This is a genomic window from Chlorogloeopsis sp. ULAP01 (genome assembly GCF_030381805.1).
Classification (GTDB): domain Bacteria; phylum Cyanobacteriota; class Cyanobacteriia; order Cyanobacteriales; family Nostocaceae; genus Chlorogloeopsis.
The window spans coordinates 1-57671 of record NZ_JAUDRH010000017.1 but is presented as its reverse complement, the minus strand read 5'-3'; the positions used below and the strand labels follow the sequence as shown (position 1 = coordinate 57671).

52 protein-coding genes and 1 pseudogene are annotated in these 57671 nt (G+C 42.0%); 18 read left to right on the top strand and 35 right to left on the bottom strand.

Translation table 11 applies throughout. The features are described 5' to 3' along the window. Positions 1-254: 254 nt before the first annotated feature. The 13 genes and pseudogenes from QUB80_RS28465 to QUB80_RS28405 form a co-directional block, all read right to left on the bottom strand. Positions 255-1040: pseudogene (locus tag QUB80_RS28465) on the bottom strand (SDR family oxidoreductase). Positions 1041-1105: 65 nt separating this feature from the next. After that, complete coding sequence (locus QUB80_RS28460; RefSeq protein WP_289792830.1) at positions 1106-1834, bottom strand: alpha/beta fold hydrolase; 729 nt, start codon at positions 1832-1834, stop codon at positions 1106-1108. A gap of 415 nt (positions 1835-2249) precedes the next feature. Next, positions 2250-3215: an MBL fold metallo-hydrolase gene (locus tag QUB80_RS28455; protein WP_289792829.1), complete on the bottom strand. Its 966-nt coding sequence runs from the start codon at positions 3213-3215 to the stop codon at positions 2250-2252. 38 nt (positions 3216-3253) lie between these two features. Further along, positions 3254-4087 (bottom strand): alpha/beta fold hydrolase, encoded by an 834-nt coding sequence (locus QUB80_RS28450; RefSeq protein ID WP_289792828.1) that lies wholly within the window; start codon positions 4085-4087, stop codon positions 3254-3256. Between the two features lie 62 nt (positions 4088-4149). Continuing rightward, positions 4150-4326, bottom strand: a complete 177-nt coding sequence (locus tag QUB80_RS28445) for an SDR family oxidoreductase (protein WP_289792827.1) — start codon at positions 4324-4326, stop codon at positions 4150-4152. 36 nt (positions 4327-4362) lie between these two features. Then, positions 4363-4746 (bottom strand): SDR family NAD(P)-dependent oxidoreductase, encoded by a 384-nt coding sequence (locus QUB80_RS28440; RefSeq protein WP_289792826.1) that lies wholly within the window; start codon positions 4744-4746, stop codon positions 4363-4365. A gap of 130 nt (positions 4747-4876) precedes the next feature. After that, the gene (locus QUB80_RS28435) at positions 4877-5335 is read right to left on the bottom strand and encodes a VOC family protein (protein ID WP_289792825.1); all 459 of its coding nucleotides are present in this window, start codon (positions 5333-5335) and stop codon (positions 4877-4879) included. Positions 5336-5378: 43 nt separating this feature from the next. Next, positions 5379-6752 carry an FAD-binding oxidoreductase gene (locus tag QUB80_RS28430; protein WP_289792824.1) on the bottom strand — a complete coding sequence of 458 codons (1374 nt, stop codon included), beginning with the start codon at positions 6750-6752 and terminating at the stop codon, positions 5379-5381. A gap of 73 nt (positions 6753-6825) precedes the next feature. After that, entirely contained in the window at positions 6826-7266 is a 441-nt protein-coding gene (locus tag QUB80_RS28425; RefSeq protein ID WP_289792823.1) for a salicylate esterase, read from the bottom strand. Then, positions 7244-8782, bottom strand: a complete 1539-nt coding sequence (locus QUB80_RS28420; protein ID WP_289792977.1) for a GMC family oxidoreductase — start codon at positions 8780-8782, stop codon at positions 7244-7246. Before QUB80_RS28420 ends, QUB80_RS28425 begins: the two co-directional genes overlap by 23 nt. A gap of 100 nt (positions 8783-8882) precedes the next feature. Next, a complete protein-coding gene (locus tag QUB80_RS28415; RefSeq protein ID WP_289792976.1) occupies positions 8883-9017 on the bottom strand; it encodes an AraC family transcriptional regulator in 135 nt (44 codons plus the stop codon). Positions 9018-9174: 157 nt separating this feature from the next. Further along, on the bottom strand, positions 9175-10317 hold the full coding sequence (locus tag QUB80_RS28410) for an FAD-dependent oxidoreductase (RefSeq protein ID WP_289792822.1): 1143 nt from the start codon (positions 10315-10317) through the stop codon (positions 9175-9177). Between the two features lie 283 nt (positions 10318-10600). Further along, complete coding sequence (locus QUB80_RS28405) at positions 10601-11626, bottom strand: zinc-dependent alcohol dehydrogenase family protein (protein ID WP_289792821.1); 1026 nt, start codon at positions 11624-11626, stop codon at positions 10601-10603. Between the two features lie 16 nt (positions 11627-11642). Here QUB80_RS28405 and QUB80_RS28400 point away from each other — a divergent pair, with 16 nt between their 5' ends. Beyond that, positions 11643-12044: a winged helix-turn-helix transcriptional regulator gene (locus tag QUB80_RS28400; RefSeq protein ID WP_289792820.1), complete on the top strand. Its 402-nt coding sequence runs from the start codon at positions 11643-11645 to the stop codon at positions 12042-12044. A gap of 159 nt (positions 12045-12203) precedes the next feature. On the opposite strand, the gene QUB80_RS28395 is transcribed toward QUB80_RS28400, so the two are convergent. From QUB80_RS28395 to QUB80_RS28370, 6 genes are all read right to left on the bottom strand, one after another. Further along, positions 12204-12326, bottom strand: a complete 123-nt coding sequence (locus QUB80_RS28395; RefSeq protein WP_289792819.1) for a hypothetical protein — start codon at positions 12324-12326, stop codon at positions 12204-12206. Positions 12327-12396: 70 nt separating this feature from the next. Then, entirely contained in the window at positions 12397-12954 is a 558-nt protein-coding gene (locus QUB80_RS28390; RefSeq protein WP_289792818.1) for a DsbA family protein, read from the bottom strand. A gap of 151 nt (positions 12955-13105) precedes the next feature. Then, entirely contained in the window at positions 13106-13630 is a 525-nt protein-coding gene (locus QUB80_RS28385; RefSeq protein ID WP_106170232.1) for a 2,4'-dihydroxyacetophenone dioxygenase family protein, read from the bottom strand. 283 nt (positions 13631-13913) lie between these two features. Continuing rightward, positions 13914-14543, bottom strand: coding sequence for a response regulator (locus QUB80_RS28380; protein ID WP_289792817.1), 630 nt, complete (start codon positions 14541-14543; stop codon positions 13914-13916). A gap of 11 nt (positions 14544-14554) precedes the next feature. Beyond that, entirely contained in the window at positions 14555-22108 is a 7554-nt protein-coding gene (locus QUB80_RS28375) for a PAS domain S-box protein (RefSeq protein WP_289792816.1), read from the bottom strand. Between the two features lie 483 nt (positions 22109-22591). Beyond that, positions 22592-23227 carry a glycosyltransferase gene (locus QUB80_RS28370; RefSeq protein WP_276747500.1) on the bottom strand — a complete coding sequence of 212 codons (636 nt, stop codon included), beginning with the start codon at positions 23225-23227 and terminating at the stop codon, positions 22592-22594. 21 nt (positions 23228-23248) lie between these two features. On the opposite strand from QUB80_RS28370, the gene QUB80_RS28365 reads away from it, so the two are divergent. The 3 genes from QUB80_RS28365 (at position 23249) to QUB80_RS28355 (ending at position 25569) form a co-directional block, all read left to right on the top strand. Further along, entirely contained in the window at positions 23249-23731 is a 483-nt protein-coding gene (locus QUB80_RS28365; RefSeq protein ID WP_276747501.1) for a hypothetical protein, read from the top strand. A gap of 453 nt (positions 23732-24184) precedes the next feature. After that, complete coding sequence (locus tag QUB80_RS28360) at positions 24185-24850, top strand: class I SAM-dependent methyltransferase (RefSeq protein ID WP_289792815.1); 666 nt, start codon at positions 24185-24187, stop codon at positions 24848-24850. 92 nt (positions 24851-24942) lie between these two features. Next, on the top strand, positions 24943-25569 hold the full coding sequence (locus QUB80_RS28355; protein WP_289792814.1) for a hypothetical protein: 627 nt from the start codon (positions 24943-24945) through the stop codon (positions 25567-25569). A 33-nt stretch (positions 25570-25602) separates the two neighbouring features. Here QUB80_RS28355 and QUB80_RS28350 read toward each other — a convergent pair whose 3' ends face one another. The 13 genes from QUB80_RS28350 to QUB80_RS28290 all read right to left on the bottom strand — a co-directional run bounded on the left by QUB80_RS28350 (position 25603) and on the right by QUB80_RS28290 (position 40133). Beyond that, complete coding sequence (locus QUB80_RS28350) at positions 25603-26289, bottom strand: DevA family ABC transporter ATP-binding protein (RefSeq protein WP_289792813.1); 687 nt, start codon at positions 26287-26289, stop codon at positions 25603-25605. A 33-nt stretch (positions 26290-26322) separates the two neighbouring features. Next, positions 26323-27474 (bottom strand): ABC transporter permease DevC, encoded by a 1152-nt coding sequence (devC, locus tag QUB80_RS28345; RefSeq protein ID WP_276747509.1) that lies wholly within the window; start codon positions 27472-27474, stop codon positions 26323-26325. Positions 27475-27629: 155 nt separating this feature from the next. Continuing rightward, the gene (locus tag QUB80_RS28340) at positions 27630-28928 is read right to left on the bottom strand and encodes an ABC exporter membrane fusion protein (RefSeq protein ID WP_502875336.1); all 1299 of its coding nucleotides are present in this window, start codon (positions 28926-28928) and stop codon (positions 27630-27632) included. A gap of 44 nt (positions 28929-28972) precedes the next feature. Continuing rightward, complete coding sequence (locus tag QUB80_RS28335) at positions 28973-29809, bottom strand: formyltransferase family protein (RefSeq protein ID WP_289792811.1); 837 nt, start codon at positions 29807-29809, stop codon at positions 28973-28975. 102 nt (positions 29810-29911) lie between these two features. Then, positions 29912-31186 carry a glycosyltransferase gene (locus tag QUB80_RS28330; RefSeq protein ID WP_289792810.1) on the bottom strand — a complete coding sequence of 425 codons (1275 nt, stop codon included), beginning with the start codon at positions 31184-31186 and terminating at the stop codon, positions 29912-29914. A gap of 275 nt (positions 31187-31461) precedes the next feature. Beyond that, positions 31462-32604, bottom strand: coding sequence for an acyl-CoA dehydrogenase family protein (locus QUB80_RS28325; protein ID WP_289792809.1), 1143 nt, complete (start codon positions 32602-32604; stop codon positions 31462-31464). Between the two features lie 54 nt (positions 32605-32658). Continuing rightward, positions 32659-33849 carry a GNAT family N-acetyltransferase gene (locus QUB80_RS28320; RefSeq protein ID WP_289792808.1) on the bottom strand — a complete coding sequence of 397 codons (1191 nt, stop codon included), beginning with the start codon at positions 33847-33849 and terminating at the stop codon, positions 32659-32661. Positions 33850-33972: 123 nt separating this feature from the next. Next, entirely contained in the window at positions 33973-34470 is a 498-nt protein-coding gene (locus tag QUB80_RS28315) for an aromatase/cyclase (RefSeq protein WP_289792807.1), read from the bottom strand. Positions 34471-34484: 14 nt separating this feature from the next. Beyond that, complete coding sequence (locus QUB80_RS28310; RefSeq protein ID WP_289792806.1) at positions 34485-35804, bottom strand: aspartate aminotransferase family protein; 1320 nt, start codon at positions 35802-35804, stop codon at positions 34485-34487. A gap of 27 nt (positions 35805-35831) precedes the next feature. Continuing rightward, positions 35832-36644, bottom strand: coding sequence for a fatty acid desaturase (locus QUB80_RS28305; protein ID WP_289792805.1), 813 nt, complete (start codon positions 36642-36644; stop codon positions 35832-35834). A 125-nt stretch (positions 36645-36769) separates the two neighbouring features. Continuing rightward, complete coding sequence (locus QUB80_RS28300) at positions 36770-37837, bottom strand: SDR family oxidoreductase (RefSeq protein WP_289792804.1); 1068 nt, start codon at positions 37835-37837, stop codon at positions 36770-36772. A gap of 49 nt (positions 37838-37886) precedes the next feature. Continuing rightward, the gene (locus QUB80_RS28295) at positions 37887-39056 is read right to left on the bottom strand and encodes a nitric oxide synthase oxygenase (RefSeq protein WP_289792803.1); all 1170 of its coding nucleotides are present in this window, start codon (positions 39054-39056) and stop codon (positions 37887-37889) included. A 6-nt stretch (positions 39057-39062) separates the two neighbouring features. Continuing rightward, on the bottom strand, positions 39063-40133 hold the full coding sequence (locus QUB80_RS28290) for an SDR family oxidoreductase (RefSeq protein ID WP_289792802.1): 1071 nt from the start codon (positions 40131-40133) through the stop codon (positions 39063-39065). A gap of 1236 nt (positions 40134-41369) precedes the next feature. On the opposite strand from QUB80_RS28290, the gene ftsH reads away from it, so the two are divergent. From ftsH to rppB, 9 genes are all read left to right on the top strand, one after another. After that, complete coding sequence (gene ftsH, locus QUB80_RS28285) at positions 41370-43295, top strand: ATP-dependent zinc metalloprotease FtsH (RefSeq protein WP_289792801.1); 1926 nt, start codon at positions 41370-41372, stop codon at positions 43293-43295. A 98-nt stretch (positions 43296-43393) separates the two neighbouring features. Beyond that, a complete protein-coding gene (locus QUB80_RS28280) occupies positions 43394-44332 on the top strand; it encodes a DUF8832 domain-containing protein (RefSeq protein WP_289792800.1) in 939 nt (312 codons plus the stop codon). Positions 44333-44849: 517 nt separating this feature from the next. After that, on the top strand, positions 44850-45098 hold the full coding sequence (locus tag QUB80_RS28275; protein ID WP_289792799.1) for a hypothetical protein: 249 nt from the start codon (positions 44850-44852) through the stop codon (positions 45096-45098). Between the two features lie 467 nt (positions 45099-45565). Then, positions 45566-46054, top strand: a complete 489-nt coding sequence (locus QUB80_RS28270; RefSeq protein WP_289792798.1) for a DUF2808 domain-containing protein — start codon at positions 45566-45568, stop codon at positions 46052-46054. Between the two features lie 321 nt (positions 46055-46375). Further along, positions 46376-46864: a DUF2808 domain-containing protein gene (locus tag QUB80_RS28265; protein WP_289792797.1), complete on the top strand. Its 489-nt coding sequence runs from the start codon at positions 46376-46378 to the stop codon at positions 46862-46864. Between the two features lie 110 nt (positions 46865-46974). Further along, positions 46975-47451: a DUF2808 domain-containing protein gene (locus QUB80_RS28260; RefSeq protein ID WP_289792796.1), complete on the top strand. Its 477-nt coding sequence runs from the start codon at positions 46975-46977 to the stop codon at positions 47449-47451. A gap of 75 nt (positions 47452-47526) precedes the next feature. Continuing rightward, entirely contained in the window at positions 47527-47880 is a 354-nt protein-coding gene (locus QUB80_RS28255) for a hypothetical protein (RefSeq protein WP_289792795.1), read from the top strand. A gap of 916 nt (positions 47881-48796) precedes the next feature. After that, a complete protein-coding gene (rppA, locus tag QUB80_RS28250) occupies positions 48797-49501 on the top strand; it encodes a two-component system response regulator RppA (RefSeq protein WP_289792975.1) in 705 nt (234 codons plus the stop codon). After that, positions 49488-50897, top strand: a complete 1410-nt coding sequence (rppB, locus tag QUB80_RS28245) for a two-component system sensor histidine kinase RppB (RefSeq protein WP_289792794.1) — start codon at positions 49488-49490, stop codon at positions 50895-50897. The genes rppA and rppB overlap by 14 nt, the downstream gene beginning before the upstream one ends. Positions 50898-51111: 214 nt before the next feature. Here the strand turns inward: rppB and QUB80_RS28240 are convergent, their stop codons facing one another. Next, the gene (locus tag QUB80_RS28240) at positions 51112-51354 is read right to left on the bottom strand and encodes a hypothetical protein (RefSeq protein WP_016877473.1); all 243 of its coding nucleotides are present in this window, start codon (positions 51352-51354) and stop codon (positions 51112-51114) included. A 449-nt stretch (positions 51355-51803) separates the two neighbouring features. Here QUB80_RS28240 and QUB80_RS28235 point away from each other — a divergent pair, with 449 nt between their 5' ends. Next, on the top strand, positions 51804-52127 hold the full coding sequence (locus QUB80_RS28235; RefSeq protein ID WP_289792793.1) for a hypothetical protein: 324 nt from the start codon (positions 51804-51806) through the stop codon (positions 52125-52127). A 196-nt stretch (positions 52128-52323) separates the two neighbouring features. On the opposite strand, the gene QUB80_RS28230 is transcribed toward QUB80_RS28235, so the two are convergent. Next, positions 52324-52458: a hypothetical protein gene (locus QUB80_RS28230; protein ID WP_289792792.1), complete on the bottom strand. Its 135-nt coding sequence runs from the start codon at positions 52456-52458 to the stop codon at positions 52324-52326. A 385-nt stretch (positions 52459-52843) separates the two neighbouring features. Here QUB80_RS28230 and QUB80_RS28225 point away from each other — a divergent pair, with 385 nt between their 5' ends. Genes QUB80_RS28225 through QUB80_RS28215 form a run of 3 tightly spaced genes read left to right on the top strand, consistent with a single transcriptional unit; the run spans position 52844 to position 55211 of the window. Next, positions 52844-53752 carry a P-loop NTPase family protein gene (locus QUB80_RS28225; protein WP_289792791.1) on the top strand — a complete coding sequence of 303 codons (909 nt, stop codon included), beginning with the start codon at positions 52844-52846 and terminating at the stop codon, positions 53750-53752. Positions 53753-53771: 19 nt separating this feature from the next. Beyond that, complete coding sequence (locus tag QUB80_RS28220) at positions 53772-54521, top strand: hypothetical protein (protein WP_289792790.1); 750 nt, start codon at positions 53772-53774, stop codon at positions 54519-54521. 51 nt (positions 54522-54572) lie between these two features. Continuing rightward, complete coding sequence (locus QUB80_RS28215) at positions 54573-55211, top strand: DUF6753 family protein (RefSeq protein WP_289792789.1); 639 nt, start codon at positions 54573-54575, stop codon at positions 55209-55211. On the opposite strand, the gene QUB80_RS28210 is transcribed toward QUB80_RS28215, so the two are convergent. Beyond that, positions 55212-55967, bottom strand: coding sequence for a response regulator transcription factor (locus tag QUB80_RS28210; RefSeq protein WP_289792788.1), 756 nt, complete (start codon positions 55965-55967; stop codon positions 55212-55214). A 255-nt stretch (positions 55968-56222) separates the two neighbouring features. On the opposite strand from QUB80_RS28210, the gene QUB80_RS28205 reads away from it, so the two are divergent. Next, entirely contained in the window at positions 56223-57449 is a 1227-nt protein-coding gene (locus QUB80_RS28205; protein WP_289792787.1) for a sensor histidine kinase, read from the top strand. Positions 57450-57671 lie beyond the last annotated feature (222 nt).

Here is a 57671-nt window from a genome sequence, read left to right as displayed (position 1 = left end):
TTGACTATCCTCCGGCAAAAAGTACCTGTCCTAAAGCCACCTTATTTTCAAGTATCATGATTTTTACCTCTTGTTATGAAACCAGTTGCATTTACTTGAGTGTGATGACTTACAACACTCAGTTTCTTTCAGATTCTGATGGTGCTTCTTTCAGCGATAGTGAACCTGTTTCGAGGTCATTCCAGCAAATTGCTTAGAAACCACCTGTTCGGAACTGCGATTACAAAAAGATATCTGCCAAGGCAGATCGCGATTTAGCCTGCTGTATATCCACCATCAATCGCAAACGGTTGCCCAGTGATATAGCTAGCAGCATCAGAGCAGAGAAACACAACCGCTTGAGCAATTTCCGTAGCCTGACCGATACGACCCATTGGAACCATAGACCCGAGTTCATCGAACGTTATGCACATCTGGTCAGCGCTACGAGCCATTAGGTCAGTCGCAATGGGGCCAGGATTGACGGCATTGATCCAAATGCCCTGTTTGGCATAATCGAGGGCAGCCGATCTGCGCTTCGCAGCAGCGCTTCGCTATCGTGTCAGCCCCATCACCGCGTGTTTGCTAGCAACGTAGGGAGATATCCCCGGAAGCGCAACCAGACCATTGGTTGACGAATTGTTCATGATCGCGCCTGAGCCTTGAGTTAGCATCTGTTGAATTTCATATTTCATACAGAGAAATAGCCCTCGCGCATTGACCGACACGATCTTGTCAAAATCCTCTACCGCTTGTTCGTGCAGTGGTTTAACAGCAAGATCGATTCCAGCATTGTTAAAGGCACAATCGAGTTTGCCGTAGGTAGCGATCGCTTTCTGCACTAATTCCTGAACATCTGCTTCACTCGATACATCTGATTTCACGAACAAGCATTCTGCTCCAGTCTCGCGAATCAAATCAGCAGTTTCTTCACCTTCGGTGCTGCGTATGTCCGAGAAGACAACTTTTGCACCCGCAGCACCGAATGCGATAACTTCGTTAAGCTTCGCTAACGCAGTTGCTCGACCAATTCCCGATGCACCTCCAGTAACTAACGCCACTTTATCTTGCAGTATCATCCTGTTTCTCCTGTTTCAATCAATAAACACAATTGCAAATTCTGCTGCTAGTCGCGCCCTGCCACAATAATCTTTTCTGCTAAACCAACCGGGTTAGAAAACATGACCTCGTGACTACCGGGCATTTGTACAAGCCGAAATAGCCCCAAGCGGTTAGACATTCTCGGATGCCAACCCCACTGTTCGCCTTGAGGGAGGACATTATCTTCTGTACAGTAGAGGTAACTTTTAGGAATGGGCAGCGAGTAAAACTGCTTCAAGTCCAACTTGTCAATCCACGGTTGATACGGCTCAGGGGATAGTTGTGCATAACTTGATCGAGCCAAATCGAGGTCAGCATCGTTGAGACACGCTTCTCGCCACATCTCAAAAGGTATAACCATCATCCGATCGTTTGATTCTCTAACTAGCTCGTCGAGTAATGTTTGAAGGTGCGGTGGAACGTTATCTCTAAGGCTCTCTTCATCGTTGAGAACAAAGGCATTGAAGAAGATGAGCCGTCGAATGCGATCGGGAATCGCTTCAGCAACTTTCGCAATGATTGTTCCGGCAAAACTATGACCTAAGAGAACAATATCGGTTAAGTCTTTGCTCACAATGTAATCAACGATCGATTGCGTACATTGAGCATGGTTAACGTTTTTATCTACGCCTTTCCCATGACCTGCGATCGTCGGAGCAAAAGCGTGATGTCCTTTTGCTTCTAGCTGGTCAACGACTGCTTTCCAAGCAGAACCATCATGCCACGAGCCATGAACTAAGACAAAAGTTGACATAGAATTCCTTTAGATGTGATCTGAAAATGGAGCAAATTGGCTGTAGAATCTGCTTTTGCAGGCAGGGCAAAATTAGCTGTCGTGCTGATTGCCAAAGCCAGAAGAATTATGGAACGAGTTAGGAATGCTTTCATGATGTTCTCTCTAAATATCTGATATTCGGGAAGTTGAACGGAGTCCTTGAAAGCATTTAGTCGTAGGCTGTGCTGCGATAAATTCAGTTGCATAGATGTTTCTCTGGTCTCGTACTTTTTCAAGGCTGCTAGAGATTTGTGTTCTCATCGTATTCAACTGTGTTTCTAGAGTAGTAGAGTAGTCATTCATGAGGTTTTGCTCAATAGCTTGAAGTTTGCTCGAATAGTTGTGGTGCGATCGCAACTATCATCAAGTTGCTAAAATGATTGCTATGAATCCTTTAGGGTTCACGCCAGCGGTAATCCACTGGCACCCAGGCATAACCTTGATCTGCTGCCCGAAGGTGTCCAACGCCGGGAAAGGGCAAATGTGCGCCTGCTATCAAAATTCGGGATGCTTCCGCTCTCGCAAACTGTTTTTTGCGTTGTGCCGCAGCAGCATTGGCATCGACATCATAAGCAACTGTAATTTCTGGCTTGGGAAATTGCACCGAAGCAAAGTGAACAATATCGCCCCAAAACTCGATGCTCTCGCCCTTGCTTGCCGCCACATAGCAGCTATGACCAGGAGTGTGTCCGGGTGTGGGATGCGCGGTGATTCCCGGTAGAAGGGCTGTCTTGCCAGAAAACGATTTCACCTTGCCTGCATCTAAATAAGGTTTGACAGTTTTCGCAGCTTCGTCAAAGTACTTTTCAGCAACGTTGAATCGCTTGGCATTCGCTCGATCGAGCCAGAAATCGACATCTGGCTTGCCGACATAGAGCGTGGCGGCAGGAAACACCCGTTGACCAGCTTCGACCAGCCCCCCACTATGATCGGTATGAATATGAGTCAGGAGGATTGCATCAATCTCGTTAGGCGTGTAGCCTGCTGCCTTTAACGATGTTTGAAGCTTGCCGCCCAGTTTTGGACCAAAAAAGGTTCCGGCTCCCGTGTCCACGAGTACTTGTCGATCTCCAGTGTCGATCAAGAAAGCATTAATTGATGCCTCGACAGGATTAGTCAGAAAGTTTTTCTGAAGCAGGCGATCGGTTTCTGTTGGGTTCGTATTCGACAGCAGCGTATGTAGATCCTGGGGGAGTGTGCCGTCGCTCAGGACTGTAATTGTGAAATCACCTAACTTGAATGGATAGACACCTGGCACTTGAGCGATCGCACTTTTGCTCAGTGATACCGCTGGAAAAAGACAAGAGGTCACAATCGTTAGCACTGTGGTTGCAACCGCTATCATCAGTCTAGAAAACATATTAGAACCCTTTTAGCGATAAAGGACTCGATAGATAATCACCCCTGAAGAAAGTCCAATAACAAGGGATTAACCTGATCGGCGTGAGTCCAGTTGATGGCGTGCGGTCCGCCAGGAATGACAACCAGTTGACTGTTTTCAATCAGCTTCGGGAGTCTTGCTGCGGTGGACTCAAGCGGCAAAATGCGATCGGCATCTCCATGAATGATCAGGGTTGGCACGTCAATGCGGGGCAAATCATCACGAAAATCAGTCAGCCAGGAAGGTACACAATCCAACGTTCCCTTGGCAGACGCACCTACGGCAACATTCCAACTTGCCTGAATTGCTTCAGTGCTGATGCGATCGCCAAGCAACACATCCACATTGAAGAACGCTTTGAAAAATGCAGAAAAGTAAGCTGGACGATCTTCAACAATCGCTTTCATTATGCCATCGAAGACACTTTGGTCAACGCCCTCTGGATTGTCGTTCGTCTTTAACAAAAATGGTGGGACAGGAGCCATTAGCACCGCTTTTTGCACCCGTTGTGAGCCATACTTGCCAAGATAGCGCGTAACTTCACCTGTCCCCATTGAGAAGCCAACCAACACGGTATTTTGCAAGTCAAGCTTGGTCATCAGTGTATTCAAATCGGCGGCGAAGGTATCGTAGTCATAGCCAAACGAGGGTTGACTGGAGTTGCCAAAGCCTCGGCGATCGTAAGTGATCACGCGATATCCTGCGTTCAGCAGCACTAAGACCTGCTTTTCCCAGGAATGACCGTTGAGGGGAAATCCATGAATGAGAACAATTGGTTGACCTGTCCCAAGATCTTCGTAGTAGAGATCAATGGTTGCAGAATTTTCTTGACCAACAGTAACGTAAGGCATTGCAATCTCCTATGAATGTTGAATTTGAATGGTTAGCTGACCGCTCTTGACACAGCACCCATTTAGATTTGTGCCATGCCACCATCGACGAATAGCTCAATGCCGTTTACAAAGCTGCTGTCATCGGAAGCCAGAAAGACAACAGCTTTGGCGATCTCATCAGGCGTGCCGACTCGTCCCAATGAAATATTTTTAGCTTGGCTCTCCACAAATTCTTTCGCCTGCTCTTCACTTTTCAAAGAAACCTAGTGTGTTCCTGTCGGCACCTTCGACGCTCAGAGTTGGAATCCGCCGGACACATCCACTACGCCGCTGATGTAGCCAGCGTCTGAACCTGCGAGGAAGCAAACGGTTGCCGCCGTCTCCTCCACGGTTGCGATCCGGCGGATGGCATGAAGATCCATGATCGCTTCCGGTAGTTTGTCGGCTGTAGCCGCGTAGCCGTCCGTCGGCATGAGGCCTGCCTGCACGACGTTTACGGTGATGTTGCGCGGACCAAGATCCCGCTGGACACCTTTCGCATACCCTACGATTGCCGCCTTTGTGCCCGCGTAGTCCGCCACGCCTGGAAACGCGACGCGGCTGCCAAGACCAGAACTGATGAAAATGATCCGCCCACCGTCTGAGAGTTTCTGTGCTGCGGCTCGCGTTGTTGCCACAACACCGAGCACATTGATGTACCACTGGCGGCACCAGTGGCAAGACCGATGCCGCTGGTGCCGCCAGTGACAAGCGCAACTTTTCCTGAGAGTTTGTGTGACATCGTGTTCTCCTGGTTGAGTAATGAATTCATAATGGGGTGACAAACTCGATCAGATTGCCGTTATTGTCTTGAATCATACAGAGCCGAATACCCGCATCAGGATAGCTTCCCAGTTCGAGAAATGTTTTCACACCCCGTCGATTTAATTCAGCAAGAACTGCATCGACATCTCGAACTCGAAAACAAAAATGTCCGATGCCTGTTGTCCTTAATCCCTCACCAAGATTAGTCGCGATCGGCATTCCTGATTGTGACTGAGTAGAGCCAATAATTTCGATGTGAAAGCCATATACACTGAGATAAGCCAATTTCAGATCTGGGAAAACGTCTACTGTCCATTCACGTTCGATCGTCGCATCTAGCTTTTCTTGATACCACTGAAGCGTTTCCTCATAGTTCGGTACATTCAAGCAAACATGATCGATTTGCATCGAACTCAGAGGATTTGAGCCTAGAGTTGAAGATGTTTGAGTTAAAATTGTCATTTGAATCTCCTGTAATTGTGAATGTTCTAGATACCTCAGAGTCTTACCGTGTGAGCGAATGGGGTGCGAGATGTCCGATCGTCGATCGAAACACATCATCTGGATCGTATTTCTGCTTAAGATCGAGCAATCGCTCATAGTTCGACCCGAAGGCAAGCCGAACGCGCTCCTGTTCTTGCTCATCTAGGATATTGATGTATCCCCCTTTAAAAGCATAGGGTGCAAGGGAGCGTGAGAGGTTCTGTGCCCATTGGATATGCTGTTGCTCGTCGTCCTGTGGCTCCCAAGCTGCAATTAGCTCAACCATCAGATGATCCTGACGCAATGCAAAAGCAGTCTCAGACACACCTACCCGACTCGCGGCTCCATGAAAGTTATGGAGATTAATCGCTGAAAACGGAGAAGGCAATGGCAGTCCCTGTTCGATCAGTGCCTCGATTGTCTCGGTCTGCAAGCCATCAAGCGACTGAGTTTGAATGTAGTAGTGACGACCCTTTGGAGTGAACGCATCGCTACTATGAATTAATTCGTGATAAGAAACAGATTGCATCTGATCGACCAGCACTGTACCAAAAGTCCGCAGAGGTGCGATCGCCTGCTCACCCATTTCGAGCGAGCCACAATAAGTTGGTGAGAGAAACAGCACCGTCTGACCATCGGGGATCTGAAGGAATCCAAACCGAATCGTCAATTCATCAGGAGCCGTGGCGATGAACTCGTTAAGACGGTGCAACACAGTTCTAGCTTGATCCAAAGGATAGAGCAGTAAACCCGATAACACGGTTGTGAGCGGATGCAGGCGAAACTCTAGGGAAACAACGACACCAAAATTGCCACCACCGCCGCGCAGTCCCCAGAGTAGGTCGGCGTTTTCCTCGGCGTTTGCGGTGATAAGCTGCCCATCAGCAGTGACCAGTTGTGCCGACAGCAAATTATCAGCAGCCAGTCCATAGGCACCGTTTAGAGGACCATAGCCGCCCCCCAGAGTTAGTCCGGTCATCCCAACGCTAGAGATTGTTCCTGTGGCGGTTGCTAACCCGTATTGCTGTGCTGCCTCAATCAGGTCGCCAGCCGTTGCTCCAGCTTGAATCTGAGCTGTGCGCTTCTCCGGATCAACGGTAACAGCTTTCATCTGAGAAAGATCGATCACCACGCCCTCAGACAGCGATCGTCCGAAAATCTCATGTCCAGCACCTCGAACCGAGAGGGGTAGATTATGCGATCGTGTCCAGCGAACCGTATGAATGACATCTTGTACAGTGAGACAACGAGCGATCGCAGCGGGTTGTGTCTTCACCTTGCCATTCCAGAGTTGACGCACCTGTTCATAATCAGCAGCTTGAGGCAGAAAAAGCTGTCCTGTGAGCAGTGCTGCGAGATCGTTGAAAGCAGCACTGTGATGGTATGTAGTTGTCATGATTTCTCCTTTTCAGGTCATTGTTTGTTGAATGACGGCGACATTAGTGGGTTGGCGATTGCAAATTCTGCTGCTAGTCGCGCCCTGCCACAATAATCTTTTCTGCTAAACCAACCGGGTTAGAAAACATGACCTCGTGACTACCGGGCATTTGTACAAGCCGAAATAGCCCCAAGCGGTTAGACATTCTCGGATGCCAACCCCACTGTTCGCCTTGAGGGAGAACATTATCTTCTGTACAGTAGAGGTAACTTTTAGGAATGGGCAGCGAGTAAAACTGCTTCAGATCCAACTTGTCAATCCACGGTTGATACGCTTGGGGTGATAATCGTGCGTAACTGGATCGAGCTAGTTCGAGGTCAGCATCATTGAGAAGCACTTCTCGCCAAAGCTCAAACGGCATCACCATCGTATGATCGTCCGATTCTCTAGCTAGAGAGTCAAATAACGCTTGATAGTGCGGCGGAAGGCTATCTCTGAGGCTTTCACCATCATTGAGGCAATTTTGTTCCAACTTTTATCAAATCGGCAGCCTTTTCTCCAATCATAATTGCCGATGCATTTGTGTTTCCTGTGATCATAGTTGGCATAATCGATGCATCAACAACTCGTAACCCTTCAATCCCCCGTACCTTGAGTTGAGGATCGACAACCGCCATTTGATCAATACCCATTTTGCACGTCCCAACAGGATGCCATCCCGTACCGCACGTTTGCCGAATATAATCTTCGATTGCTTTGTCGCTATGCACGGAACTCCCTGGAGCAATTTCCTCGCCCCGAAACTCGTTAAACGCATCGGAGTACACAATTTGACGCAAAATTTTAAGTCCTTCAACCATCAGTTGCATGTCAGATTCCTTCTGAAGATAGTTGACCCGAATCAACGGTGGGTCGAAGGGGGAGGAGGAACGTAGTCTTACACTACCACGACTTTCGGGACGGGTGATGTAAAAGGGAAGGGTGAATGCCGGACCTTCACGTGCATAGGCAGGATCGACAAATAAGAGCGGAACAATTGTAAGTTGCAAATTAGGCGCCGCATCTAAATCATTGTTGGTATGCAGAAATAACCCAGCCTCTCCCCCATTACTACTTGGCGCAAGGGGCACGTCCTGAGTAGACTGGTAGGCAATAACAGCAAGTGGGTGATCTTGAAGATTCTGGCCTACACCCGGCAAATCAACAACCACAGGAATGCCGGAAGCCCGCAGATGTTCAGCAGGTCCAATTCCAGAAAGCATTAGCAGTTTAGGAGAATCGAAGGCGCCAGCACTCAAAATCACTTCGGAGTTGACCCTAACTTGATACTCCGTTCCGTTTTGAACATACACTACCCCTACCGCGCGCTTTTCCTCAAAGAGTAAACGAGTCACCAATGCTCCTGTTTGAATAGTCAAGTTGGGGCGATCTTTAATCGGATGCAGAAATGCCACTGCTGTACTTTGGCGCTTGCCATCTTTCACGGTCACTTGGTAAAGTCCTGCACCTTCCTGCTGTACGCCATTAAAGTCGGGATTTTGCTCATAGCCCTGTGCGACCGCGGCTTCCACAAAGCGTTGCGACACTTTTGCAGGAGAGAGTGGATCTGTGATGCTAAGTGGTCCATCAACCCCGTGAAATAACGATGCTCCTCGCTGCTGGTTTTCCGATTTCTTGAAGTAAGGCAAGACATCCTGATAACTCCAACCAATATTACCTAATGCTTGCCAGCTATTGTAGTCACGTTCATTGCCTCGTATATAAATCATGCCATTAATCGAACTGCTGCCGCCCAAGACTTTACCGCGTGAAGATAAAATTTTGCGGTTATTTAAGTAAGGTTCCCCTTCAGTTAAGTATGCCCAGTCCACTTCCGAGCCTAAGAGTGTAGTAGGCCACACTGAGGGAACTTGAAGTTCTGGCTTGGTATCAGGACCACCCGCTTCGAGCAGCAATACTTTAGTATTAGGGTCTTCTGTAAGACGGTTGGCAACAACGCAGCCTGCTGAACCGGCGCCAATCACAATATAATCAAAAATTGTTTGCATTGGTGTATTAAGACTTGATACTTCAACTGGTAGCTGATTCGTTATATTACTCATACTTACTCCAGAGCCTTTAAACTGACATTTCAAAGTGTACTGAGTTTTAATGCTCAACTGCTTTCAAATTCTTATGGTATTTTGTTGATAAAGAGCGAACCTGCCTTGGTGTCATTCCTGTAAATCGTTTTAACTGTTGTGTTAAATGACTTTGGCTAGAAAAACCTACTTGTAGTGCAATGTCTGCGATCGCAATGTAGATCTACTGACCACAATAGTTTTGCTAAGTTGTCGTATCAGTAGGCAAAATTCCAGGTGGCCCCCGAAATCTCGTCGCCGATCTCGGCAGAAATGCGATCGATCATTGTTAGTTCTCCTTAATCTAATATTAAAGACGCTTAATAAACTTTTCGCTTTTGAGCGATTGGATTATAGCGATAAAGCCATGCTTCAAAGTCATCCTGATCAGTGAATGTGTTTTCACTATCGGGTTGATAAGCTTTATAACCCTGAGTAGCACTGCGATCGTAAATAATTGCTGTACGAGGAATGCGACTGTTTTCATAAGCATTAAGTGCCGCCTCTATATTCGGAGCGACGGCAAGACACTCCGCTAGTTCGTAAGCGTCCTCAAACGCCGTATTTGCACCTTGTCCTAGAGAGGGGACGACAGGATGAGCCGCATCTCCCAAGAGCGTCACTCTACCCTTACTCCAACGATCTAAGGGCGGGCGATCGCAAATAGGGCGCTCTACAATATCTGCTGCGGGTGTGGCTGCGATTATCGCCCCTACAGGCTCTGCCCACCCTGCAAATATCTTCAAAACGTGAGTCTTAGCATCGGTTGCCCGTCGATTGACATAATCGTCTGCCGATAATGCACTTGTACCCCAAAAGGTATAACCATCCCCCACATCCATCAGCATGGAATTTTGACCATTGGATGACGTTATTACAGTTGTTGCGTTGGGAGACAATTGCTCGTGAGAATATCGAACGAGCGCCCGCCAAGACATTCGCCCTGCATAGTTAGGAAACCCATCTCCTATTATTCCCTGCCTGACAACAGAATTAATGCCATCTGCGCCAATCAGCAAGTCTGCTTGGACTGTTTTTCCATCTGGAAAATAGACCTTAACACTGTCGTCTTGCTCCTCAAAGCCTACACAGCGATGCTGAAGATGAATGATTTCGGGCGGTAGTACCGATGCCAGAATGGCTTGCAGTTTTGACCACTGAATCATTAACATGGGCTGTCCATATCTCTGCATTGTTTCCATTGACTTTGACGCGATCGTCTCTCCAGTGCTGCGTTTCAAGATTAGAGTATGGATTGGACTGCCTGCTTTTATTAATGTCTGGACTATCCCTGGTTGAACCGCATTGAGGCTATTCAAACCGTTTGGGGTTAAGCTTAGACCCGCACCAATCGGTCGCAAAACTTTGGCTCGCTCGTAGACTTGTACTTTAAATCCCTTCGTGAGTAGTGCATTCGCGGTTGCCAAACCGCCAATTCCACCTCCAATAATTGCAATGTTCATAAAGCTATTTCTCTCAGTATTTATTGTTGAAATTTGCTTTCAATTAATCTTCCAAAACTCACTGGTATTGAGCCAGGATAAACGCAAAAATATGCAAGATGGTTTCAAAATGCTTGATGTTTCATTGTAAAAATGTTTTTTTGACTTATCATGTAACAAATTCTCAAAACTAGACAGGACAAGGATTTCCAGATCATCTTGCTGAAAATTACACGGATCTCGGCTCAATACCTACTTGGGGCTATTTTTCAGGTGACGATTTAAAGTGATCGGTGAGGACAGTCTAACTTTTGGTAAATTCCAGCACAATTTTCCCTTGCGTCCCCCCCCGCTCTAGACGCTGATGTGCTTGAATTATCTGATCCCAAGACAGCGTTGAATCAATGACGGGGCGAAGCTGAGTGCGCTCGATTAGTTTTGTCAAAGCATCTAATTTTGCTCGGTACTGTGGCGTGAGAACAAAATGGATAGTCAGATTCTTGCCCCATGCTTCGATGAGTGATTGCGGCGTTTCAGTGTCTACAATACTCACAAGCCTGCCAAATGGGCGAATAATTTCTGGGCTACGCTGGATTGTTTGCCCACCGATCGTATCCAAAACTAAATCAACACCTAGCTCATCTGTTTCCTGATAAATAACTTCCGCGTAATCTTCGTTCTTGTAATCAATGGCTCGATCTGCACCAAGTTTTTTGACAAAATCGAGATTTTTAGAACTGCATGTTGTAAAAACATAGGCTCCCATCGCTTTTGCAAGTTGAATCGCAATTGAACCAACGCCACCAGCACCCGCATGAATTAGAACTGATTCCCCAACTTGAAGATTGCCCCTCGTCACTAGACAATCCCAAGCCGTTCCTCCTGCGAGAGGAAAACACGCTGCTTCAATGTGCGACAAGTTAGAAGGCTTAAGCGCAACAATCCCTGCATCAGCAACATGATATTGAGCATAGCTGCCAGATTCTCCAAAAATCTGCGGCGAGTAATAAACTTCGTTTCCTACCTCAAAGTCTGTCACTGACTCTCCAACTGTCTCAATAACCCCTGAAATGTCAACTCCGATAATTGCTGGTAATCGAACCAAGTCTTTGTAATCACCACGGCGAGTCTGATAATCAACTGGATTGATCGATGTCGCACACACCCTTACTAGAACCTGATTAGGTTTTGGTATTGGCTTGGGCACAGTTTGAATCTCAAAACTCTCAGCACCACCAAATGTTGTCAGTACGGCTGCTTTCATACATTCCATCTCTGCTAACCATCCTTGCTTTATAATCAACGGTAAAGGTATTTCGATACCACTCAACGTAAATGGTTCTCTCTTGTCCCGCAAGTCAGCACCATCTAGTAAGGTAGTTACTGTTCAGTCGCAAATGCAGTCATCACAATCCCGTAACTTGCCAAAAAAAATCCCTGCTTCTCAACCAACTGTGGCTCATATCGTAGAGCATACTCTTGGTTGTAAATGGATGCTGGAGGTTTTACGCTTAATTCGTCAAGGTATCAACCGCCCAGGAGCAATGACTCGTGCAACTGAGGGATTGACCACTAAGGTTTTGAATGAGCGATTAGTAGATCTCGTAAACTTTGGTATTGTTGAGAAAGTTGCTTATCCAGAAATTCCGCCCCGCGTGGAGTATAAGTTGACTGCCTTTGGCTCTCGGTTCATTGAAATTCTGGATATTATTGATGATCTAGAAGAATATTGCCAAAGTCGCCTCTAGAGCAGGGATAGATAGTAGTTTATGTGCAAGTTAAAGCGCAGCCCAACAACCGCGCTGCACCGGAAGCTTCAATATGGTCGGTTGAGTTGCAAAGGTTGTCTGCGAAGGCGTGAGCGCGAACGTTATCAGCTTGTACTGAATAAGCAAGTTTTCAGCAACTCAGCAACTTCTTGCGCGATCGCGTGGCAGGGTATGATTCACCGAGGAGTCGCGAAGAGAATCAGTCTGAGGTGTACCTTCATGCTCAGAATCATTTCTGCTTTGTACTAGTAAATGCGTCATAGAACTACCCTCAATCAAATAACAAAACTGCTTTCGTCTATTCCTAACGTTGATGAGTTATGAAAAGAGCTTAGTGACTTGTAGCAACAATGGCTGCCATCAACTCTGTTATTCTCCAGCGTCCGGTATATCGAATGTTATTGATAAATAGGACTGGAGCAGCCGTTATTCCACTCTTGCATCCACTTTCGATATCTTCATTGATGCGATCGACATGCACTTGTTTGTGCAGGTCTTTGAGAAACTGAGGAATATCAAGCCCTAAATCATTAGCGTACTCGACAAGATAACCATTCTCCAACTTTTGTTGATGGGCAAATAAAGTATCATTCATCAACCAAAACTGTCCTTGAACAGCGGCGGCTTCGGCGGCTTGGGCTGCCCGTTGAGCATGGGGATGAATCTGTGCTTGCGGAAAATGACGGAGGATAAAGCATAAATAATCCTCTCCAAAACAAGCACTAAGCTCTCGTCCAATCGCTTTAATCATCTTGTAAACCTCCGCACTTCTAGAGCATTGATAGTCTCCATACATCACCAGCACTACCTTGGCACTCAGCACACCTTGCATCCAATCTTGGGTTGAAGGTGGTACAAGTAAGGAACTGTGGCTACGATCATCGTTCATTTTTTTACATCTGCATCAAACATGGAACGCCCGGCATCACCCGCCGCGCACACAACTAAACAAGCATCCAATCTTGCGGATGAAAGCCGCGCTATTCGCGGTCGGGTGCATGCCGTTGTTAGACCGCGTGCCACAAGGACAGAGTCGTCAATTAGCGCACGAGCAAGTCCAGTTGGCGTACATCTAGACCGGCCTCACGATAGTACTTCCGAGTCAGCTCAAGTGCGGTGAAACCATCCTCGTAGGCAGCAAAGCCGCCGTCGACCGACTTGTTTAGATAGATCAGGCCACCCTCAACTATAACAAGAATTATCGCCGGCTCTGGTGAGTCCTCGGTGATAACCAGCGTGTGAGCCTCACCGGCAGGTTCGTAAATAAACGTTCCGGGCTTTGCCACCCAGTCATGCTCTAGGTATCGCCAATGACCACGCATCGTATAGGCATGAGCAGTGCCCATGTGGTAATGAGTGCCCAGCATGGCTCCGGGGAGACCTTTCAGAACTACGCTGAATCCGCCAGACGTGACGTTGAACCAGCAGGGCTGGAACCAGACACCATCTGCATAAGGAACCCAGAGGCGGTCATCTTCCAAGTTGGTGTTGGTAATGAAGTGTTCGCGGCTCCTTCGATTAGGATCGAGGCCGTCGGTGAAACTATTGAAAGCGGTGATTGGCATTTGTCCCTCCTAAAAACTAGCTGCGTGTCAATCGTTCAAGGCGAATTTCATTGAACGATGTGTAGTACTACGATGAACAGCGGTCTAACCTTGCAATTGACTTGCATGGGTTCATTGATTGCATAACTGTTTGCATAGATTCAATATAGGAGATCGCTTTCAAGCTGTCGTCTATAGCAAGTTAAAATTTTTACAGTACAAATTGATAGAGCAACCATGCCATCGTGGAGTAGAAGGCTGGTTATAACTCAAGTTAGAATCTCAATTCGATCGAAAGTACATCCTATAAATTAACAATGCCGCGTTTAACGGCAACAATTACAGCTTGGGTGCGATCGCTGACATCTAACTTATTCAAAATCCGATTGATATGAGATTTAACCGTGCCTTCACCGATACTCAAAGCCGCCGCAATATCGGCATTACTCATCCCCTGCGCCAGTGAGCGGAGTACTTCTAGTTCTCTTTCACTTAGTTCTGGATTGCTGAGGCGCTGTACCAACTTTGCTCCCACATCGGGCGGAATATACTGCTGACCCCGATGAACGGTACGAATAGCATTCAGAAGCTCGTCAGGTTCAGTTTCTTTCAACAGATATCCTTTTGCGCCTGCCTGCAATCCTCGATAGATATCTTCGTCACTATCATACGTGGTCAGTACAATAATTCGAGCAGATTTAGCAGTCGCACAAATTGCACCGATGGCAGCAACCCCCTCCACTTCAGGCATTCGCAGATCCATCAGCGTGACATCCGGTTGATGTTCTCCGAATAGCGCGATCGCTTGTTCCCCATTTTCAGCTTGGGCAATTACCTGCATATCTGGGTCACGGTTAATAATCGTGGCTAATCCTTGCCGAAAAATGGCATGATCGTCTGCAATCAGAATCCGAATTGTTGTGGCTTGGCTCATCGTAATGCTACTCAAGGGTTGACGGTGACGATAATTTCTGTTCCTTGTCCAGGTTGACTCCTAATCGTCAGTTGTGCGCCGATGCGCTCTGCCCGTTCGCTCATGCCGAGTAAGCCAAAACCCTCAGAAGATGGAATACTCCCAACTCCAAAGCCCTGTCCATTGTCTTTCACACGCAAGCAAACTTGATCGCGATCGTAGACTAGCTCCACTCGAATTTCGTCAGCATTGGCGTGTCTGATCGCATTGGTTAATGCTTCCTGTCCAATCCGCAGTAGGTTACTCTCTACTTCAGTAGGGAGAGAATACACTGCACCCTCGATCTCATAATATAAAGTGGTATCAGTTGCGGCAGCTCTGGTTTGAGCGACGAGACGATGTAGAGCGCTCTGTAAACTGCCCGACTCCAAAAGCTGAGGACGGAGCGCTACGACCGATCGCCGCGCTTCAACCAGTCCAGTTCGTGCCAATTCTTTGATCAGGTCTAAATGTGACCCAGTTGCTTCTAAATCATCCGTGAGCACCTGGTTTGCCGCTCCGACCTGAGCCAAAATGCCTGTAAACGCCTGAGCGAGGGTGTCGTGAATTTCGCGTGCCATGCGGTTACGTTCTTCTAAAATCGAGGCGGCTTCTGCTTGCTTAAGCGCCGTAATATCTCGCGCCAGCCAAATCACCTGCTCGTGGGGAAGCGGGGCAATGCGAGTCGAAAACCAGGTTTCTCGTCCATTCAGAAACATACTGTACTCGACTGTGAGGATTTGTTGGGTTCTCAGCACCTGCTGAATATACCCGACAAATTCATCGGCTTGTTCCTTTCCGAGTTGATGCAGTGTTTTACCAATCATCTCCTCGACGGGGTGACATCGCAGATCCGGTTCCACGGCGATCGCACAGATGATTTGCCCTTGGGCAGACAGGATATAGAGTGGATCGGGAATTGCTGCAATTAAAGTCCGTAGCTCTGTCTCTGAGGCTTGTAGAGCTTCTTCTGCCTGTTTGCGTTTAATTCCCAATGCCATCTCGCGAGCTGCAAACTCTAACGCCTCAAAGTTGGACAAGGGAATGGGGTGTCGAGTAAACATCGCTATAACTCCAACAAGCTGCTCATCCAGCAGTATGGGATAGCCCGCAAATGCCACCATGCCTTCTCGTTCTGCCCATTCTTTATCAATGGTTGACTCATCAAACACATTGTTGGTCAACAGAGGACGGCGTTCATGAGCAATTCGCCCAATTTTGTGGCTACCTACGGGAACTCGACTGTGAGTGCCATCAAGACGGGTATACATCCCCGCACTGGCTTGTAACTCCAAAACATTCTTGTCTTGATTTAGCGTCCAAATCCGAGCAAATGCCGCATTAAAGTGCTTAACAACAGCTTGGGCACAGCGATGCAGCATCAAGGGCAAGCTATCGCTTTGAGCAAGGGCACTGTCCACATCGGCGCGAAAAGCGGAAAGGATTGCCTGTTCGCGAAACTGAGCCTCGGACTGGCGCAACACCTCTTCTGCTCGTTTGCGATCGCTAATGTCTGTGACTAGAACATAATACCCTTTCACTTGAGCATCGGAACCGGCATCAGGGATGTAGGTAACACTGACATACTTCTTGCCCACCGGATAGAGAAATTCTACCTCATAGGTTGTGTTTTGCCCTGTTCGCACTCGCTCGATATACGGTCTAGCAATGCGATAAGCCTCCTCACCCAAGAATTCACGAACAGACTTGCCCAGAATTTCATCTCGACTACAACAAAACCAGTCCTCATAAGTCCGGTTAACAAACTGAAAGCGCCCATTTGCATTCACATAGCCAACCAGGGCAGGTAGAGCGTTAGCGATCAGTCGCAACTCTTGTTCTCGCTCGCGCAGTGCGGCTTCTGCTGATACGCGATCGCTAATATCCGCAATCACCCCTTCCATGCATCCATTGGCTGCATTCTGACGAGAGGAGTAAAGTCCCCAAAACAGCGCGCCATCTCGTTTTCGCAACTGCACTTCAAAGTTTTGCAGTTTACCATCGCGGTTAAGTAATTCAATCGCTGAGGAGCGATCGCTGGGATTAACATAACAATCTACACCATGTAGAAGCCCAATCACCTCTTCCGGTGAATCGAAGCCAAATAGATTCGCAAAGCGTTGATTAGCATCGAGAATTAATCCATCCGAGAGACGGGCGCGGAAGATGCCGATCTGTGAGTTTTCAAAAATGTTGCGAAACTTGGCTTCACTGCGCTGTAGAGCTGCCTCGGCTTGTTTGCGCCCTGTGATGTCATTGCCAACGGATAGAATTTCCACCACCTGTCCCTGTTCATCCAAAATTGCCTGATTTGACCAGGCAACCCAAACCCGTCTGCCGTCTCGACACAGGTTTTCATTCTCGACTTGCAGATAAGATTGCAGATAAGATTCAGGGTCGTGAAACAGGTTTTGGACAAATGGTTTGAGATCGCGCCCACAGCTATCGATTTCTGGAACGATCGTTTCGAGTAAGGTACGCCCTAAAATCTCGTGTGCCTCATAGCCAAAAAATTCCAGCCCGCAGTCATTCAAGTATTGAATCCGTCCTTGCATATCACAGCGAACGATGATTGAATTCGCAGTTTGGATCAGATTGCGATAATTCGCTTCACTTTTCTGTAACGCTGCGGTTCGTTGGGCAATCTGTTGCTCTAAAGTCCGATTGTAATCGGCTAGTAATTTCTCGGCTTGTTTGCGCTGGGTAATGTCTTGAAAGGCGACGATCGCATAAGCTATATTGCCCCGTTCGTCATAAACTGGCGTTCCCCATGCCTCAACTGGAATTGTGGTGTTGTTTTGCCGAATTTCTAGATCTTCACTCCTGGTGCGATCGCCCTTTAACGCTCGGATAGTTGGCAGTTTCTCTGTTGGATATATTCGCTCCGTTCCCGCTTCATAAAACTGATAAACTGCTGAAATTTGCTCCGGTGCTACGGAGGGATCGGTTCCTTTACCCGTTAGCTGAATGCCCCGTTGGTTGGCATAGTAAGGGCGACCAGTCGCATCCACGATCGCAATCCCGACCGGAATCGCTTCGAGAAACTGAGTTATCTTGCTTTCGCTCTTCCGCAGCTTTGAGTAAAGTTTAGCATTTTCGATCGCGATCGCTGCCTGGGTGGATAATAGATTCAAGACTTGCGCTCGTTCTGGTGTAAATGCCCCAACCGCTAATTGATTTTCGAGATACAGTACGCCAACCAGCTTCGCTTGGTTGAGCAGTGGCAAACAGAAAATAGATTTGGTTTGGTGCTGTTGAATGTATGGATCGTTGATAAAAATATCTTCACGAGTCGCATCATTTAAAATGACAGATTCATGAGTGCGGATAACACAATTAATAATTGTTTCGGGTAAGCGATTTGCGGTTGGGAGCGATTGCAGCAATTGTGTAGTATAAATATTCTCACCATCTACATAACTTAATTCACCTGACGCTTCAATTGCCCATTCTCCTGCATTTTCCAGAATCAAGTATCCGGTTTGTGCGCCAGCGTTCTCGATTAAAATCTGCATTAAGGAACGAAGCAACTGCTCTAGTTCAATTTCACGAGAAATTGCCTGGGATGCTTTCAGTACCGCCGCCAAATCGAAAGCGATGGGTGAGTTATTATATGTGGTTCCAGAAGTGGTAGGAACTGACGTGGGGTATGCCCTAGAAGACTGAGGAAAGAACTGCGGATAGCGATTTTCTAAGTCTTTAACTTTGGCTTTTGCGCCCCAGCGATCGTAGCAGTAGTGGGCTTCTTTCATGTAGGTCTGGGCAAATTTTTCCCGACCTCGCGCCAGATAATGTTTAGCCGCTAATTCATAGGCTAATGCTTCTTCTTGGATAAACCCATTCTCAGCAGCACCTGCTATAGCGCGTTCGTAAAACTCTTCAGCCTCAAAAAATTGCCCTAAGACTCGCGCTTTTTCTGCCTCGACCAGATGAAATTTATGTAGATAATTCATGGGGGCGTGTTCTGCCCATTTTTGCATCTTTTCTTGGTTGGTGTTTACACAACTTAGCATCGCTTCTTTTTGGGAGCTTGAAGCCTCAACCAATAGGCTCAAAAGCACAAGAGAATCGTAGAAATTGAATATAGGTGCTGTTACCTCTTCAAAATACTGCCTTTCTAACACAGCAATTTGTGCAGCTTGATAATACTCCCCAAATAGATAACACAGTATAACTTTGTTTAAATAGAAGTAGTGAATTCCATTTTCATCTTTAACTGCAATAGCGTGCGATAGCGCTTGCTCTTCATCATATACACTACCCATTAAACGGCTGGGATTCTCAGACCTACCTAACAGATTAAGGATTGTCTGCCACAATATTGCAATCGAATTCGAGGAGATTTCCCGTCTGATTTGACCGAGCGCTTTGCTGTAGGTTGCCGTTTTTTGTTCCAGTTGCGTGAGTTCCTCACCAACAAAAAACGAGTGACAACATACAATAGATGCAGCATAGCCAGCGAATTCAAAGTCTCCGGTTTCTACTCCGTTTTGATATGCATCAACCAGAATTGGTATTGTTTTCCTAAAATGTACCTTCCGGTGCATGACGTTGGCACTAAATATCGTTAATGCTTTGCTACTACCTTTTTTGGTCTTCAATCGTTCTACCAAGCCCAGAGCCAATTTGCCAAATTTATAACCGAGTTCAATGTCTTGAACAACTTCACATAGAATAACTCCGTAGGAAGCATAACTCAGTGGTGACCAGGTAGCATTGCCGTAGTCGAGCGATAAATTTACCATTTTGCACACAATCAGTATCATTAGTGCTGGTGATACCATATTTGCAGCAGCCACAATATTCGCTAGGATATAAATTGCTGAGCGCGGTTCTGGTGCGGTCATCTTTGGTAGATTAATTAAGTCTTCGATTTCTCGTCCAGCTAATAGTACAGCTGTTTTATTCAATTCTCTTTCAACATCTAACTGACTTGGAGTTTCTATTAAGGTTACTTCCAGGAGCTTCAACGCTTCCAGTCCAATTTTAAGTGCTTCTTTTAGGTTGCCCTGTGACAAATATCTTTGAATTGTGCTATCGTAAACCTGCACTTTGTCAACCACTGTCTTCGCGCGATCAAGTACCACTTCTACGAAGTGTTCCATCTCATCAAAGCGACCTTGAAGGTATGCTGCCCCTGCTGCTTCTGAGTACAACGCTAAGGTGAGGTCATACTCACCCAGCCAACTCTCTGTACTGAGGAGTTTAAGCCCTGTATTGAAATACTTAAGAGCTGCTTCATAAGCCGTTGCTGTCTTCGCTTTCTGACCTGCCATTAAATCCAATTTGGCAATTTCAGTTCGCTCTGGTGGAGCGGTGACAAGCTCAATTCCCTGATTGAAATGATCCACGATTTCAAACAGTCGAGCTGACAGTTGCCCTGGTGAAGTTTTTTCGAGTAGATTGCGACCGATCTGCAAATGAACCACTTGTTTCTGCGACTGCTCAATTAAGGCATAAGCAGCTTGCTGGACGCGATCGTGCAAAAACTTATACTCTTGAACTAACAAATCCTCGTCTAATTCAGATAAAGGTTGAATTAATCCAGCATATATTGCAGCTAGTAAATTTTGGAAAATCGCTTGAGGTGTTTTTTCACAAACGATCGCTAAAGTTTCTAAGTCGAATTGGGAGCCAACACAAGCGGCTAAGCGGAGAATTTGCCGTGTTTCTTCTGGCAATTTCTTCAACTGGAGCAGCAGCAGTTCCACCACATTATCGGTTATATTTCGGGCTTGAATTTGAGCAATATTCCACTGCCAGTTCAACTGTTTCGCATCAAAAGTCAGCAGATTTTCGCTATAGAGCATTCGCAAAAATTCACCGACAAAGAAAGGGTTGCCCTCGGTTTTACGTAACACTAATTGGGCTAAAGAACGAACGGTGTCAGGATTACGATCTAGCGTCTCGGCAATCAATTGATTCAACGATTCCAACGTTAAGGGTGCTAAGGTAATCTCCTGAAGCACTGCCCTTTGTTTTCGCAATTTCTCTAGCGTTAACATTAGTGGATGCGTTGAAGTTACTTTATTATCTCGATAGGCTCCAATCAAAAATAGATATTGTGTCTGTTCGTCAAGTAATAATAGCTCGATTAACTTTAGCGTGGCTGAGTCGATCCACTGCAAATCGTCTAAGAAAATTACCAGGGGATGCTCCTTGTCACAAAACACCCGCACAAACTTTTGAAACGTTAGATTGAAGCGATTTTGAGCTTCAGTTGCTCCAACTTCCGGTACGGGTGGCTGCTTGCCAATAATTAGCTCAACTTCTGGGATTGCATCAATAATAATTTGTCCGTTGCTGCCCAATGCCGCAAGTAAATGCGATCGCCACTGTTGCAACTGCTTCTCTGGTTCGCCCAGTAGTTGCTGCACCAATTTTTGCAGGGCATGGGCGATCGCGCTGTAGGGAATATTGCGATCGAATTGGTCAAACTTCCCCCAGACAAAATAACCCCGCTTTGCCGTAATGGGTTTGTAGAGTTCCTGTACCAATGCTGATTTGCCAATGCCAGCATAACCAGAAACCAGCATCATTTCGACGTTAAATGGTTGAGAATTTTCTTCATTCCCTCTTCCGGCTACTCTGTCAAATGCTGCTAATAATGCTGCAATCTCCGCTTCTCGTCCGTACAGTTTTTGGGGAATGTGAAACTGCTGGGAAATATCTTGAAGACCTAATTGGATGCGATCAATTTGACCGCTTTGAGCAAATTGGCGATCGCTCCTTTCTAAATCCGCCTTAATTCCCCAAGCACTCTGATAGCGATCTTCCGCATTTTTTGCCATCAGTTTCATAACAATATCTGAAACTGCTTTAGGAATCGCTGCATTCAATTCGTGAGGCGGAACAGGCGATTTGGCAATATGGCAATGAACTAGCTCTAGTATGTCTGTTGTCGGGAACGGTAGCTGTCCAACGAGCAGTTCATAGAAAGTTACACCGAGCGAGTAAAAATCGGTGCGGTAATCGAGCCAGCGATTCATCCGCCCCGTCTGCTCAGGAGAAATGTAGGCGAGTGTACCTTCTAATACATGAGGACTTTTGAAGGTTGGATTTGTGCGGTTAAATCGGGTGGCAATGCCAAAATCAATGATTTTAACCACACCCGTATCTGAATTGAAGACGACGTTGCCAGGGTTGATATCTTTGTGGATGATATTAGCGTGATGAATTTTGCCCAGAATCTCTGTAATGTCAATGGCTAATCGAAAGAAATTGGATAAGGGCATGGGGCAGAATCTTTCTTTTCGCTGCTGCATCCATCTTTCGATAGATTCTCCACCAAAATCTTCTAAAAGAATCGCGAGTGTGCGTTGATAATCTTGCTGGCTATACGCCTTGACAACTCCTGGGAGATTCAGGGAGCGCGTAATTTCATATTCCTGTCTGTAGCGAGTTAATTCTTGGGGAGAGGGGTAATCTTGCTTGAGCAGTTTGACGACGAGCGGGCGATCATCTTGCTCTCTGATGCCCCGATACACTAGAGATGCTGAACTCTCATAGATCTTGCTGTGGATGGCAACTCCAGGTAGGGCGATCATATAACTCTCTCCCGATGAGTGTCATCAGCTGTATTATAAAGCATATCGTTTGTGTCGTTTGCCAAACTCCAAAAAATAAAACAATTGGGCAACTTTGCCTGGTGCTGGCTTTGCTAAACGGCTCGCCCTCTAGGGGCAAAGCAAGGCGGAAACACCCAATATGTAGACTTAGACAGAAGATGAGAGCGTGTTTGCATTCCTTCTATCTACTCGTTTTATTTACCTAAAGTGTAATGACTTCCAACGCTCAACTTCTTTGGTGATTCTTACAACAATTTATCAGATTCTTATGGTGAAGGGCGCACCTGAAAGGGTGTCATTCCGGTGAATCGCTTAAACTGTTGCGTCAAATGGCTTTAACTAGAAAAACCCACTTGTAAGGCAATGTCCGCGATTGTCAGATCCGTTTTTGTAGCAGGTAGGCGTTAGTCAAAAGTAGTGGTTTTGGTTATTGCTATGCTAGTGACAAGCTTCTTTATATTGTTAGAATGCAAATGCTTTTGGCGTTAATGAAATTTGTGCTTTAGTACTATAAGTGTCTACAAGCTGTTCTAAGCGTTCAACAATACTGCTTTTAAGAATGGAATAGTTAGCTTGATTAGTGATAATTAGCGATAGCTCAGTTGCCCACTGCTCATAATTAGAACTACCAATAATACCAATAGAAGACTGGATATAGTTAACAAGAATGCTGTCATTGAAACCAAAGCCACTTTCACCCCAGATGCAAGCAGATTGCAGCAAATACTCATAGTCTGCGAATACTTGAAACTGGGGGTTCCATCTAGGAGCATTGCTCCGGTAGTGGACGAAACCATTGCTGTCGAATATCTTTTGTTGCCATAGAAGCTGCTGTAAGGAGCAGCAATTGCTAGGAGAAACAAACGGCTTCCCTTGACGAACAACATTACCATTGCGGATGACATCGCGGCGGCGCTGCTGTCTTGCTATGCTATATCGAATATTGGAATGTTGTTTAAAGTACTGCCGCATTGAGGCAATAAATTCAGGAGCTATACTGTTGTCATCGTCCAGGTATGAAACAATGTCACCACCAGCTGCATCTAGTCCCAAATTACGGGCGTAGCACAAGCCAAAGCCACTGTAAGGGTGTTCCATTTCAATGTAAGTGATATAGTCGTGCCTGCTGAATTATATAAAGCTGGAATTATTGAGATTGATGAGGATATAGATTTTACTGAAGAGGAAGAACTTTGGGACATTACAGTTCATTTTAATGGTGAGATGTTCACTCCAAAGCTTGCCTGTATCAGCGAATCTCAAGCTTTTGAACTCGGCAAAAGACTTTATGACTGGTTAGAGAATAATTATCGACAAGTACAGGGATTTGAATTTAAGTGGGAAAAATATTCTGTAGAACGAACCACCACTAGAGAGTATCCTTGTTGTTGTTTGCCATACTACGTTTTAGAAGAAGGTTTAGACGTTTTTACCGTTGAAGAACGAGACTCTGAAGCAATAGCATATGGCTGGATTACTGGTAGTCCTTTACCTTACTACATCGGATTAGATGGGTTGATAGTTATTGATGATGTCACAGATGATGCTTATCAGGCTGGATGGTGTCCTGCTTGGAAATTAACTAGAAGAAATTTTTTTTGAAGTTCTTGTTTGATAAAGGTTTCAGCCATTGTATGGCGGCTGGTAACAGCTTCGCTACTTTCTCCCCAATTTCCGCAAATAAAAATGATGTGGTGTTGTGATTGGGGTGAACTAGGTTAAAGCGTTAATGGTGGGCGGGATATGTACTGCCCCCTTGCCTCAACGACAGGAAAATATTACTGCAACGCCTGCGAGCACTATAACATTCTATACTTTCAGCAACAACACACGATATTTTTGAAACTACTCAAAAGAATTTGGTAAAAACCCTTGACTCTCTGGTTAGTTGGAGATTTTAGGATAAATCTATGACTTACATACACTTCGGGCAAAGTAAAGCTATTGCAGTTCGCATACTTCCCGATTGTGCCAAATAATAGCTCATGCGAGTCAAAAAAGCGATCGCTCGCTGGCTATCCTGCCAGCTGAAGAAGTAAATGTAAGAGGTAAACTATGCTTTCTGGTTCATCCGTATTAAAAACGGTTTTATTGGACACTGGGGTACTAATTGCCCTACTCGTAGGCATTGGTCTGTGGTGGCGAAGGGCTGTCCGCCGCTACTATCTGCCCTGTCCATTTTGGCTGGCTTGGCTTTTAGAAAATCCATACATGGAAGCTATGGCAGGGAGTTCAGTTATTCTAGACCGTCTTAACCTCTCCCCTGGAATGCAGGTACTTGATGTCGGATGTGGAACGGGTCGTGTTGCTATTCCTGCTGCTAGAAGAGTAGCACCAAATGGTCAGGTAGTGGCGCTTGATAGCCAATCAGGTATGTTGCAGAAGCTAGAGCAAAAAGCTAGCGCAAACAGTATAACTAATATTCGGACGCTTCTGAATAAAATCGAGCCAGGAATACTGGAACGTAACAAGTTTGATAGAGCATTGTTGGTGACAGTATTGGGTGAAATTCCAGATCGGGAGGCAGCACTTCAAGAGATATTTGCTGCTCTCAAACCGAATGGCATTCTTTCTATTACTGAAGTCATTCCTGATCCCCACTATCAAACACTTGGCACTGTTCGCCGTTTAGCTGAAGCAGTTGGGTTTTGCCCCGACCATTACTACGGTAATTTTTTGGCTTTTACAATGAACTTCGTAAAGCCAGATCCGGCACAATAGCAGGGATTAGGGCGATTACAACCGCTTAAAATTAAATCAATTAAATATCGAGCTTATTGCAGCTATAACTTGCTCTCAAGTTAAGTACAGGCTTGAAAAGTAGATGGGTGGATATTTGGACACTGATTTGGAATGGAGGAAAAATGAATCTCACCTCTGAGCAGGTTCACTGGATTGGCGGATTTGCATTTACGATTGTCGCTTTACTGCTCATCTTATATGAAACCCGCTTGGTAAGAGCGGGTTGGTTACCTTATCTGCTCCCCATACTATTGATTGGTTACGGAGTAGAAAGCTTTATAGATCCGCTGGTGCATGGCGCAGCGGAACCTCAGAACTATGGTGCTGAAAGCTTACAACATATTATACAGGGCACACTAATGCTGATTGTTGGTGGTGTAGAGTGGCTTCGTGCTGGTGGACGGCTAAAACATTATGGTTGGGGATTGCTTCTGCCACTTGGTCTTGTTGGGGTTGGGAGCGTGTTTATGTTCCATGCCCAGCATGAGGCTAATGTTCCTCCTTTGCTTCTTCTAGTTCAACATCGGATTTTTGCAATCACTCTTTGGATCGCTGCTGCTACCAAAGCGGTAGCTGAGTGGCCAAACAAAAATTCTCGATCCTTTTCGATAGCGTGGCTTCTCCCGTTACTGCTGTTTGGATTGGAACTATTGGTCTACACAGAGGGAGGTACTCCCTTAATCCATATGGCTCACTGAATTACTCAAGTATGCAAATAGTAATCGCCACACCTAACAATCCACTAAGTGTCCGTCTTCCATATGAATGATGCGGTCAGCAATATCGAGAATGCGATTATCGTGAGTAACCATTAAGACAGCACAACCCTGCTCCCTAGCCAAACGCTGCATCAGTTCTACTACGTCTCGACCGGATTTACTATCTAAAGCAGCTGTCGGTTCATCAGCCAAAACTAGTTTCGGATGGCTTACCAAAGCACGAGCAATCGCAACTCTTTGTTTCTGTCCACCAGATAAATCGTCAGGATAATAATTCACTCTATGACCCAAACCTACAGCTTTCAACATAACTTTAGATTTAGCTTGAGCTTCTTGATTGTCATATTCTTTATGTAGTTCCAGTGACATCTGAACATTCTGGCAAGCAGTCAAAAATCGCAGCAAATTGTGAGCCTGAAAGATATAACCAATATTTCGTCGAATTTGTACTAATTGGTTATTATTAGCTTTGTACAATTCATTTCCTAAAACTTTGAGACTTCCCTCTTGGACAGAACGCAAGCCTCCCATTAAAGTGAGCAAGGTTGTTTTACCTGAGCCTGACTGCCCCATTAAAATAACTACTTCACCAGGGTAAATTTCTAGGTTTATGTCAAACAAAATCTGTTTTCGTAATGCCCCTTGACCAAAGTAGTGATTGAGATTTTGAATAGAAATAATAGGATTTTGTTGTAACATTAGTAAACTAAAGTAAAAATATTCTTTATTCCACTAAAAAATATCTGCTGGATCTGCTGCTCTCAATTTACGTACAGCGATCGCACCAGAAATTGAACACATTAAAATTGTCAAAACTAAAACAAATACAGAGCGGCTAGCACTCATAAAAATTGGTAAAAAAGTGGCAAACTTGGTCAATTCATATAAACCTAAAGAAATACCTAAACCAGGAATGTAGCCAAAAATCGCTAAAATCAAAGCTTCTTGAAAAACAACACGTAATAAATAATTATCTGTAAACCCCATAGCCTTGAGTGTGGCGTATTCGGCTAAATGCTCGTTGACATCTGTGAAAAGTATTTGATACACAATGACTATACCAACTATAAATCCCATCCCCGTACCAAGTGCAAACATAAAGCCAATTGGTGTACTGGTGCGCCAATATTCTTTTTCAAACTCTATAAATCCTTGGTAAGTAAGTATTCTCACATCTTTAGGCAATTTAGCAACCAAATTATTCAGTACTTTTTGTTTATCTACACCTGGTTTTAAAGTAATTAAGCCAATATCAATTTCTCCTGAGCGACGATTTCTAAATAAACGCAAGAAATTTTGGTCGCTGGTGATTAAATTTCCATCTGCCGCAAAGGAAGGGCCAAGAGTAAACAAGCCAACAGTTTTAATTCTGTAGTTACTAATTTCCGTTAATACCTGTTTGTCACGCTCAAATTGTGCAGCAATTGGCCCATATTCAGAGCGGGAAGAACGGTCAAATAGAACAGTATCAGGCAGTTTTAGCTTATTGAGATTTTGATTAACCTCTGGTAAATTAAATACTGGTTTTTCCGGTTCAAAACCAAACACAAATATGGCTCGATAATCGGCATTGACAGGATTTTTCCAGTCAGCAAAATCAACATACACAGGGCTGACAGAATTAACCCCTTCAAAGCCTGATATTTGATAGAGACGACGAGAAGAAAACTGTCTCATATAAGCAAGAGACTTGGAACGGGGACTAATCATAATCAAGTCCGCTTTTAAAGTTGTGTGGAAGCGTGCAGCACTATCATAGAGTGCACCCTCAAACCCCAATTGCATAAACATGAGAATATTGGAAAAAGCAATACCCGCCATTGCAACTATCATGCGAGATTTTTCGCGGGTAAGTTGTAACCAAGCTAGAGGTATTTTGGACATGATGACTAATGGGGAATAGCGAATGGGTTAGTTAAAGAAAGATTTTCATGCGTTCTGATATACGCAGTTGACGACTGTCTTGAAAATAAGGCAGGAGGCAGAAGGGAAGACTGTTTTCATTGCCTCATCGTGTGATTTATTACATGACTAACTAGCTAAAATTTTTCTGTATTAATTACTACTTCTACTTGTAAATTGGTTAAACTTCTAACTTGCTTGGCATCTTTTGGATTGAGACGAATTTTAACTTCAACAACTCTGCGGTCTACATCAGCAACGGGATCGGTACTAAAAATCGCCTGTTTTTTTACTTGTAAGCCAACTTGAGTGACCTTCCCATGTAGTTCTCCGGGAAAAGCTTCACTACTAATCCTGGCTTGCTGACCGATACGTACTTGACTAACATCTGTTTCGTATACTTCAGCAACTACGTACATCTGGTCTGTTTGACCCATGTCTGCAATTCCTTCGTTACCAACAATTTCTCCTAGAAAAGTATAAATTTTTAAAATCTGACCGTCCTTGGGAGCGCGTATGTAGGTTAATTCCAGATCTGCTTGAGCTTTTGCCACAGCAGCGATCGCACTTTCTACCTCTGCTTGAGCTGCTTGTACATCAGTGGGGCGAACCTCAGCTATTTGGTCTAGAGTTGCTTCCGCTTCGTTGATTTGCTGTTGCAAGGTTTCTTCGGTTTGCTTAAGAGTGAATCTAGCCTCGTTGATTTGCTGTTGCAAGGTTTCTTCTGTTTGATTTAGGCTAGCCTTAGCTGCATTCAACTGCTCCCTAGCAGTTTCTAATTCTAGATGCTTGCTATCAAATTTGGAAGCTTCAACTGCACCTTCTTTGTATAGCATCTCAAAGCGTCCAAATTCTGTTTGAGCATTACTCAACTGGGCTTGTAGACGAGCAATATTTGCTTGTTGAGTTCTTCTTTCCCCCAACAGTTGGGCTTGCAAGCGGGCAATGGTTGCTTGTTGAGTTTTTCTTTCGCCAAATAGTTGTGCTTGCAAACGGGCAATTTGGGCTTTTTGAGCGTTAATTTCCCCAGTTTTTGCTCCAGCTTTTACCTTAGTTAAATTAGCTTGAGCAACTTTTACTTGTTGTTTAGCTTGTTTTAAAGCAGCCCAAAGACGATTATAGTTGTCTAAGATGGCAATTACTTGATTGGAGGTAACTTTATCTCCCTCTTTCACTAAAAGTCTGTGGATTTTAACAGTTTCAAGAGAAGTGGAAGCAGACAGGCGAATAACTTCGCCTTGCGGTTCTACGCGTCCTCTGGCACTAACAGTATTGATAGCGGGAGGAGTAGTTGCCAAGGAAGTTGATGCGGGATTTTGTTGAGTAGATCGGGAATGAAAAAGACTGTAAATAGTCGCTGTGCCAATAATTGATGTGGCGACACTTAGGAAGATAATTACCCACCACTTTTTGGACTTAAGAAACGACTGCTCCATTACTTTTGAATCGTGTATATTCATTTTACTGTTGAAGCTCAAGTTTAATCTAAAAAATCACTGATGAACTCTTTAAAACTAACTAGACTAAAACCTTTACTTTGGACATTTTTAACATCAGTTCGAGTAGGAAATGAGAAGTATGAGCCGCCTAACGTTTGAGGAGTTTGTTTCAAATGATAATCATCAAAATTATTTATGATATTGAATACTAACTTTACCCCTTTATTATTAACTAATTTATCCAAACTAAGAATACTATATTCAGTGTTCTCCACTTCCAATTTTTCTTGTGCAAGTATTGCTCCTGAATCAATAGAAGTATCTTCAATTTCATGAACTGTTATACCAAATTTACTATCATTTTTAAAAGCTGAGTAGAAAACTGGGAATAAGCCTTTACATTCAGGTAAAAGTGCTGCATGTACGTTAATAACTCCTTTTTTTGGTATTTTGATGATTTGTTCTCTAATAATTTGATCGAAGAAATATATAACGATTAAGTCAAGATTAGCTTGCTTCAATTTAGTGACAACATTTTCACTATTTACATTTGATGTTTTAATATGTCTAATTCCATATTTATGGCAAATTTCAGATATAGTAAATTTTTTCCTTTTGCGACTAGTAATGAATGAAACTAATCGAAATAGGTAAATCAACCAAAAATAAACAATAAAGTTGTAAGTCAAATATATGACGAAATCAAACCCTGACCTGCGATAGTTAGTAATAATTTGCTTAAATAAATTACCATGTTTACCACTATACCTATCAGTAGTCACTACAACTGCTAATTTATCATGATGCTCTTTAATAAAGCTGATAATAGCTTCACTTGAGGAATAGCATTCTATGTTAAACAAAGCAATTTTTTGCATAATTAAATCCTGTTTTTGCTTGGAAATAAATTGTCAGGAACACTAACTCAGTAAAAGTTATTGACAAAATTCACAAAATAGATGTTTAGCGATCGCTTCGTTTTACACCGCTGCCACAACAGGCTTTTGCTTAGATATGGCAAGTTCTACAATGTCAGCTGCTCGTCTAACTCCACCTGCGCGTTGAATTGCTGCTTGTAACCTAGATGCATTATTTTTATAGGAATCTTGACTTAGCACTTCTTGTATGCATGTTCGCAGCTTAGGGATGCTTAACCTAGCTAAGGGCACTTTTACCCCTGCTCCTGTCCAAGCCAGACGGGCTGCTGTACCTGGCTGATCGCTAGTAATTGGAATAGCAACCATCGGTACCGCATTGTTTAGGGACTCAAGAACAGTATTCAACCCTGCATGAGTAATAGTGAGGGTGGCTTTCTGAAGTAGTTCCATTTGAGGTGCATATTTAACTACTAAGGGTTTTCCAGGCAGTCCTTTTAAATAGTCCGGGTTACTACCACCAAGAGAAATCACCAACTGCACATTTAATCCATCACAAGCCTCAGCAATACAATGGAAAACATTCATTAAGCGATTTTGTATAGTCCCCATTGAGGCATAAATCAACAGCTGTCCAGTCAGCTTTTCCCAGGGGAAAGGCACAGCTTCCCGACTGGCTGATTCATGGTAAGGGCCTGTGAAATGGAAGCATTGGGGTAAATGCTGCCTTGGAAAATCAAATTCAGCAGGTATCTGACTCAATTGGGCTAATTTGGAACAGGAATCGTTAACGCGATCGCATGGGGGCAAATTCCAGCTTTGGCGATACTCGTTAATCAGCTTTTGAATTGGTTGAGCGATATGATTGAGCAAAGAGTAAGCGGCTCGGTTCCGCAGATGTGCCCACTGTGCAGAGTTATAGCTCCAAGATGTCACAAAGGGGGGAACGCCGTCTTCTTGATTAACGGGCAAGGCACTGCACACTGTAATGAATGGAAGATCCAAGAATTCTGCAACACTCCCTCCCTCTAGTGTCATTTGGTTTACCAGCAACGCTTCTACACCAGCGTTCTTGAGTGCTTTTGGGGCATCACGAAGTACCATCGCAGCTTCTTTTTGTATTAAATTCAGGTTATATCGCAGTGCAGCAAAGCCGCTCAAGTTACCAAGTTGTGTCAACGATTGTGCCGCGATCCCCAAAGGATAATCAGTTTCTCCGATTCTCCAGAAATTCAATCCAGCTGCCAGTGTTTTTGATTGCACATCTGCGATGCCAAATAGGGTAACGCGATGTCCGCGTCGTTGCAGTTCGCGTCCTAAAGGTAGCATTGTGTTGAGGTGACCAGTTTTTGCGGGACAGAGAATGCCAAAATGAGTCATAACTAAAGTAAATTAAACGATTTAACTAGAACTACAGTTGCACAGCCTTATGTTTGTTGCTTTTGCAGAGATATTCTTTGTAAAGTTTGCTGTTTAAGGATTTCCAGCTTTATCCTCTGTTGTTAAACTTGGCAGTCACCAGAGAGAGGATGAGGATAAAGCATGAAGTAAAAGAAAAACTTTTTCGATTTTAAGCCCCTAAAAATTGTGGGGTACTTTATAATTGACACTTCACACTTCAGCCTTATTTTGCAGTCTGACAAAAAAGGATTAACTTACTGGATGAGCAAAGTTTCTCCTGCTAAGTATTTATCCAAAGCAGGTGATATGCTAAGACGTGAAGGAGGGTGAAATGCTAGTGGACGGGCAGCAGTAAACAGGTAAGCAACTTCAGGTGAACTGATAAATGCCATACCCCCTAATAACTCGACCGCATGAGCAGTAACACGTTCTATAGCTCCTTGCACTGCATAACGCACAAACAGTGCACGTGCTAGTTGATAGCTACCTTGGTTGCTGTCGCTAACCATCATTGACTGGGCTAGCCCTTCTAATGCAGCCATCGCTCCCTCAACTTCAATCGCTAAAATTGTCCGCTCAGAGGGTGTACCCTTGCCAGCTGCAATAGTTCGTTCTACTAAAGCACTAGCAATACCAAGGTAGGATGCAGAAATAAGCATTTCAAACCAAAGAAAACCCCTTGTTTGGACATAATCTAAATTTTCAGCACTGCCAGTATAAGAAATTAGTTGTTCTGGAACTTTAACATCGTGAAGAACAACTTCATCGCTTTCTGCACCCGCTAGTACTGAATTAGTCCAGAAGGGACGACGCTCAGTTCCTGTAGTATTTGTCGTCGGGATAATAACGACCGCTAATTCGCTACCATCTCCTGATTTGCTGGGAATAGAAACACTTGCAGTCAGCAAATCCATTGATGCAGATAAGCTACAAGGCTTTTTACTACCACTAACTGTCACACCGTCAGCTGTACGTTTTACCTGCATATTTGGACTGAGAATGCCTGCACCTGTCCGTCCTTCTGCAAATCCGGAAGCTACATACAGGTTTTGCTTGGCAATTCCCTCAAGTAACATCCACTCAAAGCCAGTTCCTGAACCTTGGGCAATCATCTCCACAATGGTTGCAACTGAAAAATGATGCATCGTGGTGGCGATCGCCAGCGAAGGCGCACGGCTGGCGATCGCTCTTTGAATCCGAACAGCTTCCACAGGAGTTGCTCCTAAACCCTTATACTTGGTTGGAATTAATAAACCAGGGCCACCAAGTTCACGAAATATTTTTATGGCTGGATTTTGTGGCTTTTCCATTTCCAGTAAAGGAATGTACGCCAATTTTTCATCAAGGTCTGGCAGAAACTTTGTCAGGATTGTTCGTTCTGGTTTGAGAAAATTCATCTATAAAACTCCTATTTACTGTGAAATATTTATTAGATAATTGGCAAAAATGGGCTACTGTTTATAAATGTTGTATGACGGAACTAAGGCCGGATTAGGAAACAGAATATTCAAACTCTTACGAATAATCCAATTAAGTAGAAATCCCGTACCTTTTATATACATATAGAGTGGCGTTTGATAGGAGCCTAATTTGGCTTTGAAGGTGTCTGCTGTTTGACCAAAGTCAATTTTTGATACATTCTGTTTCAACGCTTCATCTAGAGCAGCATACATTAAATTGAAATAGAGGTCTGACTCTGCATTTAAACTGTAATCTAATCCGCAAAATAGGTAATGAACACTTGATTGCGTACAAATAGAACAATTGAATGCCACTATCTTGTCATCTTTATAAACAAGAGTGAAAAGTAATTGCCCAGGAAAATAAATTGCTAACTCTCGAAAAAAACTTATAGGTAGAGTCTCCAGTTGATTTTCAGACTTTTGGACAACTGCTTCATACAGTTGATGTATTTCTGGAGTATATATTTGCAAAATTTTTTCTGTATCCTTCAACTGGACAACGCGAAGACCAGCTTTTTCAAATTTCCGTTTTGACCTTTTAATATCATTGCGATAGTGGGACTTTAAAGCAGCACAGTATTCCGAAAAATTAGCAAACTTTGCCTGAAAGCTATGCATGGGTAAACTTTCTGCTTTGAGATAATTAAGCTGTAGCAGTGCATCTAGTTGATTGCATTCTTGGGAATTAAATTCTTTGTAAATAGTAAGCTTTATTTTTTCTTTGGCTACAATAGTATTCATAATACTATCAAGCAATTTTAGAATCAACTCCTGATTAGCATTTTCTACAAAAATTAAATGGTTTTTACCGATAGAAATAGGTAACCCACAAAAAAGAACATTTAAATATAAAAATGATGGCAGCAAACGTCTAACATGAGTAATAAATTCTTTAGTGCTTTTGCTAGCAACAACTCCTAAGTCAGCTTTAAATGTAGATAAACTAGTACAAGCAGACGGATTACCATTTTGGTCATAAAAAATGACATACCAGAATTTGCTAAAGCCCGCCATAGTTTTTTCAATTGTCAATAAGAATCCAATATCCATGTAAACATTAGAATCACTTGTCTGACAAACTTGCTTCCAATCGTCTAAATCTACGTCAAGGATTGAATTATACAATTTATAAGAGTAATTATTCTCAGCTTGAATTAAGCAGTCAATGGCTTTCGTCATTTATTTGTACCATCTCTATAATAGAAATAGATTTCAAGTTAAACCAAAACTATTTTCTGTTTTGATAGTTCCAGAACCAATCTACAACTATCAAAACAAGATGAGGATTCCTATTTATGCAACTTATGCTGCTGAAACTTGATCTGGTGCTTGTGTCTGTGATAAATTAATTTGAACTGGTAAAAATTCCACTTCTTCACCAAACAAACCCCTAATAATTGCTGTAATATTTTCCTGTAGTGCCTGTATAGCAATAGGGTCAAGAATTGGACTTAAAGAGGGAATACCCATGTCAAACTCAGCTAAAAATAGTATCAGGCAATCATCTTCTTGATTTTGAACTTTCCACTGTCCAGAGAAATGTTCAACATCACCTTCAATCTGATTGAAGCTAATCGTATAATTTGAGGGATCAAATACATCTTCTTCTGTCCAAGACATCACACCGCCCCGAAAATCAACTTCCCAAGTAGAAATAGTTCGTCCGTCAGATAATACTTGGCTAGTGACGCTATGTACAGCTTGACTATTGTTTGGATACGAATCAAAGTCGCAGAGAATCGGATAAATTTCTTCGGCACTGCGAAGGGAAACTTTAGCGACAATTTCTAGGTATTGCATGGATAAAATCTCCTTTATGAATTAGCGATATTTAAAGATGAGTTACGTTTAGAAAGAGCGATCGCACTGTCTGAAATTGCACTCAGCAGCCAATCAATATCTGACTCGCTCAGAGTTGCCGATGGTGTCAATCTGACAACACGGTGAGCATTAAGCGAATAGGAAACCAGCACATTTCTGTGCATGAGTTCAAACATGAAGTCACCAGCCAGATAATCAGCTTCAAACTCAATCCCAATCAACAGTCCGATCCCGCGAACTTCTCGAACTAGATGGGGACATATTTCGCCAACAACTTTCTGCACCTCGACAACTAACTTTTCACCTAGTTCTTTGGCTTTGGGTACGATATTCTCGTTTTTAATGACGTTAATTGCTGCTCGTGCGGCAACTGTGGCTAAAGGACTACCTGCAAAAGTTGATGTGTGCAACAGCGGATCTTGATTAAGCCTTTCATAAGCTTGAGCAGAAGCAACAGCAGCACTGACAGGTATTACTCCTCCACTTAAAGCCTTTCCTACCAAAAGAACATCAGGAACTACTTCTTCTCTATCTGCTCCCCACCAAGTTCCCAGTCGTGCGAGTCCGGTTTGAATTTCATCCAAAATCAAAAATGCTCCATAGTGGCGGCAGAGTCTCTCTACATCGCGCAAGTAGCCTTCGTAGGGAACAATGACACCGCCTTCTGCCTGCACAGGCTCCAAAATAACGCAGCATTCATGAGCGTTATTAGAAAGTACATTCTCCAGTGCTTTTGGAGCTGCAAAGGGGATAAACTCGACTTGTGGGAGCAGAGGCTGGAAAGGCAAGCGATAGGCTGTACGACTGGTAACACTTAACGCTCCCAATGTCTTACCGTGGAAGCCTCCTTGCATTGCAACTAGCTTGCGTTTGCCAGATAAACGCGCTAGTTTGAGACCGGCTTCTGTGGCTTCCGCACCAGAGTTACCAAAGTACACGTAGTCTAAACCTTTGGGAGTGACAGAAGCTAAAGTTTCTGCTGCCGAAGCTAATTCAGCATTTAAAAGCGCACGAGTTGATAATGGATGACGCTCCAGTTGTGCTTTCACAGCTTCGATGACGGTAGGATGACAGTGACCGATAGTAAAAACACCGTAACCACCACAAGCTAAATACTTCTGTCCGCGTTCATCAAAAACGTAGTTTCCAGAAGAACGAACCTCAACATGAGTACCCATTAATTCCGCCAGCTTGGCAAGAGATTTATTAACGTGTCGTTTTTGCCCTTGGATTACAAGCTGTCTAAACTTAGCTGCTTGATGTGAATCTGGGTATATTTCCATACTTTCAAGCATTTGTTGGCTTTGTTTCATCTCACTCTCAATTTCTAAATAGATTGATTAACTAACCTGAAAATGTGGTTTGATTGGCACTTTCTGTCCCTGGTTTTGATGTTCTAGCAATGCCATTTCTACTAAAGGCATTGCCTTGCCGTAGCGAAACCAAGGAATACCGGGCCAAAGATGATGGACAATATGATAGTTTTGATTCAGCATCAGTATCTGCAATAGTTGCCCCTTAAAGATGCGTGTATTTTCCAAAGGATGCTGGGACTCTTGAGGAAAATGCACAGCCCATGCAACCGTTAGTTCAATTAACGCTCCAGCCATGAGTAGTGGAATAACCCATAACCATAAAACATCTTGCAGATGACCCATGCAAGCCGCACTGATGACCGCAGACAACTGCAACCCCACCGTTATTAGATGTTCAATTAATTGTGGATGTTTGTTAGACCACAAACGGCGATTAATCATGAAAGAGTTGTCGTGTGTTAAACGAACTAAAGTCCAAAGAGGTAACAACCAGCGTGGTTTTCTACCGATCACATAGTCCGGGTCGGATTCTGGATGATTTGTAAATGCGTGGTGCTGGGGGTGCAAGATACGAAACATTGGGAACGTTGTACCCTCTAGCACTGCTGCGATGCGCCCAACCCAGTTGTTAACCGTGCGATTGGGATGCACCAAGCGGTGTACAGCTTCGTGATTCACTGTATACAGAGCGTACAGACATAATAAGTTAATTGCTGCTGAGGCTTGAAGAGGCAAATATTCTAAAAGATAGGCAATAATTGATGCTGAAAAGATGTTAATGATAGCGACAAATAGTAACAGGGTGGGATTGCCAAAGGTGCTATTTGGTATTTGCATTAGAGAGTGGTCAATCTCACACAACCTCTGATTTACTAACTTACTTTCCACGTGTGCCTCACTAGCTAAATGCACTGTAATTTGAGCAAGAGTTTTCTACTCTTGCTCTTGAGACTTGCAACTATCTATGCAAATACTGGTGTCAAAGCCTGGCCTTCCAGATGCTGGCGAATTTGAGATTTGTTCTTGTCGCTGACTTGCAGATAGTCATTATTCAAGAACCATTCAATTGCCTTAATAGCAGCTTGTTTGACACTGCTTTTGGGTTCAAACCCCAACTCATTTTTTGCTTTGCTGGTGTCGAGGTAGTAGTAAAGGCTGGAGAATTTGACCATCGGTGCGGTGTAGAGCGGATGTTGATTGGTGATGTGGTCAGAAATAAATTCTAGAATTTGAGCTAGCTTCACAGCACCCGCATAGGGTAGTTTCAATTTGGGAGCGGGAACTCCAGAAATTGCTTCTAAAGCTGAGAACAAATCTACGACAGAAAGGTTTTCATGTCCTAGAATATAGCGATCGCCCACCTTCCCTTTCTTAGCTGCTAGGATATGACCGTAAGCCACATCATCAACATCGATGAAATTAGCACCGCCATCAATGTAGCCTGGTATCCTGCGGGCGAGAAAGTCTAGAATCAGCTTCCCTACAGGGTTTGGCTTGATATCTCTTGCACCTAAAGGAGCGGAAGGCATAACAACAACTATCGGTAGTCCTTGCGCTGCGAATCGATAAGCTTCAAACTCAGCAGAATATTTCGATTGCTCGTACTCCATCGACATATCCCACAGATTGAAATTATGATTCTCCGTTGTGGGGGTGTCCTTTCCGTAACTACCAATTGTAGAGATGGTACTGGTGTAAACTACTTTCTCTACATCCTGTTTCAGTGCAGCAGAAAAAACATTTTTTGATCCCTCAACATTAACCCAGTCAAACAGGTGGCGGTCTTTACGAGGAACCCAAAAAGCTACCATTGCAGCACCGTGATAAACAGAATGACAGCCCTGCATCGCCCGTGCTACCGAATCATAATCGGTAATATCTCCGTAGGCAATTTCAATATCCAGTTTCTCCAAATTTCTTAGATCCGAACCCTTTCTGACTAACGCTTTGACTTGTTGACCATCTTCTTGAAGTTGACGAACAATAGCAGAACCTACAAAACCTGTAGCACCAGTGACTAAAGCTTTCATGATTTATTCCTCCAATTATTGAATTAGAAAAGTGACAAAACTGTTGTTTTTAGTGACCGAATGGACAACCAGATTTTTTGTGAGACGCAAACTGTCGCCAGGGATCGGGCTGCGAAAAGAAGTTGGGCTTTAGCTCAACATTTTCATAGTTGCGGTGGAAAACTGGCGTCGTTGAGCCAGATATGGGAGGTACAATCCATCCCCAATCGGCGTTGGTGGTTCTTCCCGCAAGTGCTTCGCTTTTCTCAAATTGCACGAAGCGACGAGTTTCGCTGTGGTGGTCAACCATAGTCACGCCAGCACGTCGGAACGAGTATAGAACCGCAACATTTAACTCAACTATGGCGCGGTCTCGCCACAGGGTATGGTCATAGCGTGTATCTAAACCCATTCGTTTTGCCACAACGGGCAATAAATTGTAGCGGTTCTCATCTGCAAAGTTGCGAGCAGCAATTTCCGTACCCATGTACCAACCACTAAAGGGTGCGGCTGTATACTGAACCCCGCCAATCTCTAGCATCATGTTGCAAATAGCTGGTAGCGCGTGCCATTTGAGACCAAGCTCTGCAAACCAAGAGTAATCAGGATGCTGGATTGGCACTTCCAGCACTGCATCGCCAGGTAACTCAAACAGCTTTGGACGCTGATTTGGCATCTGAATCACGATGGGCAGGATGTCAAAAGGTGTACCTTCGCCTCCTTTCCAACCCATTCGCTGCAAGAGTTCTGTGAACTCGGCATACTTCGGGTCACCGACAACCGAACCGTCTGGTTGCCGATAGCCTGCGTAGCGAATGAGCTGATCGTTCCAAATGCGGATTCCAGGTTTGCCTGGTTCTTGCGGCGCAAATACGGTAGCAAGGGATTTGATGCGACCACCGTTAGTGCATAACCGCAGATGCTCAACCAAAGCCTCGAATATTTCTTCTGCCTGATTCAAGCTGCGGCGATCGCGAACTTCTAGCGAGTTCCAATAACTACGTCCCACGCATCGGGTACTGTTGCGCCACGCCAATTTTGCTCCATAAGCTAATTCATCAAAGCTTTGCCAATAGGTTCCTGTTTGCTCTACCTCGCTCTCTATTTCTGCAAATCGACTTAAGTAAGATTCTTGAATTACTTGTTCTTCTTGCAACAATGCCAGAAATGCTTTGGCGTCAGATAAAATAGTGTTATACGTTCTAAAACCGTGTTGCAAGGCTAAATTGTTGATTAGCATAGTATGTCAACATTCGCATTTAGCAAGTTGGACACGGTCTTTCTTAGCTTTTGCACCAGAGCAGACCCTTGTTTGACTAGCCCAGTATTCGAGGCTGTGTGTTAAGGCAGTTTCCAAATGTGGTAGCGGTGCTACACCAAAGCGAGTTTCCATCTCTGGTAATGACATGGGGAAGGGTTCCTCATTACACAAGTAAGGTGCGACTTGAGCAAACCAGTCAAAACCTTTTTTGACGGATTTTGGTAACTCTGACATAAAGGCAGGACGGATCAGACGATCTACAATATCAGGGCTGACCATGCGTGGTATGTTAATTTCTATACCTTGATTTTTGCCAAATTCTGCAATTAAATCTGCTATCTGGCGTACCATTAAGGCTTTATTTCCAGAAGTGAGCCAATATTCACCCGCTACGCAATCATGCTCAATCAGTCCCGCTATAGCATTAGCAACAACGTCTTGAGGAATAAAATCTATATATGCTTGCGGTAACATTGGCAGGATGGGCAAAAAACCTCTAAAAAGCGAACTGATGATGTTATAAATGCCCTGAAAACGTGCAATCTCACCTGATGTGGAATCGCCAATCACTATCGAAGGGCGAATAATTGCATAGGGCAATCGGCTCTCTCTAACTAACCGTTCTCCTTCTCGTTTCGAGATAGTGTATGTATGCTCTAATGGCCCATCTTTGCGCTGATGAGGACGGATAAAAGCAGTACTAATATAGTAGAAAGGAACTTGAGCGATCGCCGCTAATTCCAGCATATTTTCCAAACCGCGTACATTTGTGCGGTGAATCAATTCATCTGTTTCACCAAAATCAGTGATCGCAGCTGAATGCACAATGCAGTCAACGCACTTTGCCATATCTTTTAATTGTGTCTGACTAAGACCAAGCCCAGGCAAGGAAATGTCACAAGGAATGGTAGTAGCATTAGGATGAGAGATTGGCTTTCTGTATGTTAGACAAATAACTGAATGTGCGTGAAGTCGGGCTAATAAGGCTTGACCAACTACTCCTGATGCACCAGTCAGCAGGATTGTTTTCCTCTGAGGAAACTGATTTATGTACACTATTTTTAATCCTTAACTACAAGTGAATAATGGGATTAACCGTTATCCAGTAAAATGGTTACAAAACATCAAATAATCACTATTTTTGCAAGTGTTGTATTTCTTGTTTTTATTTTTTGTAATTCACTTGCAAAGCAGAATTATTGTTTGATAAGGATAGATAATGATTGATATCCTGCATTTGTTGTAACAGAAATTCTACTTCAGTCTCAAGCTGGCAAAACTTTAATTGCTGCTCAAATGGATACAAGAACTGTTTTCGCTCCATTTTGGATTTTTGCTCCATAATATGAAATACCAAGGACACAAAGAAGGTAGAAAATCTTTGATTTTTGATACCTCAAAAACTATTGCAGACATTTTTTATTTCATCTCATGTTATTTTGATACCTGTTCCTAGTTTTACAACTTCATTTACTACCATATAAGTTCTGCACTTATTCCTTAACGATTGCTTGTTAATTTTCTACAGCGTTGCCGAATAGTTTTTCGGAAAAATACAGATTATTTTTGATAGCCTCCTTATTTAATTCTGGTACAGGAGAAATTATTAACTCCCGTCTACTTATACGAATTAGTCCAAATGATTATGCAAGGCATTTATAAATTGTTACATAAGATTATTTTTTCAAGGAAAACACTTTAAAACAACAAACTAAAGCATTTCTAAAGAAAGGCATTACTGAATAACCTTTGAAGCCTACTCCAAATTTAGAGAGCGATCAGGGAGAACTAGGGGAGGCTGAAGCGCTCAAAAACTCGTGCATTCATTAGAGCGAGAAAAATTTCATCCTGATTTCATTTTGTTGTGGTATGTCAGTCTTACACTATATCTGTCTAACTTTAAATTCAGATTTTGTAAAATATTTCATCTTGATTTCATTTTGTTGTGATATATCAGTCTTGCACTACATCTGTTCAAGTTTTAAATGAGGTTTTGCGATAAATTTCATCCTGATTTCATCTTATTGTGATAGGTCAGTCTTACACTACATCTGTCTAACTTTTACATGAGGTTTTGCAATAAGTTTCATCCTCATTTCATCTTGTTATGGTTCCTATCTCATACCTGCTATCTTAAAAGTGAGGATTGGCAAAGTATTTCATCTTAATTTCATTTCCTTGTGAGAACTTGATTATAGAGTTCTCTCTTTAGCTATAAACGACAAACACAATATATATATAGATATCTGCATTCAGAATTTATAACTAGAACGTTTAATTTGGAGAATCACTATGCCCGTTGAAAAAGATGGCAACCTAAATACCCCTAATCCCCATCATTTTGGCGGTAGCCTGCTGATACTCCTCTTTTTCCTGTTTCTGTTCCACTTTTTCATTGCTCCGGGAATGCGTCCCTCAAAAACTGAAGTTCTCTACAGCCAATTCCTCGAAGATATAAAGGAAGGCAAAGTTGCCAAGGCTTTAGTGGGAGAAAACCAGATTGAGTACACTCGCAAGACAGAGCAGTATCAAACTCAGCAAAATCAGCCTGCTCCTCCAGAAAAAGTCTATGTCACCACACCCATCCCCAATGACCAGAACCTGCCAAAATTGCTCGAAGATAAAAATGTGGAGTTTGGAGCTATACCGCCGGATCGCGGCAACTTTTTGACTACCCTGTTAGGCTGGGTGATTCCCCCACTGATTTTCGTTGCTATTTGGGGCTTTATATTAAATCGTGCTCAAGCAGGAGCTGGAGCAGCCCTGACCGTAGGTCAAAGCAAAGCCCGTATTTATTCTGAGGGTAATAATGGGGTCACCTTTGCTGACGTAGCTGGAATTGACGAAGCTAAAGAAGAACTACAAGAAATAGTTGAATTTCTGAAAAACTCTGCCAAATATACTCGTATTGGAGCCAAAATTCCCAAGGGGGTATTGCTAATCGGCGCACCAGGAACAGGTAAAACCCTGTTAGCTAAGGCTGTAGCTGGGGAAGCGGGAGTACCCTTTTTTAGTATCTCTGGCTCCGAGTTCATTGAATTGTTTGTCGGTGTAGGTGCAGCGCGGGTGCGGGATTTGTTTCAACAAGCGAAAAAACAAGCCCCCTGCATAGTTTTTATAGATGAATTAGATGCTTTAGGTAAATCTCGCGGTGGAACAGGGCCTGTCATGGGAGGTAATGACGAGCGCGAACAAACTCTAAACCAGCTTTTAACTGAAATGGATGGGTTTGAAGCTAATACTGGGGTGATTATTCTGGCGGCAACTAATCGTCCGGAAGTGTTAGACCCAGCGCTACGCCGTCCTGGTCGCTTCGATCGCCAAATAGTCGTTGATCGTCCAGATAAAAAAGGGCGGGAGGCTATTCTTCAAGTACACGTCAAAGCAGTTAAATTAGCCCAAGATGTGGACTTAGGGGTGATTGCAACCCGCACACCGGGGTTTGCAGGTGCAGATTTAGCCAATTTGGTGAATGAAGCGGCACTATTGGCTGCTCGCCAGAATCGAGAAGCAGTAACAATGGCTTCATTAAAATCAGCCATTGAACGGGTGATTGCGGGTTTGCAGAAAAAGTCCCGCGTCCTCAATGAAGTGGAAAAAAGAACCGTCGCCTATCATGAAGCAGGTCATGCGATTGTGGCAGCCTTAATGCCTGGGGCTGGCAAAGTTGAAAAGATTTCTATTGTTCCTCGTGGCATGGGAGCTTTGGGTTACACCTTGCAACTACCAGAAGAAGACCGCTTTTTGATGGCAGAAGATGAAATTCGCGGTCGAATTGCTACACTGCTTGCGGGGCGTTCTGCTGAAGAGATTTTTATCGGTAAGATTTCCACCGGAGCCAGCGATGACATCCAAAAGGCGACAGATTTAGCTGAACGAGTAGTTACCCTCTATGGCATGAGTCCAAAATTGGGACCTGTTGCCCTAGAAAAAGTACAGCAGCAATTTTTGGATGGCTTTTCAAACCCACGTCGTTCTGTCAGTCCGATGGTAGCGGAAACAATTGACCAGGAAGTGAAAGACATTATAGAGGGGGCACACCATATCGCCTTACGCATTCTGGAAACAAATCGTTCTTTATTGGAGGAAATGACTCAAGATTTACTACATACAGAAATTCTGGAAGGCCAACAACTACGCCGTTATTTAGACCAGGTTCAAGCACCAGCAGAATTAGCAGTCTGGTTAGGCACAGGTCAAGTGTTATCTGTAAATTAGCCAAACTTCTTTGTACACTATTCGTGCCAGTTTTATATTTGTGAAATATCCTGGTTATGATGTTTTTTTCAAACTTACAGTTACTAATTGGAGATAAAATGAAGCGGTTTTTTACTGCACTTGCTATCACTTCAACTCTTGTTATCACTCAAGCTTGCGCCTCACAAGTGAAATCTGGTGAAACACCAGACTCTAATGCTAGCACCGTAAGTAATGCGAATCCCCATGCAGATCACAATATGGAGGATTCTAAAACACCAGAGGCAAAGGAGAATTCTCATGGCGATCACAACATGGAAGATTCCCATGATGAGCATTCTGGTCATTCCAAGTTAGAATCTGCGATCACCACTGCAAAGCTTACCCTCCCCACCAAAATTACTCCCAACACACCTGTTCCTATAGTGATTGAAGTGAAAGACAAAAATGGTAAAGCAATTGCTAATTTTGACAAATTCCAAGAAGAACTAATGCATTTGATTGTTGTAAGTGATGATCTCCAATCTTTCAATCATATCCATCCTACATATAAAGGAAATGGACGCTTTGAAGTTCAAGCTGATTTCCCCTATCCTGGTAGTTATACTCTTTTCAGTGATTACAAAGTAGCAGGAAAAGCAGAACAAGTTTCGGTCTTGAAAGCACAAGTTTCAGGTAACAGTCCAGCTGCTCCCAAAATTGATTTAGCTACTACAAAGACTTTTGGTAATACTAAGGCTAATCTCAAGTTATCTCAACCGACATTAAAAGCTGGACAAGAAGTTCATGTAATTTTCAACTTACAAGATGCTGTCAGTAACCAACCACCGAAAGACTTGAAACCTTATTTAGGAGAAAGAGGGCATTTAGTTATCCTTAAGCAGTCATCGCCGTTAACACAAGCAGACTATATTCATGCTCATGCAATGAAAAATACTCCAACTGGTGAGGTTCATTTTATAACCAGTTTCCCGAAGCCAGGAAAATATAAAATGTGGGGTCAATTCAATCGTAATGGCAAAATCGTCACTGCTGATTTTTGGGTAGACGTGCAATAGTCATTGAAAATTTCATCTTGATTTAGTAGATTAAAAAATAAGCCTGTCCTTAGATTTTTATTCGTATCTCAGGCTTTGTGATAGTGCTTGTATAGTACTATAAAAGCCTGTTTTCTTATCACGAATAAACTCAAAATCAATTAAAGCAAACTTGGCACAGCATACTTTAGTATATTTTTAGCTTTAGAAGATAATAAGAGAAAAGCAGTTTGATAATCTTATTTTATATAGATTTACCTGTATTTCATCTTAATTTCATTTTATTTTTCTATAGTAAGTTTTAGAGACATGTTCCTCATGTTTCACAACCCCAATGGGCTTGTAGTTGTGCTATAAGCCTATTTTCTTGTAACAAACAGCATACTATGGTATAGCATTCTATTTCATCTTAATTTCATCTTGATTTTCTATACTAAATTTTAGAAGCTTATCCCTTGGCTTTATTTCACACTATTATCAGGCTTTTTAGTTTTGCCATAACAAAACTAAAAAGCCTGATATTCTAGGATCAATAAGAATGAAACCTAGCCCAAAATCTCAAAAGCCTAGCTTCATCCCTCGGTCTATACTACGAGATCTAGAAAAGCTAAAACAGACACTAGAGCCAAATGCAGAGTACAAGGTTGTTGAAGAATTCCGCGCTTCTCGCTATCGAAGATTTACCTCTATTCGTTATTTGTTAATTCTTTTTATAGTTCCCTTACTAGTTAACCAGTTGTCTAAGATGTTCGTCATTAGCCCCCTGATTGATATAGATTTTCCTTAGCCAGTTACTTCTAACATTAAGCTCTTTATCAACCTAAACAAAGTCAAACAACCTATTCTTGGTTTTACTTCTATATATTACCTTTCAGTTAAGTTCATTAGTATCAATAAAGAGATTCCTGTAGGTGTAGCTCAGTTCCCAAATTTTTAATTTACAAAACTTGACAACTATCTCAAAAATTCATCTAGAATTTCATCCTAATTTCATCAACAATTGCCAAACTAGTAGATAGGAGGAGTATACCTCCCTTGGCAATAACCTTAACAGCAGCTTAAAACTGCCAACAGTAAGTAAACTATCTAGTTTCCCCTAATTAACTGCTGAATTAAGGGGGTTAGCTAATTATGGATTTTTCTACAAATATTGTGATATTTATGTCAGTAACAGGTTGATTTATAAAGCATGAACCAAAACTTTAACCTTTTTACTAAGCTTTAGTTAACAAGTTGATTTATCGGAAATTAAATATGAATAAATTACTGAAATATAGCGTTACTTTGGTTTTGACTAGCATGGCTATGTTATCTCCTAGTTATGCAACTGCTAATACAGATGATGGGACAGTTCCTCATATTGATGGAAATGTACAATTTCCGCCTACGCGCTGGCGGATTGTTAGACATACTATTCGAGTACACGTTCCCAAAAATAGTAAAGCTCTTACCGAATTAAGTATTAACGCTCCTGATACCATAACTATCAGTAGTGATATCAAAAATATCAAGATTGTGGATGAAAAAGAACAAAAAATTAATGCAAATATTTCTGTTGATGGTAGAAACATACAAATAGCGTTCGCTGAACCAGTTGCTCCTAACACCAAGTTTAATGTTGAACTAAAAAATGTCAAAAGACGATTTTTGGGGAATGCTTATATCTATCAAATATCAGCAAAATATGTTGAGAGTGATGCAGAAACACCTATAGGTGTAGCTCAGTTTCACCTCTATTATTAATTGTCAATAACTTTAATTAATAATTTTATTAGCTCTATACCAATTAATCTAATTAAAAATATGGGCTAAATTTAGTCTATATTGCTTAGATTATTTGCTAATAATAAAAGTTTTTCCTTATCTCTCCTTATAAGGTATTGAGAAGACAAGGAGGATTTTTTATAGTTTAGAGATTATCAAAAGTTAACAGATATCAAATAAATAAGTAATTGAATAGTAAAAAATCTCCACCTTCAGCAAAATTTCACTCTGATTTCATTAAAGCCTATCAAACTAATAAATATAGGAATCAAATATTGATTGCTTTGGAGAATAATGAAAATGAAAAAACTAATTTATGTAGGTACTTTTACCTTGGCGATTGCTTCTTTATTTTCCCCCGCTTGGGCAAGTGGAAAGCCAGGCAATTTTAATGCTTCTCATTTGGTCAAAACTGCTGCTTATCCTAATGATACTACTGCTGTAGATGCTACTCATAAGTTTGAAGTTCATGTTCAGGGAGAACCATTGGCAGAACTAAGAATTGATTTACCAGAGGGGGTAAGAATTAATGACGGAATTGAGGTAAAAAATCAATCTGGTGAAAAAGTTTCAACAACGGTTTCTATTAACGATGGAAAAGCGACACTAGCTTTCTCGCAACCAGTAAAGCCTGAGACAAAGCTATCAGTTTTTATGAGAGGAGTTAATACTCCAAGATATGAACCAGGATATACTGCTACTTGGCAATACCGAGTCTACGCTAAGAAAGTTGGATTGAATGGAGAAATTCCACTTGGTCTAGCTCAGATTCAGACTTATCCTCTTTAGGCAAAGCAACTGCTCATCAATTGAGCCACGGCTGTCAAGAGAGTAAGTAAATAGCTATAAGATGAGCAGGTAAATATTGCTCATTCTACTAATCTTTCTCAAAGTTTTTTATGAGGAATTTAATTTATATAAGTGCAGCATTTTTTATAATAGCTGCTTTCATTCCAGCTGCTTATGCCAACAAAAACATAGGCAATTCTAATGTTTCTCATCTTGAGAGTGGCGTTGCATATCCGAGCAGTGTTGGGTTTCAAGGCGCTACGCATGAGTTTAAGGTTCATGTTCAAGGGCAACCCTTAAAAGAACTAGTTATTAATTTGCCAGAGTTCTTAAGCATTAGTAAGGGAACTGAGGTAAAGAATCAATCTGGTGAAAAGATTGATGCTCAAGTTTCTGTTAGTAACCGCACGGCTACAGTTATTTTTTCCCAACCTGTGGAACCGCAAACAACATTATTAGTTGAGCTGCAAGGCGTTAATACATCAATTCGTAACCATATTTGGCTGTACCAAGTCTATGGCAAAATGCCTAACCTAACAGCACAAATTCCTCTCGGTACAGTTCGGATTCAAACCTACGGTCGTTAAGTACTGAAACTTGGTCTCTCAAGATTATTTAACGCAATTAATAACACCAGTCATTTATGTTTGAGGATTTTAGCTATGAAAACACTTATCATCCGAACTGCATCTATTTTGGTGATTCCCTTAGGAATGATTTTGCTTCAGATATCGTTAGGTTCTGCTGCTTATGCAAACGCAGATACCTCAAAAACAGGAGCGTGTGAAAATATTCCCCCAGCAAGACCTACTGGTGGAGCCAGTTTAGTAAGACTACTAGCTTTACAGGAGTGCTATAAAACACTTCCACAAAGCACAGTACAACAATCTAGTAGTACAGGAGCGTGTGGAAATATTCCCCCAGCAAGACCTACTGGCGGAGCGACTTTAACAAGACTCCTAGCCTTGCAACAATGCTATAAGGAAAATTCGCGAACCAGCACTCCATCTCAGTAGTATGTGAGTTTGTAAATCCCCTCCCTCAGCAAGATATGCTGGGGGAAATACTATTAATAAACTCTAAACTTGCGTTAGCTTTTCATCAATCAAACTAGATAAATAACAGTAAATTTAGCTATTAGCTATACGGTCTTTAGCACTGTAGTTAAAAACTATATTTAACAACTTTTGCAAATTAATAATTTTATTTCGGATAAAAAATAATTGGAAATATTTCATTTTAATTTCATCAAGTTATATTTTCTTGTTATATTCAGTAGTAAATGCAATAATACCTCAACTAATTTAAGTAGTAAACATAACGCCTTTTATGGCTAGTTCTTTTTAGGCTGCGTGGGGAGTAAGAGTGTTAAAGATTCTGTATACTGTTTTGTGAGTTAGCTCAATCATTCTGACTACTATCTTAATAGCTTACAGAACCTTTTGTTCTGAAATTCTTTTTATCGAAACGACGACAAATCAGGTAGTGACAAGTACCAGCCATCTCAAAGTTTTAACATACTTACCCCAGCAACAGGGGGTTTGTATAGTGATATTTTGGTGAGTGGATCGTATTTATAAATTCATATAATTTAATATTTAAAATTTCACCTTGATTTCATTTTTATCTGTCAAGCTAAGAATTAGCTTAATAGACTCATTACAAGAAAATTAATTTTTATAAATTTTCTAATTAACCTTACTCTAATTTGCAACAAGCAAGTCTACTGAGTTTTTCCTTCATTAATTATCTTCTGCCAAGATTCTAATCTAAGTTAGAGCCTTATGGATTAGAGTCTTAAATTTTATTTCAAGCCTGAAAATTTCATTTTAATTTCATAAACCTCTGTCAACCTATTTTTAAAGGTAGACCCTGTTAATAATTATGCTTGCTTCACAAATTTGCCAAAAATCTCTAAATGATGAATTGTTTATGCGGGTGCTGTTAGTCGAAGATGAATTGGATTTAGGTGCTGCCATTAAGCGAACTTTAAATCAAGAAAAGTACGTAGTTGATTGGGTTACGGACGGCACTGAGGCTTGGGCATATTTAGAAAATCGTTGGACACACTATACATTAGCTATTCTTGATTGGATGCTGCCAGGAATGTCAGGCTTAGAGTTGTGCCAAAGATTACGAAAAAACAACAATCCTCTACCTGTGTTGATGCTAACAGCTAAGGATAGGATAGAAGACAAAGTTGCAGGGTTGGATGCGGGTGCAGATGACTACTTGGTAAAACCATTTGGCATGGCGGAATTGTTAGCGCGGTTACGAGCATTACAGAGGCGATCGCCTCACTTCCAATTAAAAGAATTAACTGTTGGTAACCTGACTCTAGATTACAGCAGTAGTGCCGTTGTGAGTCAAAACGCTAGTGGAGGTAAACAAGTAATCCCCCTAACTAATAAGGAATTCCAGCTACTGGAGTATTTTATGAAGCACCCAAACCAAATCGTTACCACAGAACAAATTCGCAACCAGCTTTGGGAAGTGAGTGCAGAACCTGCTAGTAATGTGGTAGCAGCTCAAGTGCGTTTGCTACGCCGCAAATTGACAAATAGTGGCTGCACAAACCCAATTGAAACCTTGCATGGTATGGGGTATCGTCTAAATCTTAGCGATGAATCAAAATAAACTGTTTAATCTGACTCGTATTCGTTTAGCGCTGTGGTATGCGCTAGTCATGGCTTTGATTTTAAGCCTGTGTGGATTCGGCGTCTACAAAGCAGTATCTCATGCCCATTGGATAGCCTTAGACCGAGAACTAGAGTCTGTAGCAGGAACTTTGCATGATAGTATTGAACTAAAACTACAGCAACCCGGACGCTTGGAAACAGTCATACAGCAGCTTTTACCAAATATTTGTATGGTTGGTAATGATTGCATTCAACAGCAGCTAAATTCTAAGCGCCATACTTTAAGCGTTGTTAACCAAGGCTACTACTACGTACGCTTTTTCGATAACTCCGGACGCTTAGTTGCTATGGCAGGCTCTCCTCCAGAAGGACTGCCCTTAACCTTTAACAAGCAAACTTGGCAAACTCTTAAAGACGGTAAAGGCAGGCTTTACCACCAAGTTTCCTTTGTGCTGCACACCCAAGATAATCGAGATTGGGGATATATACAAGTAGGGCGAAGTCTCAATGACTTCAATAGTTATCTAGATGCTGTTAAATTAATTTTAGCTTTGGGATTACCAATAGCAATGGGTTTAGTTGGTGTTGCTAGTTGGTGGTTAGCAGGATTGGCAATGAGACCAATTTACCAATCCTATAGACAAATTCAACAGTTTACAGCGGATGCCGCACACGAATTGCGGACACCTCTAGCTGCAACAGGAGCAACAGTAGAATCAGCACTTTTGATGCCTCAGATAGATGAAGAAGAGGCACGGGATATGTTACGAACTATACAGCGTCAGAATCAGCGGCTCACAACTTTGGTTGCTGATTTGTTGCTCTTAGCTCGCTTAGACCGCCAATCGATGTCCATGCGACGTGAATTATGCTGCTTAGATGACGTTATTAGCGACTTAATTGAGGAGTTTGTAGCAATGTCTAATGCGGCAGGTGTGTTGCTGACATCTTTAATACGAGTTCGTCAACCTGTAAATATTGTAGGGGATTCTGAGCAGCTTTATCGTTTAGTTTCTAACTTAATTGTCAACGCAATTCAATATACGCCACGGGGCGGAGAAGTAACTGTTGTCCTAGACCGCAGTGACCATTATGCTGTGATTCAAGTTCAAGATACTGGAATTGGCATTCCACACAATGAGCTTTCGCAAATTTTTGATCGCTTTTATCGGGTGAATAGCGATCGCTCTCGTAGTACTGGCGGTTCTGGATTGGGACTAGCTATTGCTATGGCAATTGTTCAGGCACACCAAGGCAATTTGAAAGTACAAAGCGAATTAGGTAAAGGTAGCATTTTTACTGTTGAATTACCCTTCAATACCCCCCCGCTTAAAAGTTTTTGCTCTATTGAACCTTTTAAAGGACTGTATCGTCGCCAAAACAAACGCATCTAAATTTTTTCCATCAATGTGATACTGTTTTGGACACTACACGTTCCACATTACGAGATTACTGTACTTTGCATACACGCCCTAGTTGGGGAGTAATAAGGCTCAAAGGGAGAAACTGGATTTGTCAAAAACATCTTGCGTAGTTTCGGTAAAGCTTTTCGCGCCTCTGACATACCTAACCCTTTAAGACATGAGATTTCTCTAATTCCGTCTAGGGTTAAAATTCATTGGAACTAGGGCGTTTTGTGATTTCACCAACTTCTTTACCGTTGCAATAAACCCAGTTGGTGACGTAGCGTTCAGTGTCATGAAAGCCACTAAATTCAAGACTGTTACCAGAGTATTTATCTTTAAACCATTGTCCTGCTTCTTGTTCTGTATTGAATGTTCTAGCAGCGACTTCTTCTGGTGGAATATTCCAATTTGTATTGCTATATAAATCGCACACATAATGTGTCATAGCTGTTCCTCTCGCGTGAAAACTTGTGTTTTTATTATGGCATTTCCGGACTTTTAGTTAAATATTTGTCATCTTGAAAGCACTGCTGTTATGAAGTTTGGCTTTAAAATAGCGGTTGGAAATAGTTAAATCTACCTTGACATTATCTAACAGATATGACGAGATGTGTAGCTCAAAGATATATTATGGTAGTGAACGCAGACTCACAATTTGATACTTCATCCAGACCTAGCCATTTTTAGAAAATCTATTGGCGATTATCATCTGGGCGAATCAACTAGTAAAAGTTGTCCATCCGAGTAACACCCAATATGTCAAGATTAACATTTTTATAGCTTGGTAAAGTCGTTGTGGAAGACAAAAACTCTGCCATATAAACCCTATTTTCATCTTCTTTCTTTGGCAAAGGTATAGCCTAAGTCATATATTAATAATATCTAATAATCACTATGGCAACTTTAAACCAACAACAGCAGACTGAGTTAATTATCCAGCAAGCTTGCAAGGAAAATTCTACTGATAGCGAGAAAGCTATTTATGATGACTTTATTTTGGAAGCAGGGGTAAAAGACCCAGGCAAGATGACTAAGGCAACTGCTGATGCGTTGATTAGATACCTTGATGGCTGCAACGCATCTAACGAGTTTGTTGTTAATATAGTGAACCGCCTCGCGCAAGTTGCCCCTGCTCATATCATGACCAAGATTCTCAAGAGTGATCATGACGGTGATGCTATACCTTATTTCATTAATTATTTGCTTAATTACTCCTAATAACTAATTATTTTTATATTGTGTGTAATAAATGCGGCAATTTATTTAATAATAATTTTTAAAAAATTAGATAATATTTAGTTAAATAAAATTAAAAAGTGTTAGTTTTACTATGATGCACTTTTATTAAAAATAAATATATGATTTAAGCGTAGTGAAGGATAATATTTGTTGCATCTTGTATACTAACTTTATATTATGTAGCAAGTTTATTTATATCGGCTTCAGCAGCTGCATGAGCTTTGATAATTGCCTGAATAATATTTAGTGGGATATTAACCTTACAAGTTGTAACTACTGGTTTGGGTAAAGTTATTGCGCCAGGATGCATCAACTTCTATCCCACATCTACCATGATACTTGTACTGATGGTGGTTTTTGCTATAGCAGATACGTTTGATATGCAACCAGGAGTTGTATTCGTGGCTCTTGCAGCAAGCGTGGACAGTTTTATTGGTCTTAATATTATTGTTTATACATCAATAAACTTCGAGTAATTTTACTTTTAATACTAAAGTTTTAGTCAGAAATCGAATATTACTTTGTTTTTTTAATTAGTCAGGTTTGGGATACTATAATTGCTTTTACAAGCAGAACTAACTTGATTTATTGCTAATATATAATTACACTATTCTATCAAAACTTTGGATTTAAGTTTGCCTATCTCAATTGGTTATCAAATTTAATAAGAAACCTGGATTTTAGTGATTGCTAATATGGCTCATACCAATAATAAAGGTAATAATTATATGTCTGGTAAAAATCAATTAAATAAGGATAATCAACAAAAACAAGTTAATAAGAATATTAAAAGACTTGTAATTGTTACTGGTGACAAGGGTGGTGTTGGCAAGAGTACATTTACGCGAGCCTTACTTCAACTTTATATTGATAAAAACCTTTGGTGTATTGCATATGATGCTGACCAACGTAACAATCAACTACATCGGCATTATGAAAAATATTCTGGCTTAATTCGTTGTATTAATGTTTTTGATAAGGGTAAAGCAGACCAGTTATTGATTGATTTGGAAGCAGATTATTTTCCACTAGTTCTGCTCGATCTGCCAGCACAATCTGGAGGTGTTTTTGAGTTATTTGTAAAGGAACTGTCCTTTTTTGACATCCTTGCAGATGAACTTGGCTACAGAGTTACTATGGTATCGGTTATCAATCGACTTCGTGATTCTGTAAATATTTTAAAGGCTTTGTATGAAGAATGTTGTGGTGATAAAGTTGATTATGTAGTTGTTAAAAACCTGTTTTTTGGAGATGAAAATAAATTTGGCCGTTACACCTCATCTGATATACGTAATACATTACTTAAAAAAGGTTTAGTTGAAGTCTTGATGCCTGATTTAATGGATTATTGTTATGATTTTATTGATGATAATAGCTTAACATTTGGTCAGGCTTTATCAAAAGAATTCGGTGCTGCCATTTCAGTTCGAGCAAGAGTTGGTTCGTGGCTAAAAGATTTTGAAGAAAAACTTCAACCTGCTCATAAACTATTGGGATTGGATTCCGAGAAATTGCCTGAGGGGGAATCACACGCAACAAGACTTGTAATTAAAGACAAACTTACTCAACAGCAGTCTCAAGAGCAACCTCAAGAAACAGCATAGTATGTTTAGAAAGAGATTTGTGATTACGATTGGTGACTCTCGTGTTGGCAAGTCTACAGTTTCTAGATTGCTTTTAGAGTTATACAAGAAGTATGAATTAAATATTCGTGCTTTCTACCACGGTCGATTTCCTGGTGACTTGTCTAATAAGTTATCAGTATATGATAAATTAGGCTTTCATATTAAGCATTTGGGACTTAATAGGGGTGATTCTGATGTTTTGTTAAATGAACTGGAGATGTTTTCAGAAATTGACTTAGCATTGACTGATATGCCAGGTCAAAATATATTAGATTTTTTCAGATTTGAGAAAGAGATATCTTTTTTAGAAAATTTAAATTCTTTGGGCTATCGTACTACTTTTATACATCCTATTTCTAATCGTATAGATTGTGTTAAATACTTACAATTTCTCTATCAGTTTGTTGGTATCCAGGCTGATTATCTAATAGTTAAAAACCAATATTTTGGTAACTTATTTAAGTACTACGATGATACTGAAATCCAGAAAGATATTAGCAAATTAAAAGGAACAGAACTGATACTACCAAAGCTTGAAGATTATGTTTATCAAGACTTAGAAGATACAAATTTACCTTATTGTATGGCTATTACTACGGAGTCAGATATGCAAGTTCTATATCGTTCTATAGTATATAATTGGATAGAAAATTTTCATGATACTGTCATGTATCACAAGGTTACTCCAGTGTATTTAGGTTTAAAAAGAGACAGAAGTGAATTAACTCAACAACAAGCTCATTTTTAAAATTTTTAGGCTTTATATTATTTTTATTGTTTTATTTTAATTGGTTATTTTATGAGCAAAGTTACAAATTTTTCTACAGAAAATAACCCTAATAAAGAGGAGTTAGAAAAAGAGAAAGAGTATATTGAGGTGTTGATAGCTAAGTCGGGAATGAAGCCATCCGATCCTTTGTTTAAGTTGTACGCTCAGATGGGTACTACTCAATACGCAATTATGCAGCTACCTGGCAAACTTGATACTGTGATAGCAGGCTGGACGTTGGAGGTTGATAAGACACTCAAGGATGCTGCTGAGGTAGCGATCGTCCAGCAGAGGAGTGCGATCGCTAAAGCAGCCCAAGAGTTGATAAGGAAGCAAAATGCCAGTTCTTCTTTAGCTACTGGGTTAGGTTCACTTGATGTTAGTAACTTTAAGCTAGCTCAAATTAGTCTTATTTTAGGTTACGTTCTGGCGTTGGGTGTGGCTATAGGGGCTTTTACTTTCAATATGGCTATAGCTTCCCAATCTAGTGGTAAGTCCCCTGTTACAGCTAATCTTAAGCCTGAAGATGCCACACTTCTAGAGTGGGCTAAATCTAAAGAAGGGCGTGATGCTCGGCAAATTTATAAGAGAAATGCTGGTATTATTCGGACTTGCCGCCAAGGTAAGAATCCCGGTGGCTGTATCATTGATGCTAGCAATCAAAAATAATCACGCAGCAAAAAATTTATTTTTATCGCAATTAGGAGCAAATTCTTTCGCTTCTTTGTATATTTTTTCCGTTAAATCTTCTGGACTGAGTATTCCCAACCTGAGAGCCTCACATACAGCTTTCCCCCTAGTGGGTTTATATTTTTCTGTTATCTCTCCTTCTTCTGGTTTGTCGAGTTTACTAATTATTCGGTGTGCGTGCGAGCGCACAGTACTAATTTCTAAGCAAAGCTTGTTGGCCATTTCTTCGTAGGTAAGCCCCTTGGCTAGTAATTTTAGTACATCGTATTCGCGCTTTGTAATTATTTCTCTAGGGATTTCGTTATTAAATTCCCACATAGCTTCTGCTACTATTGTGTGTATATGTGGATCAATCCAAGATTCACCTTTGTAGGTAGTTAAAACTGCCTCGACGATTTTATTTTCTTCATTGCTTTTACTAAAAAAAGAAGTTGCTCCTTTCTTGAACACTTCTTTTATTGCCTTCTTGTCTCGGTTTGCTGTTACGATGATAATCTTAATTTTATTTAAATAAATATTTCTAATTTGTTCAACTACTTTTATTCCACTTACATCAGGTAGCCCTACATCAACAATTACTACATCTGGATCTGTATTTTTAATTATACTTAGGGCTTCTTTTCCGTATCCTGTTTCCCCACAAACCTTAATTTGGTTCGTTCCTTCTAATACAGCTTTTAAACCTAGTCTGAATATATGATGGTCTTCAACTAGGACAGTTTTTATATGTTTCATATTCTAAATATATTTTTTTATGTACGTAACACTACTTATATCATTCTTTTGAAATCAGTGCTAAAACTTAATAATATTCATAAACAATTAGCTATTCATTTAATTATTTTTTAATATTCATATAAAATTAAAGAAACAGGAGAATCTTAAACTTTTAATTAACTCTAATTTATAGCTTATTTTAGTGTTATTTCTGAGGTAACTACTGACTGTGTGATGTTTTGATAGTTGCAGCAGTGTTTGTATATAGTTTTTGTGCTGTATAAAATTCTGGTAATTGGCAGGAGGCGCAATCAAATTGTTGCAAGGATTGTTGATAGCTTGCAGCAGCCAAGTTATGTGGTGATTACTAAGTCTACTATTCCCAATACTTTGGAAAATATAGACTTGATAGTGAATGCCACTTTTAAATTAGCGACTGTTTATTGTCCTGGTAAGCCAGTTATCAAGGTTGTGCAATCAGCAGATGATTTGAATTGTGCTTCTGACTTTGATGATTTTTTAGTGTATCCTTTTACACCATTTGAACTTTTGCGGCGGGTGGATTTATGTCTTTGCAGGCATACTGATTACCTCCGAAAGCTTCCCCAGTATTTAGAGATTTTGTCCCATGATGTTTACCACCCTTTGAAGGCAGTTAACTTTGTCTTGGGTTTGGCAAAGGCGGGTAATTATAGTCATAGTCCTGAGCAGTTACATTCTGTACTAGATACTTCCTGCTCTACTATTACCACTGCTTTGGGTATTCTTGCCGAGTTGAAGAGTGAGTTAAGCTTGTTATCAGGTAGGAAGATTGAATCTATCAATATTTCTCAACTTTTATATTCTATCCATGCTCAGTTTCTCGACTATGCGATCGCGCAGTATATCAACTTTACCCTATTGGTTGAGCCTGAAGCCGTTGATATATGCATATACGCAAACTATAACCATCTTTGGCGGATGGTTTGTAACTTGGTTGTTAATGCTTTTAAGTATACCCAGTGGGGCGGTTTTGTTACTATCAAGCTTGATGTCCAAGTAGCTGGTTTCCTCCGCTTGACGGTTCAAGATACTGGTGTGGGTATGACCTCAATACAGTTACAGCAGTTGAATGTTGATTTGGGAGGAATTTCTCTGGGAGATTCTTTTTCTATTATCTCACCAGAAGTACTCCCCACTGTGGATATTTTTGCAGCGAACGGGAAGCGCTTTACCCAACAGAAATCTTTACAAGCAACGGGCGATTTGGACACAAAACGTTCTCGTAAACCATATGAACGGATTAGCCAGTCTGCTAGTTCCTTTATGCTTAATGGTACTGAATCTCATGTGACTCCTGTAGGTTTGGGCTTGCGTACAGTTAAGTATGTTGCAGATTGTTACCAGGCTAGTGTAAGCGTGTCTTCCCAAGTTGGAGAAGGCTCAAAATTTTGTGTAATCTTTAATTTAGAGGCGAATTTTCAATGTTATTCTACGTGTAAACACTTAACTTGTGGATAATACTCTTACGATGGAAAAACCTGAAAAAAAAAGACGTGGTTGGATATTATTATCGATAATATTGTGAATTTCTCCAACCTATTCGATATTACCTGGCTATTTTTTTGTGGTTTTAGCCTTCAATCATTATTTTTTATGGCTCTCCCAGACTAGATATGTTAAATTAACAACAGAAATACCAATTTAGTAAAACCCTTCTTCTAAAATTATGAAAGTTAGTTA

Coding starts and splice junctions, on each gene's coding strand:
- QUB80_RS28265 (WP_289792797.1), top strand. CDS start 46,376: ATGAAAAAACTAATTTATGTAGGTACTTTTACCTTGGCGATTGCTTCT.
- QUB80_RS28240 (WP_016877473.1), bottom strand. CDS start 51,354: ATGACACATTATGTGTGCGATTTATATAGCAATACAAATTGGAATATT.
- QUB80_RS28395 (WP_289792819.1), bottom strand. CDS start 12,326: ATGACGCATTTACTAGTACAAAGCAGAAATGATTCTGAGCATGAAGGT.
- QUB80_RS28460 (WP_289792830.1), bottom strand. CDS start 1,834: ATGTCAACTTTTGTCTTAGTTCATGGCTCGTGGCATGATGGTTCTGCT.
- QUB80_RS28230 (WP_289792792.1), bottom strand. CDS start 52,458: ATGCATCCTGGCGCAATAACTTTACCCAAACCAGTAGTTACAACTTGT.
- QUB80_RS28370 (WP_276747500.1), bottom strand. CDS start 23,227: ATGGAACACCCTTACAGTGGCTTTGGCTTGTGCTACGCCCGTAATTTG.
- QUB80_RS28350 (WP_289792813.1), bottom strand. CDS start 26,289: ATGTTACAACAAAATCCTATTATTTCTATTCAAAATCTCAATCACTAC.
- QUB80_RS28360 (WP_289792815.1), top strand. CDS start 24,185: ATGCTTTCTGGTTCATCCGTATTAAAAACGGTTTTATTGGACACTGGG.
- QUB80_RS28225 (WP_289792791.1), top strand. CDS start 52,844: ATGGCTCATACCAATAATAAAGGTAATAATTATATGTCTGGTAAAAAT.
- QUB80_RS28435 (WP_289792825.1), bottom strand. CDS start 5,335: ATGACAATTTTAACTCAAACATCTTCAACTCTAGGCTCAAATCCTCTG.
- QUB80_RS28280 (WP_289792800.1), top strand. CDS start 43,394: ATGAAGCGGTTTTTTACTGCACTTGCTATCACTTCAACTCTTGTTATC.
- rppB (WP_289792794.1), top strand. CDS start 49,488: ATGAATCAAAATAAACTGTTTAATCTGACTCGTATTCGTTTAGCGCTG.
- QUB80_RS28235 (WP_289792793.1), top strand. CDS start 51,804: ATGGCAACTTTAAACCAACAACAGCAGACTGAGTTAATTATCCAGCAA.
- QUB80_RS28270 (WP_289792798.1), top strand. CDS start 45,566: ATGAATAAATTACTGAAATATAGCGTTACTTTGGTTTTGACTAGCATG.
- QUB80_RS28450 (WP_289792828.1), bottom strand. CDS start 4,087: ATGCCTTACGTTACTGTTGGTCAAGAAAATTCTGCAACCATTGATCTC.
- QUB80_RS28455 (WP_289792829.1), bottom strand. CDS start 3,215: ATGTTTTCTAGACTGATGATAGCGGTTGCAACCACAGTGCTAACGATT.
- QUB80_RS28295 (WP_289792803.1), bottom strand. CDS start 39,056: ATGCTAATCAACAATTTAGCCTTGCAACACGGTTTTAGAACGTATAAC.
- QUB80_RS28320 (WP_289792808.1), bottom strand. CDS start 33,849: ATGACGAAAGCCATTGACTGCTTAATTCAAGCTGAGAATAATTACTCT.
- QUB80_RS28325 (WP_289792809.1), bottom strand. CDS start 32,604: ATGAATTTTCTCAAACCAGAACGAACAATCCTGACAAAGTTTCTGCCA.
- QUB80_RS28260 (WP_289792796.1), top strand. CDS start 46,975: ATGAGGAATTTAATTTATATAAGTGCAGCATTTTTTATAATAGCTGCT.
- QUB80_RS28390 (WP_289792818.1), bottom strand. CDS start 12,954: ATGAACGATGATCGTAGCCACAGTTCCTTACTTGTACCACCTTCAACC.
- QUB80_RS28420 (WP_289792977.1), bottom strand. CDS start 8,782: ATGCAAACAATTTTTGATTATATTGTGATTGGCGCCGGTTCAGCAGGC.
- QUB80_RS28380 (WP_289792817.1), bottom strand. CDS start 14,543: ATGAGCCAAGCCACAACAATTCGGATTCTGATTGCAGACGATCATGCC.
- QUB80_RS28275 (WP_289792799.1), top strand. CDS start 44,850: ATGAAACCTAGCCCAAAATCTCAAAAGCCTAGCTTCATCCCTCGGTCT.
- ftsH (WP_289792801.1), top strand. CDS start 41,370: ATGCCCGTTGAAAAAGATGGCAACCTAAATACCCCTAATCCCCATCAT.
- QUB80_RS28330 (WP_289792810.1), bottom strand. CDS start 31,186: ATGACTCATTTTGGCATTCTCTGTCCCGCAAAAACTGGTCACCTCAAC.
- QUB80_RS28375 (WP_289792816.1), bottom strand. CDS start 22,108: ATGATCGCCCTACCTGGAGTTGCCATCCACAGCAAGATCTATGAGAGT.
- QUB80_RS28215 (WP_289792789.1), top strand. CDS start 54,573: ATGAGCAAAGTTACAAATTTTTCTACAGAAAATAACCCTAATAAAGAG.
- QUB80_RS28430 (WP_289792824.1), bottom strand. CDS start 6,752: ATGACAACTACATACCATCACAGTGCTGCTTTCAACGATCTCGCAGCA.
- QUB80_RS28255 (WP_289792795.1), top strand. CDS start 47,527: ATGAAAACACTTATCATCCGAACTGCATCTATTTTGGTGATTCCCTTA.
- QUB80_RS28385 (WP_106170232.1), bottom strand. CDS start 13,630: ATGCCAATCACCGCTTTCAATAGTTTCACCGACGGCCTCGATCCTAAT.
- QUB80_RS28340 (WP_502875336.1), bottom strand. CDS start 28,928: ATGGAGCAGTCGTTTCTTAAGTCCAAAAAGTGGTGGGTAATTATCTTC.
- QUB80_RS28210 (WP_289792788.1), bottom strand. CDS start 55,967: ATGAAACATATAAAAACTGTCCTAGTTGAAGACCATCATATATTCAGA.
- QUB80_RS28410 (WP_289792822.1), bottom strand. CDS start 10,317: ATGAACATTGCAATTATTGGAGGTGGAATTGGCGGTTTGGCAACCGCG.
- QUB80_RS28310 (WP_289792806.1), bottom strand. CDS start 35,804: ATGAAACAAAGCCAACAAATGCTTGAAAGTATGGAAATATACCCAGAT.
- QUB80_RS28305 (WP_289792805.1), bottom strand. CDS start 36,644: ATGCAAATACCAAATAGCACCTTTGGCAATCCCACCCTGTTACTATTT.
- QUB80_RS28315 (WP_289792807.1), bottom strand. CDS start 34,470: ATGCAATACCTAGAAATTGTCGCTAAAGTTTCCCTTCGCAGTGCCGAA.
- devC (WP_276747509.1), bottom strand. CDS start 27,474: ATGTCCAAAATACCTCTAGCTTGGTTACAACTTACCCGCGAAAAATCT.
- QUB80_RS28335 (WP_289792811.1), bottom strand. CDS start 29,809: ATGCAAAAAATTGCTTTGTTTAACATAGAATGCTATTCCTCAAGTGAA.
- QUB80_RS28300 (WP_289792804.1), bottom strand. CDS start 37,837: ATGAAAGCTTTAGTCACTGGTGCTACAGGTTTTGTAGGTTCTGCTATT.
- rppA (WP_289792975.1), top strand. CDS start 48,797: ATGCGGGTGCTGTTAGTCGAAGATGAATTGGATTTAGGTGCTGCCATT.